Origin of the sequence: Halomonas sp. C22 (genome assembly GCF_007655045.1) — a bacterium.
Taxonomy (GTDB): domain Bacteria; phylum Pseudomonadota; class Gammaproteobacteria; order Pseudomonadales; family Halomonadaceae; genus Vreelandella; species Vreelandella hamiltonii.
Genome location: NZ_VBVC01000001.1, coordinates 111,755 through 168,977, shown reverse-complemented (window position 1 = coordinate 168,977; position 57,223 = coordinate 111,755). Strand labels below are relative to the sequence as shown.

Here is a 57,223-nt window from a genome sequence, read left to right as displayed (position 1 = left end):
TGCCGCGCCTGCTCGGCGTGGCCGCTGACTACCGAGTCATGCAGGCGTGCGTGCTGTTGATTGATCATTTCTCTGGGCCCGGGCCGGTGGTAGAGGTGCTTGACCGATGCAAAGACCGAGCTGAGCAACAGATCGGTCAGCCCCTGCAGCGTATGCACCAGCACGGGGTTGTGGGAGGCCTGGGAGATGGCCAGATGAAACGCGTGGTCCAGCCGCGCCAACTGCTCGACTTCCAGGGTATCCGTCTGGGCAGCGTATTCGGCCATCTCACGATAGCGGCGTGTGATCAGCACGCGGTCCATGGACGTGCCACGCCGAGCCGCCAGATAGGCAGACTCGCCCTCCAGCAGCGCGCGCACTTCCAGCAGGTCGAACAGCGTCCGCGGATGGTCGCGGAACAGATGCATCAGCGGGCTCTGGTGTTGGCTCGGCAACAGCGACGCCACGGTGGAACCATGGCCCTGGCGAGTGTTGATGATGCCCTTGCTGCGCAAGATCCTCAGCCCCTCACGCAGGGAGGCACGAGAAACGCCCAGACGCTCACATAGCCGCCGCTCGGAAGGCAGCAGTTGGCCCGGTCGAAAGACTCCCTCGAGAATCAGCTCTTCCAGCTTGGCCGCCACGTGCTCGGGCGTGCGTTTGCCCATGGCGATGTCATCGTTGTTGAGTACCACTTGCCCTCCTCTCTGCTTGAGCCACGACGCCTCCTGGCGGTAAGACCAAGTAGCTGCCTGGGGTGAGTATGCCACGAACCTTGCGACTATCGACCAATTACTGGTCAGACCACTGCACCACAGGCTGGACAGGCGCCTGAAAAAAGCTCAGATTGGCGTCAAGCGGCGGCGACCTGCTGCTCTGTTCAACGATAAAAATGAAGGATGTCGCGATGAATATCCTGTTCGACGAGCGCCTCGATGGCGAGCTCGTCCACCGTGATAAAGCCGAGGTGCTCAGCGACCTGCAAAGCGCTGTGCCTACCTTGACCCTGCTGCACCGCGAAGAAGACCTGCGCCCATTCGAATGCGATGGCCTGGCGGCTTATCGGGTGCTGCCCATGCTGGTCGCCCTGCCGGAAACGCTGGCCCAGGTGGAAGGCCTGCTCAAGCGCTGTCACGCCCTGGGCGTACCGGTGGTGACCCGCGGCGCAGGCACCGGGCTTTCCGGCGGCGCCCTGCCCCTGGAACAAGGCGTGCTGCTGGTCATGTCGCGCTTCAATCAGATCATCAGCGTCGACCCCGATGCCCGTCTGGCCAGGGTACAACCCGGCGTTCGCAACCTGGCGATTTCCGAGGCGGCGGCGCCCTATGGCCTGTATTACGCGCCCGACCCGTCTTCCCAGATTGCCTGCTCCATTGGCGGCAACGTCGCCGAAAACGCCGGTGGCGTGCACTGCCTCAAGTATGGCCTGACCGTGCACAACGTGCTGCGCGTGGACGTACTGACCATCGAAGGCGAGCACATGACGCTGGGCTCCGAAGCGCTGGATGCGCCAGGCTTTGATCTGCTCGCGCTGATGAATGGCTCCGAAGGCATGCTGGGGGTGGTCACGGAGATTACCGTCAAGCTGTTGCCCAAGCCGGAAACCGCCAAGGTCCTCATGGCCAGCTTCGACGATATCGAAAAGGCAGGCCGCGCAGTGGGTGACATCATTGCCGCAGGGATCATTCCCGGTGGCCTGGAAATGATGGACAAGCTCGCCATTCAGGCCGCAGAAGACTTCATCAAGGCGGGCTATCCAGTGGATGCCGAAGCCATTCTGCTCTGCGAGCTGGACGGCGTCGAAGCAGACGTGGACGACGACTGCGAGACCGTTCGCCGCGTACTGGAAACGGCCGGGGCCACCCATATTCAACAGGCCCGGGACGAAGCCGAGCGCGCCAAATTCTGGGCCGGGCGCAAGAACGCCTTCCCGGCGGTAGGCCGCATGTCACCGGACTACTACTGCATGGATGGCACCATTCCCCGCCGCGAGCTGCCCCGGGTACTCAAGGGCATTGCCGCGCTTTCCGAGGAGAGTGGCCTGGCTGTGGCCAACGTGTTTCACGCGGGCGATGGCAATATGCACCCGCTGATTCTGTTCGATGCCAACAAAGAGGGTGAGCTGGCCCTGGCGGAAGACGTCGGTGGCAAGATTCTGGAGCTGTGCGTTGCCGCAGGAGGCTCGATTACCGGCGAGCACGGCGTAGGGCGCGAGAAGATCAATCAGATGTGCAGCCAGTTTCAGCCCGACGAACTGACGGTCTTTCACGCTCTGAAAGCGGCCTTCGACCCGCAACGGCTGCTCAACCCGGGGAAGAACATTCCGACCCTGGCGCGCTGCGCCGAATTTGGCGCCATGCATGTACATAACAACGAGTTACCGCATCCGGAGCTGCCACGCTTCTGATGCCACAAGGACCGACCATGACCGAACTAGCGATACACGCTGACCAGGATATCGCCGCTGAACTGTGCGAACAGGTGCGCAGCGCCTACGCCGAGCGCACCCCGCTACGCATCGTGGCGGGAAACACTCGGGCTTTCTATGGCCGCCCGGTAGAAGGCGCGGAGCTCAATGTCGCGGCCCATCGTGGCATTGTCTCCTACGACCCCGTGGAGCTGGTGGTGACCGTGCGGGCCGGCACACGGCTTGACGCGCTGAACGCAGCACTTGCCGAGAAGCATCAGATGCTGCCTTTCGAGCCACCGATCTTTGGCGAAGCCAGCACCATTGGCGGTGCGGTCGCCACCGGCATGTCCGGCCCCCGTCGCCCCTGGGCCGGGGCTGCCAGGGATTTCGTGCTGGGCACCCGGGTGATCACCCAGGAAGGCAAACTGCTGCGCTTTGGCGGCGAAGTCATGAAGAACGTGGCGGGCTACGATCTCTCCCGCATGATGACCGGCGCCCAGGGCACGCTGGGCGTACTGGCCGATATCTCTTTCAAGGTGCTGCCGATTCCCCCCGCCAGCCATAGCCTGCGCCTCTCCATGGGGCTGGAAGACGCCCTGGCGAAGCTCTCCGAGCTGGGCCGCCAGCCGCTGCCGATCACCGCCGCGGCCTGGCACGCGGGCGAGCTGTTCATTCGCCTGGAAGGCGGCGAAAGCTCGGTCAAGGCGACCAAAGAGCGGCTGGGCGGCGACGCCCTCTCGGCAGACTTCTGGCAGCAGCTACGCGACCTGCAGCACGCCTTTTTCAACCTGGCCGAGGGCCAAGCTCTGTGGCGCCTGTCGCTACCACCCCATACACCGCCGTTGGCACTGGCCGTCGATGAAAGCGATATCTTCTACGACTGGGGCGGCAGCCAGCGCTGGGTGAAAACCCCATTGCCCGCGCAAACCCTGCGCGATGCCTGCCAGCAGGCAGGCGGCCACGCCACCTGCTACACCCCGCATCATCAGGGCGGTGCGGAGTCACCGTTCACGCCACTGAATTCAGTCGTGGAAAAGTATCATCGCAACCTGAAGGCCGAACTGGATGCCCACGGCATTTTCAATCCTGGTCGTCTTTATGCGGCATTTTAATCAGGAGAGCTGACATGCAGACGCACTTTACCGATGCCGACCGCCAGAAACCGCATATTCAGGAAGCCGAGCGCATTCTGCGCACCTGCGTACACTGCGGCTTTTGTAACGCCACCTGCCCCACTTACCAGCTGCTGGGCGATGAGCGAGACGGGCCACGCGGGCGTATCTACCTGATGAAAGAGCTGCTGGAGAGCCGCGATGACGATGACCAGGTCACCGAAGAGACTCGCCTGCACCTCGACCGCTGCCTGACCTGCCGCAACTGTGAAACCACCTGCCCCTCGGGCGTCGAGTATCACAAGCTGCTGGATATAGGACGCGCCGAGATCGAGCGCCGCGTGCCCCGCTCGGCCGCCGAACGCGCCCAACGCTACGCCCTGCGTAAAATGCTGGTGGACCCCAAGCGCTTCAAGGCGCTGCTGAGTCTGGGGCAAACCTTCAAACCGCTGGTGCCTGGCAAGCTGCGCAGCAAAATGCCGCCCGCTCCGGTGGATGCAGGTCAACGCCCCGACAGCCAGCGCCATACGCGCAAGGTATTGATCCTGGAAGGCTGTGTGCAGCCTGGTCTCTCGCCCAACACCAATGCGGCGACGGCTCGATTGCTCGACCGCCTGGGCATCAGCGTCACACCGATCAGTGAAGCGGGGTGCTGCGGTGCCATCGACTTCCACCTCAATGCACAGGAAGCCGGTCGCCAGCGCATGCGCGCCAATATCGACGCCTGGTGGCCGCAAATCGAGCAAGGGGCCGAAGCCATCGTGCAAACCGCCAGCGGCTGCGGCGCCTTCGTCAAAGAGTATGCCGACATGCTCAAGGACGACCCTGTCTACGCGGCAAAGGCCCAGCGCGTCAGCGCACTGGCCAAGGATATCGTCGAGATTCTGCGCGACGAGCCTTTGGAGGCCCTGCAGCTCAAGGAGCATCAGCGTCTGGCATTCCACTGCCCCTGTACGTTGCAGCATGCCCAGAAGCTCAACGGCGCGGTGGAAAGCGTGCTGGGCAAACTCGGCTTTACGCTGGCTCCGGTCAAGGATGCCCACCTGTGCTGCGGTTCGGCAGGCACCTACTCGGTGACCCAGCCGGAGCTCGCCACCCAGCTGCGCGACAACAAACTCAATGCTCTGGAAGCAGGCAACCCCGAAGTGATCGTGACCGCCAATATCGGCTGTCAGACGCATCTGGCCAGTGCCAATCGCACGCCAGTCCGCCACTGGGTAGAAGTCGTCGACGCTGCCCTGGTATAACCTCGATACTCGCGGCCCCTGGCATCACGCCTTGCCCGTCAGGCGCCGCGCCTCACCCCCCATGATAAGAAGGATACTTTGATGCAAACCAAAGCCGTTCTGGGCCAAGCCGACGTCATTCAAGTACTGGACGCCGCACAGCAAGAAGCCGACAACAACAGCTGGCCCGTGACCATTGCCGTCACCGACGATGGCGGCCACCTGCTGGCCCTGCGTCGGCTAGATGGCGCTGCCCCGTTCAGCGCCGAAGTAGCGACCCAAAAAGCGCGCAGCGCAGCGCTCGGCCGCAAAGAGACGCAAATCTTCGAGGAGATGATCAACGGTGGCCGTACGGCGTTTGTCTCGGCACCGTTGCAGGGGCTGCTGTCCGGCGGCGTACCGATCATCGTGGATGGCCAGGTCGTGGGTGCCGTGGGGATTTCTGGCGTCAAGCCGGACCAGGATGTCCAGATCGCCAAAGCCGGTGTCAGCGCTATCGCCTGACCACTGAGCACCGCTGACGCCGTGACAAACGGCGTCATGCGCGCCTGAACATAGGCATCTGGAAATAGAAACATATGGAAATAGAAACGACAAAAAAGCCCGGATCGAAGATCCGGGCTTTTGGAATGTGTTCGGTTTTATCGACGTGCTTGCATGCACATGCATAACCGATAAGTGCTTAATGGCGGACCGGACGAGACTCGAACTCGCGACCTCCGGCGTGACAGGCCGGCATTCTAACCGACTGAACTACCGGTCCACGTTAAGACACTTCAAGACCATTGCAAGGGCGTCATCAAAGCGGTTCAGTCGCTATGCGCGCTACTTGAATGGTGGGTGGTACTGGGTTCGAACCAGTGACCCCCAGCTTGTAAGGCTGGTGCTCTCCCAACTGAGCTAACCACCCGATCATTGACAGCCATTGGCTGATCAATCGACTGCTTCAGGTTATCGTGGCGGACCGGACGAGACTCGAACTCGCGACCTCCGGCGTGACAGGCCGGCATTCTAACCGACTGAACTACCGGTCCGAATTACGATAACTGATGTGCAACATTGAGCGATGATGGCGGACCGGACGAGACTCGAACTCGCGACCTCCGGCGTGACAGGCCGGCATTCTAACCGACTGAACTACCGGTCCACAAATGCATCACTTGCTGCTTACGTTTCCAGGGCACCATGTCAATGGTGGGTGGTACTGGGTTCGAACCAGTGACCCCCAGCTTGTAAGGCTGGTGCTCTCCCAACTGAGCTAACCACCCGCTGGTCACGTGGCGCTGCATTCTACAGAAGCCTGTTCAAATGTCAACACGAAGCGTTTAAATTCTGCATTTAAACCAGTGTGCTGCACGTATCACCGACTTCCGCTCCTTGAGCGCGGACGAAGGATGCCGCAATCCGGGCAGCCTCGTCAATCAAAACCTTTTGATTCAGGCCGGATAATTTCCGTGGCTTGAAATCATGGTCCCCATCGGCAAGCCATTCCACCTGCACGCGCCTCGGTAGTCGGTAGCTCTCTACCTCAGCACGGGTGCCAAAAGGATCTCGCTCGCCCTGGATGATCAACGTCGGGCAGGACAACGACGCAAAGTGCTCCGTTCGCAGCACGTCCGGCTTTTTAGGAGGATGGAACGGATACCCCACGGCGATCACGCCTGGGCACGTCCGCTCACTGGCAAATAACGACGCCAGGCGCCCGCCCATGGACTTGCCCCCCACCCATAAAGGAAGTGGGCCCAACGGCTCGATCAGGGAGTACCAGTCAGCGACACAGGCCACACTTTTCAGCACGGGTGGTGGCGGGCGACGCTTGCCCTGCTCGTGCATCTGCTGCATGTAGGGCAAATCGATAGCCCATACCTGTATGTCATGCGCCGCCAGCGTCGCGGCAAATTGCCGCATAAAATCGCTCAGGTGCCCTGCTCCCGCACCGTGCAGCAGCAGCAAGCGCCCCTGCCGGGGCATGCCGGAAACACTCACCGGCCCATATCCTTCCACGTAAAAGCGCTGAACAGCGGGGCTGGCAATACCCTTGAACAGTGCCTGTGGCGCAAGCGGCTCGAACCCCAGGCCAGCGTAATAGGACAACGTCGACTCCTGCTAATTCAGCGTTACATCCATTGGCGTGTTCAGCTTAAGCCTCGGCTGCGATAGAATCTAGGCCGGATCTTGACCTGCATCATCAAGCGGGTGGCCGCACCCAGGCAAAATGCTAATGCACAATGCTACGGGTTACCCCCTAACCGCGTTCGATGGGAACATGAAATGAGCACAGCACTGGAACACCCGACCTACAATTACAAGGTAGTTCGGCAGTTCGCGATCATGACCGTTGTGTGGGGCATCGTGGGCATGACGATTGGCGTCATCCTCGCCTCCCAGCTGGTTTGGCCGCAACTGAACCTCGGCTTACCTTGGACTAGCTTCGGGCGTCTTCGTCCGTTACACACTAACGCCGTCATCTTTGCCTTCGGTGGCTCAGCGCTGTTCGCGACGTCGTATTACGTCGTTCAGCGTACCTGTCAGACACGTCTGTTCTCTGACAAGCTCGCCGCGTTCACCTTCTGGGGTTGGCAGGCGGTCATCCTTTCTGCCGTGGTCAGCCTGCCATTGGGGTATACCACCACGAAAGAGTACGCAGAGCTGGAATGGCCAATCAACATCCTGATTGCCGTTGTCTGGATCAGCTACGCCATCGTGTTCCTGATGACGATCAAGAAGCGCGCCACGTCCCACATCTATGTGGCCAACTGGTTCTTTGCTGCGTTCATCCTGACCGTGGCCGTGCTGCACATCGTCAACAACGCCGCCATTCCTGTCACCATGATGTACTCCACCTCGATCTATGCCGGTGCCGTGGATGCCATGGTGCAGTGGTGGTACGGCCACAACGCGGTGGGCTTCTTCCTGACGGCAGGCTTTTTGGGCATGATGTACTACTTCGTGCCGAAACAGGCCGAGCGTCCGATCTACTCCTACCGTCTGTCCATCGTCCATTTCTGGGCGCTGATCATGATCTACATGTGGGCAGGCCCGCACCACCTGCATTACACCGCACTGCCCAACTGGGCGCAGTCGCTGGGCATGATCATGTCGATCATCCTGCTGGCACCTTCCTGGGGCGGCATGATCAACGGCATGATGACCCTCTCGGGCGCCTGGCATAAGCTGCGCACCGACCCGACCCTGCGCTTTCTGGTCGTGGCTCTGTCGTTCTACGGCATGTCGACCTTCGAAGGCCCGATGATGGCCATCAAGACCGTCAACGCGCTGTCTCACTACACCGACTGGACCATCGGCCACGTGCACTCTGGTGCCCTGGGCTGGGTAGCGATGATCACCATCGGCTCCATGTACCACCTGATTCCGCGGGTCTTCGGCCGCACCGAAATGTACTCCGTCAGCCTGATCGCCGTGCACTTCTGGCTGGCCACCATCGGTACCGTACTGTACATCGCGGCGATGTGGGTCAATGGCATCATGCAAGGCCTGATGTGGCGCGCCATCAACGCCGACGGCACGCTGATGTACACCTTCGTTGAGTCTGTCGAAGCCAGTGGCCCAGGCTACTTCGTTCGTCTGATAGGCGGCCTGTTCTGGGTAGTCGGCATGCTGATCATGGCGTTCAACGTGTACATGACCGTCAAGCGTCGTGAAGCCATCAGCTACTCGGCACCACAAGCCGCTTAAACCGGGGAAGTTCAGACCAATGAAACATGAGATTGTCGAAAAGAACGTTGGCCTACTCGCCGTCTTGATCCTGGTTGCGATCAGCTTCGGCGGCTTGGCCGAAGTCGTGCCACTGTTCTTTCAAAAGGATACGACGGAGCCCGTGGAGGGGCTGCGCCCGCTGAGTGCACTGGAGCTCGAAGGCCGGGACATCTACCGCCGCGAAGGCTGTGTGGGCTGTCACTCCCAGATGATTCGCCCGTTCCGTGCGGAAACCGAGCGCTACGGCCACTACAACGTGGCTGGTGAGCAGGTATACGAGCACAACTTCCTGTGGGGGTCCAAGCGTACGGGGCCAGACCTGGCGCGCGTAGGCGGCCGCTACAGCGATGACTGGCACCGCGCCCACATGTACAACCCGCGCGATGTCGTGCCCGAGTCCATCATGCCGGCTTACCCCTGGCTGTTCGAGCGCACCCTGGATGGCGAAGCGACACCGCGCAAGATGCGTGTACTGCGTCAGCTGGGCGTTCCCTACACCGATGAAGATATCGCCAACGCCACCGCCGAAGTACGCGGCCAGCAGGAAATCACTGCGCTGGTGGCCTATCTGCAACAGTTAGGAACCGTGCTCGAGGGCACTCGTTAAGTTATGGATACGGGAACTTTCCGCGGACTTATCACGTTCATTCTCATTGTCGCTTTCGTAGGCATCTTCTTCTGGGCCTACTCCAAGCGGCGCAAACCCGACTTCGATGAAGCGGCCAACCTGCCCTTTGCCGACGATGAAAACGATAAGCAACCGACCCGTGACAAGCATGCTTCGCCAGAGGGCGAAGCGGATTCCCGCCACGACAGGGGAGATAAGAATAGATGAATAACTTATGGGGTGACTCCCTATCCAGCTTCTGGAGCGCCTGGATCATCGTCATCACTCTGGGCACGATTGCGCTGAGCGTTTGGATCCTGATCTCCAACCGCCGCACCGACAAGACCCCGGATGCTGATGGCAATGTAGAGACCACTGGCCACGCGGCTGATGGCATCGAAGAGTACGATAACCCCCTGCCCCAGTGGTGGTTCAAGCTCTTCATCCTGACCGTGGTCTTTGCGCTGGGCTATCTGGTGCTGTACCCAGGTCTGGGCAACTACGCGGGCGTGCTGGGCTGGTCTCAGGAAAGTCAGTGGGAAGAAGAAGTGGCGCAGGCCAACGAGCGCTTCACACCGATCTTTGCTCAGTACCAGGAAGTGCCGATTCCCGAACTGGCGCGTGATGCCGAGGCCATGCAGGTGGCCGAGCGCATTTACCTGAACAACTGCGCGGTGTGCCACGGCTCCAACGCCCAGGGCGGCTACGGCTTCCCGAACCTGACCGATGACGACTGGCTGTACGGCGGCGAACCCGAGAACATTCTGACCACCTTGAACAACGGTCGGAATGGTCTGATGCCCTCCTGGCAGCAGCTCGGTGAGAACAACATCGAGAACCTGACCCAGTACGTGCTGTCGCTCTCCAACCTGGAGCACGACGAGGAGCGCGCAGCCAGCGGTGAAAGCACCTTCCTGGCCGCCTGTGCCGCCTGTCACACGCCTAGCGGCACTGGCAACACGGCACTCGGCGCCCCCAACCTGACCAACGATATCTGGCTGTATCAGGCACCAGGGCAGAGCGTTGCCGACTCTGTACGCCAAACGCTGCGCAACGGCCGTAACGGCCACATGCCTGCCCAGGCGGCGTACATCGGTGAAGAGCGCGTCCACCTGGTGGCCGCTTACGTGTACAGCCTGCGCTTCCGCGACTGATCTCGTTGACAGGCGTTTGACGCCAGCGTGCACCAAGGGTGCGGTTTCATACCGCACCCTTTCTACATCCAGCAACCGCTCAGCCGCTCGGCGATCCGTTACACTATTGTTTATCGACACAGGTTTAGCGACACGGCATAACGCTACTACGCCAGCGACCACCCTTCGGCTGCCGCCCACGTCTGCCTCACTGAGCTGCGATCACCGCCATGGAAAAAATACCTAGCCACGATATTACGCCGCCAACCGTTGGGCACCACACGCCTGGCCAGAACGAGACCCAAGAGATGTACGCCAAGCGGCGGCATATCTACGTGCGTGAAATCAAAGGTCTGTTCCAAAAGGTTCGGCGCAGCGCCAACTGGGCGCTGATGATGGCCTTCTTTCTGCTTCCCTGGTTGAACTGGGGGGATCGACCGGCCGTATGGTTCGACCTGCCGGGGCGTGAGTTTCATATCTTTGCGGCGACTTTCTACCCACAAGAGTTCGTGCTGCTCTCGTGGCTATTGATCATCTGTGCCTTTGGGCTATTTTTCATCACGGTGTTTGCTGGTCGTGTCTGGTGCGGCTATACCTGCCCGCAGAGCGTCTGGACCTTCCTGTTCATCTGGCTGGAACACCGTATCGAAGGCAGCCGCCATCAGCGCATCAAGCTGGACAAACAGGCCATGGACGCCAGCAAGGCGTGGCGCAAGACCGCCAAGCACAGCGCCTGGCTGCTGATCGCTCTGGCCACCGGCGTGACCTTCGTGGGCTATTTCACGCCCATTCGTTCACTGGTGGTCGAACTGCCCACACTGGAGGCACACGGCTGGTCCTACTTCTGGGTCGGCTTCTTCCTGGTGTTCACTTACCTGAATGCGGGCTGGTTGCGTGAGCAGGTGTGCATCTACATGTGCCCCTACGCTCGCTTTCAGTCGGTCATGTTCGACCGTGATACGCTGATCGTTTCTTACGACGCCACCCGGGGAGAACCGCGCGGCAGCCGCAAGAAAACCCTCACCCATTCCCAGGCTCAGGCGGCAGGATACGGTGACTGTATCGACTGCGAGCTGTGCGTGCAGGTGTGCCCCACGGGGATCGATATTCGCGACGGCCTTCAGTACGAATGCATCACCTGCGCCGCCTGTATCGATGCCTGCGACAGCGTCATGGATCGCATGGGCTACCCGCGCGGGCTGGTTCGCTATACCACGGAAAATGCACTGGAAGGCAAGAAGAGTCATGTGCTACGCCCCCGCCTGCTGGGCTATCTGGCCGCACTACTGGTCATGATCGCCACGTTCGCCTGGGCGGTGAATGAGCGCATGCCGCTGGACTTCGAGGCAGAGCGAGAACGCACACAACTTTACCAGATCACGCGAGAGGGTCAGGTCAGTAACGTCTATAACCTGACGATTCGCAATCTGGACAATACGGCCCATACCTATCAACTGAGCGCGACCGGGCTCGAGACACTCGCCCTGGACCGCACGTCGATAGAAGTGCCTGCTGGCGAGACACGCACCCAGATCGTGACCGTCCTGGCCGACCCAACTGAGCTGCAACAGCCCAGCCAACCGATCACTTTCATCTTGCAGTCTCAGCAAGACGATACCATTCGCTCGGAGCGTGAAACGCGCTTCCTGGGCGACGTTAGGAGATAAGCCCCCATGTCCGACACCCCGATTCATCCTTGGTACAAACAGTTCTGGCCATGGTTCCTGCTGGCGCTGCTCTCCTCGTCCATCGTGGTCAGCATCACTTTTGCGGTCCTGTCGATCAAGACTGCCGACGGCATGGTGGTCCAGGAGGACTACTACGAACACGGCAAGGCCATCAACATGGTGCTGGCCAAGCAGGAGCGTGCCAATGAGCTGGGGCTTTCCGCAGAGCTGCGCATCGACCCGCTCACCAGCGATATCGTGCTGGACCTGACTGGCGACGACCGCCCGGAGACCCTCTATCTGACGCTGATCTTCCCGACTCAGGATGACCGCGATCAGGAGTTCGTGCTGCAACACGTGCGCGAAGGCCGCTACATCACCCAAGGCCCCGACAACCTGCGCTACCGCTGGTACATTCAGCTGCAGCCCCAGCAAACCGACGCCGACTGGCGGCTGATCGGTGAGGCGCGCTTCCCCAATGAAGAGAGTGTCGCCCTTCTACCCGGAGGCCGCACGCAGAGCGAATGAGTACTGTATCTCTAGCCAGCTGTTACCACTGCGGCAGCGCGGTGCCTGATGGGGCACCATGGAAGATCATCATCGACGAAGCGCCCCAGCCGCTTTGCTGCCCCGGCTGCGAAGCGGTTGCCCACGCCATCGTGGAAGGCGGCCTGGAGAGCTACTATCGCTACCGCACCGAGCTACCGGAGCGCCCCGACGAGCGTCAGGCCAGCAAATCAGACACCTGGTCGGTGTTCGACGACCCGGCGCTGCAGGCCCAGTTCACTCACCCGGAAGGGGATGAAGGACACCTGCGGGCAACCCTGGCCGTAGAAGGGATCACCTGCGCCGCCTGCGCCTGGCTCATCGAACACCGCCTGAACGCCTTGGAAGGCGTCAGCTCCAGCGCGGTCAACCTGTCGCACCACCGCCTGCGCATATGCTGGGACCCGACACGTATCAAGCTCTCCCAACTGTTGGCCGAGCTGGCCAGCATTGGCTACGACGCCCAACCCTACGAGCCCGATCAGGCCCAGGCGCGCCTGCAACACGAAGAGCGCATGAACGTGCGGCGCCTGATCGTAGCCGCCGTGGGCATGATGCAGGTGATGATGTTCTCGATACCGATCTATGTGTCGGACCCAGGGGAGCTGAGCGCCGATTTCTATGCTCTGTTCCACTGGCTCTCGTTTGCGCTGGCAACGCCAGTGGTGCTGTTTTCGGCACAGCCCTTTTTCCGCAATGCCCTGCGCGACCTGAAAAGCGGCGTGCTAGGCATGGACGTGCCGGTCTCGCTAGCCATTGGCGGCGCTTACCTGGCCAGTAGCTATGCGGTGCTGTTCGATGTCGGCGAGGTATATTTCGACTCCGTGGCCATGTTCACCTTCTTTCTGCTGTTTGGCCGCTACGTGGAAGGCCGCGCGCGGCGCCGTAGCGGCCACAGCGGCAATGCGCTGAGCGGCGTACTGCCGGTCTCGGCCATTCGTCTGGAGGCGGATGGCAGTGAGCGTATTCTGCCGGCCAGCGAACTGACGGTAGGCGACCGCGTATTGATCAAGCCGGGCCACGGCGTCCCTGCCGATGGCGTGATCGAAGAGGGCGAATCCAGCCTCGACGAATCCATGCTGACCGGCGAGTACTTGCCGGTGACCCGGCGTATCGGCGATAGCGTGGTGGGCGGCAGCCAGAACATGGAAAATCCGCTAACCATGCGCGTCACCCACCCCGGCAGTACGGCTCGGGTAGCAGGCATCGTCGACCTGACCGATCGCGCCTTTGCCAGCCGCCCCCGCCTGGCGCAAATGGCCGCCCGCATGGCCCACCTGTTCGTCCTTCGGCTACTGCTGGTGACGGCCTGTGTCACCATCACCTGGTGGATCATCGACCCATCGAGAGTGCTCTGGATCATGCTGTCGGTACTGGTGGTCACCTGCCCCTGTGCACTGGCTCTGGCCACGCCCACGGCGCTAACCGCCGGCCACGGCCAGCTGCGCCAGCGGGGCGTGTTGATTACTCGCGCCGATGCCATCGAGTCGCTGTCCAACGTTACCCGCGTCATCTTCGACAAGACCGGCACGCTGACCCGCGGTGAAATGCAGCTCACCCAGACCCAACCGCTGGGACATCACGATAGCGAGCATCTACGCGCCATTGCCGCCGCGCTGGAAGCCCACTCCGAGCATCCTATCGCCCGCGCCTTCCGCCCCTTCCGGGATGCCACGCTTCAGGCCCGACATGTGAAGAGCCATACCGGTAGCGGCCTCGAGGGTACTCTTGATGGAGCCGTCTGGCGGTTGGGCAAACCCGACTTCGCCAGCCAGCAAAGCATCCCGGTGCCGGGCAGCGGACAGTGGCTGCTGCTGAGCGAAGATCACCAGCCACGCGCCTGGTTCAAGCTGCATGACGGCATTCGGGAAGACGCCGCGCAAACCGTGGAGGCCCTGCAAGCACGCGGTCTGGCGGTGGAGCTGCTCTCCGGGGATACCCGGGAAGCCGTGGAAAGCCTGGCCGATCAGCTCAATATCGAGACCTGGCACGCGGGCCAGTCCCCCGAGGACAAGCTGAACCGGCTGCGCGAGCTGCAGACCCAGGGCGAACGGGTGGTGATGATTGGTGATGGCATCAACGATGTGCCCGTGCTGGCCGGGGCCGATGTCGCGATTGCCATGAACGGTGCCACCGACCTGGCGCGTACCCGCGCCGATGCGGTGCTGATGAGCCCACGCCTGATGCGCATCCACGATGCCGTGGATATTGCCCAGGCCACCCGCCGCATCATGCGTCAAAACATGATCTGGTCGGTGTGCTACAACTTCTCGGCCTTGCCGCTGGCCGCCATGGGGCTCATTCCGCCCTGGCTGGCCGCCATCGGCATGTCGCTGAGTTCGCTGGTGGTGGTGGGCAACGCCCTGCGTCTATCGCGTTGGCGCAGCGCTCCAACCCCCAGCATCGCCGCCGCTACACCGGTGACTGCATGAGCATTCTGTACCTGTTGATTCCGCTATCGCTGATCCTGCTCGGCCTCGCGGTCTGGGCCTTCTTCTGGGCGGTGAAGCACGACCAGTTCGAAGACCTGGAAGGCCCTGCCCACCGCATCCTGTTCGATGACGACGACAACGACCTGCCCCCCGAACAGCGCGCCGAGCGAAAAAACAGGGCCAAACCGCCTCGCGACCAAGAGCCCCCGCCATGAACCCGACCGGGCTGGACCTGCCGCCGCTGCTGGCGGCCTGGGTATTTGGCCTCATGGGCGGGGCACACTGCATCGGCATGTGCGGTGGCATCATGAGCGCCCTCACCTTCGCCGTGCCGCCCAGCATGCGTCACCCTGCTCGCCTGGGCGGGCTGCTGATGAGCTACAACCTGGGGCGTATTCTCAGCTACATGGTGGCCGGTGCGCTGGTGGCCGCGCTGGGCACGCTGGTCTCGCTCTCCCCGGCCGCCCGAGTGGGCTTGCAGGTGGTGGCGGCGGTCATGCTGATTCTGATGGCGCTGTACATCGCCAACTGGTGGAAAGGCCTGCTCCGAGTCGAGGCCGCCGGGCGCTACCTGTGGCGCTATCTCGAACCTCTGGGCCGACGGTTGATGCCCGTCGTGCACCTGCCCCAGGCGTTTGCCCTGGGCGCCATCTGGGGCTGGCTACCCTGTGGGCTGGTGTACTCCATGCTAGCCTGGAGCCTGGCCACGGCCGACCCGCTGCAAGGCGCTTTGCTGATGGGCGCCTTCGGACTGGGCACGCTGCCCGCGCTGCTGGCCACCGGCCTGGCGGCTCGCCAGATGGGCCACCTCATTCGCCACCCCGCCACGCGCACCGTGGCTGCCTTGACCATCATCGGCTTTGCCCTGTGGCAACTTTGGTCGCTGCTGCCGACGGCGCATCACTCATAGCTTGATATAGCTCAACGCTTTGCCCGCTTCGATGCCTTAGCATGCAGGCATATGCCGGCCGGTGGCCCACCACCTGGCTACTTTGCCCTGTTACCACGGAGCGTCTCTTCATGCCCCTTGCCTCTGCTGCCACCGCAACTCCTCACCTCGCAGCGGCCGAGACCCCTGCCTGGGACGAGGCCCTGCTGCGCCGTTACGATACCAGCGGCCCACGCTATACGTCCTACCCCACAGCACTCTCCTTTGACGCAGGCATCGGTGCCGACGACGTCACTGAAGCCCTGGCGCGCAGCAATGCCAGCCAACGGCCGCTCTCCCTGTACGTGCACGTGCCCTTTTGCCGCAAGATCTGCTTTTACTGCGCCTGCAACAAGATCGCCACCAAGAACACCCAGCTGGCCGAACCCTACCTATCGCGCCTCGATCGTGAAATGGTGCTGACCTCGCGCCATCTGGATACTCGGCGGCCCGTGCAGCAGCTGCACTGGGGCGGTGGCACACCGACATTCCTGACCCTGGCGCAAATGAGCGACCTGGTAGACAGGTTGGACGCGAGGTTTGGGCTCTCCAACGCTCCTGACCGCGATTACGCCATCGAGATCGACCCCCGTGAAGCAGATGTCTTTACCCTGCGCCACCTGCAGTCGCTGGGTTTCAATCGCCTCAGTCTAGGCGTCCAGGACCTGAACCCTAGGGTACAGGCGGCCATCAACCGCGTGCAGCCCAAGGTCATGACCGAAACCCTGATGGACGAAGCACATCGGCTGGGCTTTCGCTCCCTCAATCTGGATCTGATTTACGGGCTACCGTTTCAGACCGAGCAGAGCTTTGCCGACACGCTTGGCCAGGTCATCGACCTCAACCCGGCCCGCTTGTCGGTGTTCAATTACGCCCACATGCCCAGCCGCTTTGCCCCCCAGCGGCGCATCAGCGAGACAGACCTGCCCAGCGCCGACGAGAAGTTGGCGATCCTGCGCACCACCATCGAGATGCTCACTCAGGCAGGCTACGTGCATATCGGCATGGACCACTTTGCCCGCCCGGACGACAGCCTCGCCCAGGCACAGCGCCAGGGCACTCTGCAGCGTAACTTCCAGGGCTACTCCAGCCACGCCCAGTGCGACCTGATTGGCCTGGGCGTTTCGGCCATTTCCCGTATCGATGATCTGTATGCCCAGAACCCCACCCAGCTGGCCGCGTATGAAGCGGCATTGGATGAAGGTCGGCTGGCAACCGTCAAAGGAGTACGTTTAAATAAGGACGACCTAATACGGAGAGACGTCATCGAGCGCCTGATGTGCGATATGGAAATTGACCTGGCCAGCGTTGGCCAACGTTGGCACATCGATCCTCCCGTCTACTTCGCCAGCGCGCTGGAGCGCCTGCAGCCCGCCGAGCGGGATGGCCTGCTGCAGCGCGAAGGGAACCGCCTGCGGGCAACACCGACCGGGCGGCTGCTGATTCGCCACCTGGCCATGGCGTTCGATGCGCGCCTGCAAAGCCAGTCATCGCAACGCTACTCGAAGATCGTATAAACGGCACCTTGAGACATCCATCCCCTGACCCTATGATGGCTAATGAAAAGGGAGAACAACATGCCATATCCTGCCAGCCAACGGCGTTCACTGCTGCAAGGGGCGCGCTGCCAGACCTGCAGCCTCAGCTCGCTGTGCCTACCGCTCGCCCTGGAGCTGGAGGATATGAGCCAGTTCGACGCCATCATCCGCCGCCGCGCACCGCTCAAGAAGGGCGAACCGCTGTTTCGCCAGGGCGATGCGTTCACCAGCGTCTATGCGGTACGTTCCGGCAGCCTGAAACAGGTGACCAGCGAAGGCAACGGCAACGATCAGTTGACCAACTTCTATCTGCCCAGCGAGCTGGTGGGGTTGGATGGTATCGATGAAGAGCAGTATCCCGGCAGCGTGATCGCCCTGGAAACCACCGCAGTGTGCGAGATTCCTTTCGACCGCCTGGACACCCTATCGGAAGAGCTGCCGGAGCTGCGCGGCCAGCTTTACCGCAGCATGAGCAAGGAGCTGCGTGATGATCGGCGCATGATGCGCCTGCTATCGCGCAAAACCGCCGACCAGCGGCTGGCCAGCTTCCTGATTACCCTCTCTGATCGCTTCCGGCGACGCGGCTACTCGCCCTACAGCTTCCGGCTCTCCATGTCTCGCGCCGACATGGGGAACTACCTGGGGCTGGCCGTCGAAACCGTCAGCCGTATCCTGAGCCGCTTTCAGCAGCAGAACGTGGTGGCCGTCTCGGGCCGAGAGGTCAATATTCTCGACCTGCAGCGGCTCATCACCCTGGCCGAAGAGGAGGAGCAGGCAATCAGCTCACGTTGAACGCCTGAATCCGCCCTTCCATCAGCGCCGCCTGTTTGGCTTCCAGCCCGACGAAGTCGAACAGCGCCCGGTCGGCCAATTGGGAAGGCGCCACATTGGTGACGGCCTTGAACATGCTCTCCAGCCGCCCCGGGTGCTTCTTGTCCCATTCGGCCAGCATGTCCTTGACGATCTGACGCTGCATGTTGGGCTGCGACCCGCACAGGTTGCAGGGAATGATCGGAAACTCCATCAGCCGTGAGAATTCGGCAATGTCCGCTTCCTTGCAGTAGGCCAGGGGGCGGATCACGATGTTCTTGCCGTCGTCGGACAGCAGCTTGGGCGGCATGGCCTTCAAGGTCCCGCCAAAGAACATGTTGAGAAACAGCGTCTCGAGGATATCTTCCCGGTGGTGGCCCAGGGCAATCTTGTTGGCGCCGATCTCCTCGGCAAACCCGTAAAGTGACCCGCGACGCAGCCGCGAGCAGAGCGCGCAGGTGGTCTTGCCTTCCGGGGTTTTCTCCTTCACCACCGAATAGGTATCCCGCTCCAGAATGTGGTACTCCACACCCAGCTTATCAAGGTAACGGGGCAACACGTGCTCGGGAAAGCCCGGCTGTTTCTGGTCGAGATTGACTGCCACCAGGGAAAAATTGACCGGCGCATTGCGCTGCAGATTGCGCAGGATTTCCAGCATGGTGTAGCTGTCCTTGCCACCCGACAGGCATACCATGACCCGATCACCCTCATCGATCATGTTGTAATCGATGATGGCGTTGCCCACTTCACGACGAAGACGCTTCTGCAACTTGTTGAATTCGCGCTTCTGTTTGGCATCCTGAAGTTCAGGCTGCTGTTCAGACGCCGCATTGGTGGCACGCGTCGCCGAGGAGGGGTCGAAAAAGTCAGGTGATAACATGGTCGTTGTACTGCCGATGGGTGAAGGAGCAGCGGCTATTCTACAAGACTCGCAGGCGCGACCCAATACAAACCCATCGTCGGCCTCTGGCCACACCGAGCGGCAGCGCGTCGGCTCACACCGTGAAAAGGCGCTCACTCTGCAGGCGCTGATAGAGCAGCGCCGCCGCCGTGGCCTCGCTTTGCACCGAGGGCCAGGCCAGCGGCAAAGACCAGCATGACAGCGCTTCGTTGATGCTCGGGCCGACCTCTGCCTGGGGATGCAAGCGGCGTAGCTGACGAGCGTGCAGCCTAGCCAGATCGACTTGGGCATTGGGTAGCCCAAACCCCAGCGTGGCTTTGAACATCCGACCAAGCGGCGCCAGCAAGGTATCCAGCTGCCACCCCACCACTGGCCGATTGCCGATGAACTCCGCCAACGCTTCGACCCGGTCTCCCGAGTCAACTGACGAAGCAGGTGCGTCGTCTCGCTCCTGACGATAAGGCATGTATTCGCCTTTCATGGTCAGCGTGTCGCTCCAGGCATGGCTGGTCAACACCCGGCGCGGCGTCAATACGACAGCGGCCATGCGCAGCTCGCCCGGGCGAGCCTGGCTTTCACGGCACGCCAGCGCCACCGCTTCTTCGCCCATATAGGGCTGAAACAGCCAGCCATGCGGCGTATCCGCGAACCGCCGTCGATCGCTTTCACGCTGCACCAACGTTCTCAGTGAGCCGCTCAAGAGACCCACGTGCCTATCCAATAGCCGCATTCCACTCACGAATACTCCAGATGATAACGATGGGACAGCCGCTGCTTGAAGTCCTTGACGATGTGCAGCGCCTCGCGCAGCAGGTCGCGCTCCAGCGACGATAGTTCCTGAACCACGACTCGGTTGGTGCGCTTGCCGGTATCGGCATCGCGGGCGCCCGCGCTTTTCAGCTCCTGCAACTGCTGCTTAAGACGCAATTCGGTAAACAGCGCCAGCGCCTCACCCAGGTCGTCGGCAAAGCGGCGGTCCAGGCGGCCGTCGGCGGCCAGCGCATCGAGCCGATCCAGCGTAGAGGTCGCCTTGATGCGCCGCTCCAGCGCCATGGTGCGCACCCCATGAACAATCGGAAAAATGCCGCCTTTCTTGATATCGATGCCGTGCTGGGGCTTTTTCAGCGAGCCAAACAGCGTCAACGGCGTCGAGAAACGCAGCGCTGCGCGGGCGAAATAGGAGAGCAGCAGCTCATCATGGGAACAGCGCGCAAACAGCGCCTCACGCACACGGTCCAGCAGCGCGGGGTTGCCCGCGACGCCGTGAGCATCCAGCAAAATGGCCAGCTTCATCAGGCTGTCGCCATCCCGGGCCGACACCCACCTGGCGATGTTCGACTCCCACGTCGACACCGTGCCCACCCACTCAGGGTTACACACCATGATGTTGCCAGGGCACGGCGGGTAGCCCAGCTGCACCAGCGTCTCTGACAGGGTGTTCATGCACTCGGCCACGTCCGGCCACTGGCAGTCGTCGGCCAGAATCAACCCGTTGTCCTGGTCGGTCTTGAGAATCTGCTCGCCACGGCCCTCGCTGCCCATGACCATCAGGCAGCTTTGCGGGTGATACTGCTCGGGTACGGTCAAGGCCCACGCCTTGCTCATGATGCGGCCATTCAACGCGGCCAGCAGGTCCATGGCAAAACGCAGCTTGACGCCCTGGGCCATGAGCGCCTTGACCAGCTCGGGCGTGCGCTGACTGGCCGATGCCAGGGTAGGCAAGCTATCGGCTTGCTCCACTTGCAAGCTGACCACATAGCTACGGCTGGAGAAGAACCCCAGTACGTCCGTCAGCTCTACGACCCCTTGCACCCTGCCCTCCTCCATCACCACGACGCGTGATACTTGATGGCGGGTCATGGTGATCAAGGCTTCGAACAGATATTGCCCGGGGGCCACAGTGACGAGTGCAAGGTTGGCCAACGCAGCCACCGGGGTGTCCAATGAAGTGCTATCGAGGACCAGACCGTTGAGCAAATCCGTTTTGGTGACCATGCCTGGGCCGCGTTCGGTGGCCACCAGCAGGCTGTCGGCATGACTTTCATTCAACTGTCGGACGGCCTGTTGAATGGACGCCTGGGCATCCATCATCAGCGGTTGACGCATGCACTCGCTGACGCGGGCCAGCATGAACCCCGCCATGGTGACTCCCCCATCGGCACGCTTCTCGGTCAACAGGCGCGCCTTGTGAGACAGCGACTGCTTGAAAAACTGCTCGAACGCCGGGTAGTGTCGGCACAGCTGGCTGAACAGCGCCTTGGGCATGACATAACACAGACATTCGTCTTCAGCCTGAAAACGGTAGCGGCTCTTGCCATTCAAAATGCTGATCGCGCCGAACAGGTCGCCCGCCGTATAGTGACCGATACGGGCGCTGGCGGCAGGCAGCGTCGGATCCAGCTCGGCCACTTCGCCCTTGTGGATCAAGAACACCGAAACGCCCGGCTGGCCCATTTCCAGAATGATTTCGTCACGCTCGAAAAACGCCAGGTCCATGCCCCGACGCACGTGATCTCGGCCATCCTCGTCCAGCAGGGTAAATGGCAGTTGAGACAGCTCTACTTCTACCATGTAGCAACCTCGATCAAGCGCCTTGTATCGCGCCACGCAATGGCTTTTGTGATTATTGTTGACCTGTCACTCTCTTTGACCTGCTTTGCAACCTGCTACTTTACGCTATAAAGCTAACGTCTTAACGACCTTGGTTTAGCGACTAAAGTCGCGCTTTTCCATTTCTTCTTTAAAGCTCTTTGGTCACTTTTACCAAGGTAGCAAACATTGGTTTAGCCAGAGCTATAGACCATTGTCCCATCGTCATGCCTCACCCTGCGAAAAAGATCGCTTATTCTCTAAAAAACAGCAAGATATAAAAAAAAATCCAGACCAGACAAAGCCGCCCACGGGGCGTGATACCAAAGTCTGGGATTTATTTTTTGCATTTATTGCCCAGTATTATTAGCGAGTCATACAGGGTTAAAGCACACCACCCTAGCCATGTACCCAGAGCCGCTGACAACAACTCGAGAACACCTCAACGCTGACGGCTTAACAACAATAAGGTGACGTGCCTGGTAACGCCATTCAATGAGTCCACCACCGTCGGTATCTCTTGTCTGCGTTGCCCTGATGGATCACACGCTATCTTGAGTTCACTTTCCAACCCTAAAAATCACAACTGGAGAGCAACACAATGGCAGACGACAAGACCAATGCTGCTGAGTACTGGAAGGCCAACGTACGCCTGATCTTCGGGTGCATGTTCGTCTGGGCCTTCGTCTCTTACGGATGCGCCATCCTGTTCCGCCCCCTGCTGGCCAGCATTTCCGTTGGCGGAACGGACCTGGGTTTCTGGTTCGCTCAGCAAGGCTCCATTCTCACCTTTATCGGCCTGATCTTCTTCTATGCCTGGAGAATGAATCAGCTCGACAAGAAATTTGGCCTGGGGGAGTAAGCAAGCATGAGCCAATTTGCCATTAACCTTTTGTTCGTAGGCGCGTCGTTCGCGCTCTATATCGGCATTGCGATATGGGCACGGGCCGGGTCTACCAAAGACTTCTACGTGGCGGGGGGCGGCGTTCACCCCATTACCAACGGTATGGCCACGGCTGCCGACTGGATGTCTGCCGCGTCGTTCATCTCCATGGCGGGCCTGATTGCCTCGGGCGGCTACGCCAACTCCACCTTCCTGATGGGCTGGACAGGCGGCTTCGTTATTCTGGCGATGCTGCTGGCACCTTACCTGCGCAAGTTCGGCAAGTTTACCGTGCCGGACTTCATCGGTGAGCGCTTCTACAGCCGTACCGCCCGCGTGGTGGCGGTGGCGTGTCTGATCATCGCATCGGTGACCTACGTCATCGGCCAGATGACCGGCGCTGGTGTGGCATTCTCTCGCTTCCTCGAAGTGCCCAGCACCTGGGGTATCTGGATCGCCGCTGCCATCGTGTTCATGTACGCCGTATTTGGTGGCATGAAAGGCATTACCTACACCCAGGTGGCCCAGTACATCGTACTGATCGTGGCCTACACCATTCCTGCGGTGTTCATCGCCATGCAGCTGACCGGCAATCCGATCCCGATGTTCGGCATGTTCAGCACCCACACCGAGTCGGGCGTTCCGTTGCTGCAAAAGCTGGATGACGTCGTCAACGCGCTGGGCTTCCGCGACTACACCGCAGATGTGGACAACAAGCTGAACATGGTGCTGTTCACCCTGTCGCTGATGATCGGTACGGCGGGCCTGCCCCACGTCATCATTCGCTTCTTCACGGTACCCAAGGTGGCTGACGCTCGCTGGTCTGCCGGCTGGGCGCTGGTGTTCATCGCTCTGCTTTACCTCACCGCTCCTGCGGTGGCCTCCATGGCGCGCTTGAACCTGATGACCACCGTCTATCCCGAAATGACCGGGCAGGTAGAAGACTACGAGATGGCAGCGTCTGAACCCCTGCTCTACGAAGATCGTCCGGCCTGGTTCAGAACCTGGGAAGATACCGGCCTCATCACCTTCAATGACCTGAACAACGATGGCCGTATCCAGTTCTACAACGACGCCGACACAACATTCGCAGCCACCGCCGAATCGCGCGGCTGGGAAGGCAACGAGCTGAACGTCAACAATGACATTCTGGTACTGGCCAACCCGGAGATTGCCAACCTGCCCGGCTGGGTGGTCGGCCTGATCGCCGCGGGGGGTATCGCTGCCGCCCTGTCCACAGCTGCGGGCTTGCTGCTGGCGATCTCCTCGGCCATCAGTCATGACTTGATCAAGAACACCATCAACCCCAACATTTCCGAGAAAAACGAGATGCTGGCGGCACGGATCTCGATGGGGGGTGCCATTCTGCTGGCTACCTATCTGGGCTTGAACCCACCCGGGTTTGCGGCACAGACAGTCGCCCTGGCCTTCGGTATCGCGGCAGCCTCGCTGTTCCCTGTGCTGATGATGGGTATCTTCTCCACCCGCATGAACAGCGCTGGCGCGATCTGCGGCATGCTGGCGGGCCTGGTGGCCACCCTGCTTTACATCTTCACCTACCTGGGCTGGTTCTTCATCCCCGGTACCAACATGCTGCCGAATACGCCTGACAACTGGTTCCTCGGCATTTCCCCGCTCTCCTTCGGTGCCGTCGGCGCGCTGATCAATTTTGCGGTCGCCTTCGCAGTCTCCAGCGTCACGGCAGCGCCGCCCAAGGAGATTCAGGAGCTTGTCGAGAGCGTGCGTTACCCGAAAGGGGCTGGTGCCGCTGTCGATCACTAAGCCATAATCGTTCCTGGCTAGCCAACGGGCTAGCCCTGGAACCCATCACGCATCGGGCTTCCCATGGGAAGCCCGAGCTGTTTTAGGAAGCATCGTTATGATCTGGCACTTGATTGCCGCTGTCTTCGCCGCCCTGGCGGCGGCGGGTATTGCCCTGATACTGCGCCACCTGTCAGGACGCCGTCTGCCCAAATGGATCGTGCCGGTCTTTGCCGGACTCGGCATGCTGAGCTACCAGATTCACGTGGAGTACTCCTGGTTCGATCACAAGCAGCAGCAGTTGCCCGCCTCGGCGGTGGTCGTGGACAGCAGTACCGGCACCGAAGTATGGCGCCCCTGGACCTTCGTGTTTCCCATGACCACGCGCTTCAGCGTGCTCGACCGCGATAGCCTGCAGAGCACCCAGCACGAGGGCGCCCTGCTTGCCGAGTTCATGCTCTACCACTTCGAGCGCCACCATACGGACCTGGTGATTCCCCAGGCCTACCTATTGAACTGCAGCAGCCGTGAGCTGGTGCCGGTGGATATCGACACCCGTTCGCCGGACATCACCGGCATCCGCACGTTGCGCACCTCCTCCACGCTGCTCGAACAAGCCTGCGCCGAGCCTCCTCATTCATCTTGAGCACTGGCGCTGCAGGGCAATTCCCCTAGAATGGAGCCTCACCGAACGCACCGCCGCATGGGGCGCAGATAACAAGACAGGGAGAGAAGCATGTTTCACGGCGGGCTGCTGGTAGCCGTATCACTACTCTATATTGCCGTGCTGTTCGGCATTGCCTGGTACGGCGACCGCCGAGCGCGCACCCATGGCGCCAGCCGCCGCCGCCCCATCATCTACAGCCTGGCGCTGGCGATCTACTGTACGTCCTGGACGTTTTACGGCGCGGTGGGCCAGGCCGCCACGGCAGGCTGGTCGTTTGCCAGCATTTTCGTCGGGCCAATTCTGACGTTTCTGCTGTTCTGGCCGGTACTGGCCAAGATGATTCGCGTTGCCAAGCACCAGAACGTCACCTCCATCGCCGACTTCATTGCATCGCGTTACGGCAAGACGCAGTCGCTGGCTGCCTTTGCCAGCCTGGTGGCGCTGATCGGTACACTGCCCTATATCGCCCTGCAGCTAAAAGCCGTCTCGACCAGCTTCAGCGTGCTGACCGATGCACAGGACATCACTCACACCCCACTGTTTGCCGATACGGCGTTTTATGTGGCCATCGTCATGGCGATCTTTGCCATCCTGTTTGGCACACGCCATACCGATGCCACCGAGCACCATGAGGGGCTGATTCACGCGGTCGCCTTCGAGTCACTGGTCAAACTGCTGGCCTTCCTGGTGCTGGGGGCCTTCGTCACCTGGGGCATGTTCGGCGGGCTGGGAGAGCTGATGGGCCATGCGGAAAGCCAGCTGGAGCTGCAGCGCCAGTTGGCCAACCAGGATTTCGGCCAGAGCTTCTGGGCACAAACGCTACTGGCCATGCTGGCCATCCTCTGCCTGCCACGTCAGTTTCACGTGGCGGTAGTCGAAAACATTCACCCGGACGACGCCAGCAAGTCGCGCTGGCTATTCCCGCTCTACCTGCTGGCCATTGCCTTCTTCGTGGTACCGCTAGCCGCCGCGGGGCTGATGCTGTTCTCGGAAAGCGGCGTCGAGCCCGACACTTACGTGCTGGCGCTCTCCATGGCTTCAGGCCAGCAGTGGCTGACCCTGCTGACCTTCATTGGCGGTTTTTCCGCAGCCACCGGCATGGTCATCGTGGCCGCGGTGGCGGTGTCCATCATGATCTCCAATGAAATCGTCATTCCGGCCCTGTTCCGGCTGCGCTGGTTCGACACCAAGGCCCGAGACTACGGACGGCTGGTGCTGCGCGCCCGCCGCCTGACCATCATCGCCGTGCTGGCCATGGCCTACAGTTTCTATCAGCTGATTGGCGAGTTCACCTCGCTGGCCTCCATCGGCATGCTCTCGTTTGCCGCAGCCGGGCAATTTGCGCCTGCCTTGATCGGCGGGCTGTACTGGAAGCGCGGTAACCGGCTGGGCGTCGTCATCGGCATGAATGCCGGCTTTGCCATCTGGGCCTACAGCCTGCTGATGCCGGCCATGATCAACGCCGGCGTGCTGCCCCAGGCATGGCTGTTCGGCGGGCCACTGGGCATCTCCTGGCTCTCGCCCACGGCCCTGTTCGGCCTCAACCTGGGCGACCCGTTCACCCACGGGGTGATGCTCTCGCTAGGGATCAATCTGTTCTGCTATATCTTCGTCTCGCAGATCACCTCCCAGCGCGTGGTCGAGCGCATTCAGGCGTCGCTGTTCGTCGATAGCGTCGAGACCCGCCAGACCTCGGTGAACCGCCCCTGGACGGGCGCGACCACGGTAGGCGACTTGAAGGTACTGTGTGAGCGCTTCCTCGGTGCAGGCCAGGTGGACCGCGCCTTCGAAGACTACGCCCGTCGCGTGGGCAAACCGCTGGACGATGGCACCCGCGCCTCCATCGACGTCATCCAGTTCACCGAACGCTTCCTGGCGTCGGTGCTGGGCGCCTCGTCGGCCCGTATCGTGGTGAACTCGGCGCTGCAGGGGCGCGGCATCGGCATTTCCGATGTGATCTCCATCGTCGATGAAGCCTCCCAGGTACTGGAGTTCAACCGCGCTTTGCTGCAGGCCACCATCGAAAACATCAATCAGGGCATCAGCGTGGTCGACCAGAATCTGCGGCTGGTGGTCTGGAACCAGCGCTATCTGGAGCTGTTCCGCTTTCCCGACCACCTGATTCGGGTCGGCGCCCCCATGGATCGCATCTTCCGTTACAACGCCCATAATGGCGAGTATGGCCCCGGCGACCCGGAGGAGCATGTCCAGCTGCTGATCGACAATATTCGGGCAGGCCAGCCCCACCGCTACGTGCGTTACCGCCAGGATGGCAGCGTGCTGGAAGTGCAGGGCAATCCCATGCCCGGGGGCGGCTTCGTCTACACCTATCAGGACATTACCCAGCAAAAGCGCATCGAAGAGGCGCTGATTCGCTCTGAAAACAATATCCGTATCTACACCGATAACGTACCGGCGCTGATTGCCTACTTCGATAAGGAGAGCCGCTACCTGTTCACCAACCGCGCCTACGAGCAGGCCTTCAGCATCGATCGTAACGCGGTCATCGGGCGTCGCTATGAAGACGTCCTGCCGGTCAAGCAGGCCGAAGAGCGGCTGCCCTGGGTACAGCGAACGCTGGCCGGTGAGCGTGTCAGCTTCGAAGTCTCCATGCGCGTCAATGACGCCATGCGTTACATGCTGGTGACCTATACGCCCCACTTTGGCGACAGCCAGTCGATTCTGGGCTTTTTTGCGCTGTATCAGGATATTACCGAACGCCGCCAGGCCGAGATTGCGCTCAAGGAGACCAATGAAACCCTGGAGGAGCGCGTCAGGGAGCGCACCCAGGCGCTTTCAGAGGCCAACGCCGCCCTGCGCCAGGAGAACCGGGTGCGCGCAGAAGCGGAGCAAGCGCTGCGCCAGGCCAAGCAGCTGGCCGAGGATGCCAACGCCTCGAAAACGCGCTTTTTGGCCGCCGCCAGCCACGATCTGCTGCAGCCGCTGAACGCTGCGCGCCTGTTTACCTCGGCGCTGATGCAAAACGTCACCGCCAGCGATACCCAGCGCACCATTGGGCATATCGACAACTCGCTGCAGGCCGCCGAAGAGCTGCTGGGTACGCTGCTGGATATCTCCAAGCTGGATGCGGGCGCGCTGACCCCACGCCGCAGCCACTTCGCGCTGGCCGACATCTTCCGCCCGCTGCGGGCCGAGTTCGAAGTCATGGCCGACGACCGCGGTCTGGACCTGGACGTCGTCCCCACCCAGAAGTGGGTCGACTCTGACCCGCAAATGCTGCGCCGTATCGTGCAGAACTTCCTCTCCAACGCCATTCGCTACACTCAGGAAGGGCGCGTGCTGCTGGGCTGCCGCCGCCAGGGCGAACGGCTGCTGATCGAGGTATGGGATAGCGGCCCCGGCATTCCCGAGTCCAAGCTCACCGAGATTTTCCAGGAGTTTCGCCGTCTCGATCAGGTGTCGCGTCACAAGGAGAGCGAAAAAGGGCTGGGGCTGGGCCTGTCCATTGCCGACCGCATGAGTCGCGTGCTGGACCACCCCATCAAGGTACGCTCCTGGGAAGGCATCGGGACGGTCTTTTCGGTGAGCGTGCCCATCGTGGCGGCCAAGGAGATTGCGCCGATAGAGCAAGAGGCTGGCCATCGCCGCAGTGGCAACAAGCTGGCGGGCACCCGCATCGTCTGTATCGACAATGAAACCCTGATTCTGGAGGGCATGACCGCCATGCTGAGCGGCTGGGGCTGTGAGGTCTTCACCGCCACCAGCATCGGCGGGGCCAAGTCGATTCTGCGCAACATGGATGGCGACCCGGATGCCATCCTGGCGGATTACCATCTGGATAACGAAGTCACCGGCCTGATGGCTCTGGAAGCCCTCAGCGAGCGCTTCGAAGGGGCCGTGCCGGGCATCGTGATCACCGCTGACCGCACCGAAACCGTGGCCGAGGAGATCAAGCGGGCGGGGTACCACATGCTCCTGAAACCCGTGAAACCCGCCGCCCTGCGTGCCCTGCTGACACGCACCCTGCAGGCCAGTCGGGCCAAACCCTGACCCTGGCCCTGGCCCTGACCCTGACAAAGCAACAGCTAACAAAACGCCGCGCCTGGAGAACTCCAGGCGCGGCGTTTTGGTTGCCTACCGTCGCGATCAGGACTCGACTTTGGGCGGCTCCACTTCCAGCTTTTGCGCGGCGATGACCGCCTGGGTGCGCGAGTGAACGCCCAGCTTGCGCAGAATTGCCGTGACGTGCGCCTTGATCGTGGCTTCCGAGACATTCAGCTCATAGGCAATCTGCTTGTTGAGCAGACCTTCGGTGAGCATGTTCAATACCCGGAACTGCTGGGGAGTCAGCGACGCAATCGCTTCGGCAAAACGCGACTCCTCTTCGCTGGTCTCTTCCAGTACGTTGGCCAGCGCTTCAGGCAACCAGACTTCCCCCTGCAGAATTTCGCCCACGGCTTCGGCAATCAGCTGCAGTGAGGAGGATTTGGGGATGAACCCGGACGCCCCGTAGTCGATGGCACGCCGCACCACGTAAGGCTCATCGCTGCCGGACACCACGGCAACGGGAATATCGGGCATCTGCCCGCGCAGCTGAATCAACCCCGAAAAGCCGTGGGCTCCCGGCATGTGCAGATCCAGCAGGATCAAATCCGCATCTGGATGTCGGTTGACGACCTCCGTGGTGGCTTCCATGGTGTCGGCTTCGACGATCTCGGCCTGGGGGGCCAACTGGCGCAACGCCTGGGTAAGCGCTGCGCGAAACAGCGGATGGTCGTCAGCGACGATAAACTTATGGGCTACTGCCATGGATTTTCCTCCGGTTCCTCGAGCAGCGGGGTTGCCTGCCGCCGCGACGCTAGGCTCATACGGTTGAGGCATGGTACCCCATGGGCTTCATCATGCCCAAGCATCACATGCACAATTTGTCATTGGAACGTCATTCAAACAGAAACAGCGGTGCCGGCTCATGGCCGGCACCGCGACAGACTAACGCAGTTTGCCCTGATTTAATAAATCCAGGCGTGACGCTGGTCATTGAAAACAGCCCCCACAAGACGATTCATGGGGGTGCTTCCCTTACTGGTTGGCACGATGTTCGATCAGGTCATCGACCACCGACGGGTCTGCCAGCGTACTGGTATCGCCCAGCCCATCACACTCGTTGGCCGCGATCTTGCGCAGGATGCGGCGCATGATCTTGCCCGAACGGGTCTTGGGCAGCCCCGGCGCCCACTGGATGACATCCGGCGACGCAATGGGGCCGATATCCTTACGCACCCACTGGGTCAGCTCTTTCTTCAGTTCGTCGGTGGGGTCCATGCCATCGTTCAAGGTCACGTAGATATAGATGCCCTGCCCCTTGATGTCATGGGGGAAGCCCACCACGGCGGCCTCGGCCACGGCGGAATGAGCGACCAGCGACGACTCGATTTCGGCGGTGCCCATACGGTGGCCAGAGACGTTGAGCACGTCGTCCACACGGCCGGTGATCCAGTAGTAGCCGTCCTCGTCGCGGCGGCAGCCGTCACCGGTGAAGTACATGCCGTCGTAGGTGGAGAAGTAGGTTTGCACGAAGCGCTCGTGATCCCCCCAGATGGAGCGCGCCTGCCCCGGCCAGGAGTCGAGAATCACCAGGTTGCCCTCGCTGGCCCCTTCCAGGGTCTGGCCCTCGTTGTCCACCAGTGCGGGCTTGACCCCGAAGAACGGTGTAGTGGCCGAGCCCGGCTTGAGGTCGGTAGCCCCCGGTAGCGGCGCAATCATGATGCCGCCCGTCTCGGTCTGCCACCAGGTATCCACGATGGGGCACTTCTCGTTGCCGATGACCCGGTAGAACCACTCCCAGGCTTCCGGGTTGATCGGCTCACCCACCGAGCCCAGCAGGCGCAGCGAGTCGCGCTTGCTGGAATCCATCACGCGGTCACCATGGGCCATCAGTGCACGGACGGCGGTCGGTGCGGTATAGAGGATGTTGACCTGGTGCTTGTCGACGATGTCGCCCATCCGACCATGGGTCGGATAGCTGGGCACGCCTTCGAACATCAGCGTCGTGGCGCCGTTGGCCAGCGGCCCGTACACGATATAGCTATGCCCGGTGACCCAGCCCACGTCGGCGGTACACCAGTAGATCTCGCCTTCCTGGTAGTCGAAAATATATTGATGGGTCATAGCGGCATAGGTCAGGTAGCCGCCAGTGGTATGCTTCAGCCCTTTCGGCGCGCCGGTAGAGCCTGAGGTATACAGAATGAACAGGGGATCTTCTGCGTTCATGGGTTCGGCCGGGCACTCGGTCGACTGCTGATCGACCAGCTCGTCGAACCACAGGTCACGGCCTGCCTGCCAGTCGATATCGCCCCCGGTGCGTTTGACGACCAGCACGTTCTTGCACACGTCGGTGCCATCACGGGTCAGCGCCGAGTCGACGTTCTCTTTCAGCGGCACATGCTTGCCACCGCGCACCGACTCATCGGCGGTGATCACCAGCTTGGAGTCCGCACCAATGACGCGCTGAGCCACGGCGTCCGGGGAGAAGCCACCAAAGACCACCGAGTGCACTGCGCCGATCCGCGCACAGGCCAGCATGGCCATGGCGGCTTCGGGAATCATCGGCATATACAGCGTGACCGTATCGCCTTTCTGAATGCCCAGCGATTTCAGGCCATTGGCCAGCTGGTTGGTACGCTCGTACAGCTCACGGTAGGTGATGTGTTTGGATTCGCTGGGATCATCGCCTTCCCAGATGATCGCCGTCTGGTCGCCACGCGTGGCCAGATGGCGGTCCAGGCAATTGGCGCTGACGTTCAGCTCGCCGTCTTCGAACCAGCGAATATCGACGTTGTCGCGGGCGAACGAGGTATTCTTGATCTTGCTGGGGGTCTTGATCCAGTCGAGACGCTTGGCTTGCTCGGCCCAGAAGCCTTCAGGGTCCTCCATGGACTGCTGATACATTGCCGCATACTTGTCTTTGTCGGCCCATGCCTTGGCTGCGATGCTATCGCGCACTGGATAGACGTTCTGATGCTCGCTCATGAAATTGCCTCTGTCCGTGAAAATGCACTCTCGTGGAAGTTGTGTCGGTCTTGTTATTGGTGGCACCGACCCGGCTAATCTTTACCTAGCATAAACCTCCCGATGACGGCTTCCCCTTAGACATTGGTATTAACATTTTTATTTTAAAAAACATATACTTAAAACATATTTCCGGGATTCATCAAGTACTGTAGACCAAGGTCTGATGACAATGTCGGCAGCGATATCGCTGCCCTTTTACCACTAAGGCATGACGTCTGGCCGTAAAAGCGTGGGTCTGGCAGGCGCACTGGTAGCGGTAGGGCCGCGACTGCGCTTGCCCGATATCGAAACGGTGGGTAACCCGGGGTTCCAGCCCAAACAGGTCACGCATGACGGTCTGCCACTCCCGGCCATGGGGTTTCAAACGGGTGCCGTTGGCCAAGTGAAAGACCAGCCAGTGGGCCATTTCATGGGGGATCACCTCGTCGAAGAAGGCCATGCGGTTGGCCGCCATCAGCACGGGATTGAAGCGCAGCCCTTGCCGGCCCCAGTGGGCCTGCCCAGCGCCTGCGCCCTTCAGGTCGAACCAGACGCCGGGAGTAGGTAGCGTCGGATACACTTCCCGACAGCGGGCCAGCGCTTCCGCGACCCGTTCACGGGCGGCGGAAGCCAGCGCGGGTGGTGACAACGCTTCCAGCTCATCAGCAGGCCAGGAAGGCAGTGGTGTGCTGTTCATTAGTGATAAACTAACCGTCAAGATGTTGTTCGATTCAAGATACCCGATGAGGCTTTTCATGGCAGAGCGCAACAACGAGCCCCCCGCAACCGCTTCCGACAGCGTGCCACCCCAGCCGCTGCTGGAAGATGAGCAGCTGGACAGGCTGGACGACTTTCTCGATTCGGACCGCGTGGGCGAAGATGCCCTGGACCTGATCTCGGCCCATGGCTTCCTGGTGGCCCTGGCCGTGGCGCCCAGCGAACAGCCCCGCGACGCGTGGCTTGCCGAGCTCTTTCAGGGCGAGCCCAACTACCAGGACGACGCCGAACGCGACGAGGTCACGCACCTCCTCTGCCTGCTGCGTGATAACGCCATGGCGGTGCTGGAACAAGGCGGCCTGCCGGAGCTGCCCTTCGAGCTGACCCTGGATGGCCTGCCCGCCGAAGAGACGCCCATCGGCGACTGGTGCGCAGGCTTCATGGAAGGCGTGTTCAGCGACGAAAGCGCCTGGTTCCAGGAAGACGAAGAGGCCGCGGCCACCCTGCTGCTGCCCTTCATGCTGCTCTCGGGTCTGTTTGACGACGAACCCGACATGGCCGAGATGGCCAGCGACCAGGCCAATCAGGAAGCGCTGGTGGCCCAGCTGCCCGAACTGGTGCTCGACCTGTACCTTCACTACCGCGTGCCCCCCGAGACGCCCAAACCCAAGCCCCGCAAGAAAACCCCTGCCAAGGGCAAAAAACGCAAGTAGCCGCTACTTGAGCCGTGTCACCAGGCCATCCAGCGCGCCATATACCCACTCCCGGGCGCGCTGCCGCCAGGGCCGCGCGGCCCAGGCCTGGGCATCCACCTCGTCACTGGCAGCAAAGTTGCGCTCGAACAGCTCGCGCACGTCGTTGGCGAAGGCAGCATCTTCCACCTCCTGGTTGGCTTCCAGGTTCCAGTGCAGGTTCCAGTGGTCAAAGTTGCAGGAGCCCAGGCTCACCCAGTCGTCGGCCAGCACGAACTTGGCATGAATGAAGGTTGGCTTGAATTCGAAGATGCGCACGCCTGCTTTCAGCAAGCTGTGGTAAAAGCGTTGGCCTGCGTAACGCACGCCGGGGTGGTCATGCTTGGCACCGGGTAGCAGCAGGCGAACGTCCACCCCGCGCCGGGCCGCGCGCACCAGCCGCCGACGCAGCGAAAAGGTCGGCACGAAATAGGGCGTACATAGCCACAGCCGTTGGCGAGACTGGTGGACCCGCGCGTAGAGTGAGTGCCGAATGGCCTGGTAGCGATAGCCACGACCCGAGATGACCCTGCCCCTGACACCCTCTTCTTGCGGCTCGGCTACCCGCGCCTCCGGCAGTGCCAGACGCGGCCCTGGCGGGGACGCATAGCGGGTCAGCCGCGAACGCCACAAGCGACGAAACAGCGCCTCCCAGTCGGCCACTACGGGCCCTTCGACCCGGGCGGCGATTTCGTACCAGGCCTCCAGGAATTCATCCACCGCGCCAAACCCGCCCGTGAAGGCTACCTCGCCATCCACCACCACGATCTTGCGATGGTCACGGCTCAGGTTGCGTGCCAGCGAGTGGAAGCCAATCGGGTTGAACAGCTGCAAGGCCACACCTGCCGCCTGCAGCCGCTCACGATCTTCGCGGTCCAGCCCCATGGCGCCATAGCCATCCAGCAGTACATACACCTGCACGCCACGCTCGGCCGCAGCCACCAGCACGTCGATCATCTGGTCGGCCAACTCCCCCGACTCCATCAGGTAAAGCTCTACGAAAACATAGTGCTGGGCCTGATGGACGGCGTCGAACATGGCTGGCAGAAAGCGCGATGCTTCCGGCAGAAGCGCCACACGGTTACCTTCTCGCCACGCGTACTGCATAGAGACTCCTTCTCTTGCGCCATGCCTGCAGGCCGCCTCAGCGGCTCAAGGAGCGGTGAACGTACAGGTCATAGCGGCTGGTTTTGCCTTCGATTGTATGCTGCGGCGCAGGGCCAGCAATAGGCGGCGCTTTACGGGGGCGCTTGACCACCACCCGGTGAGTGGCCACCGTCAGCGCCGCTTCCAGCAGGCGCGGGGCGTCATCGTCCTCCCCGGCCAGTTCACGAAACAGGCGCATTTCCTTCTTCACCAGCGCCGATTTCTCGCGATGGGGAAACATGGGGTCCAGGTGCACGACCTGCGGGGTGAACGCGGCGCTGGCCACCAGCGCCGCCAGCGCCTCACAGGCATCCCCATGACGCAGCTGCATGCGCGCGGTGATGGGCGCCGTCTCGGCGTCCCTGGCCGCCCGGGCCAGGCCATCCTCCAGCAGCGCGGCAATGGCCTGTACGCGCTCGACCATCAGCACCTCGGCACCCAGGCTGGCCAACACGAACGCGTCACGCCCGAGCCCTGCCGTGGCGTCCACGATGCTCGGCGTCACGCCTTTGGAAAGCCCGCACGCCTTGGCCACCAGCTGGCCGCGCCCACCGCCGAACTGACGCCGATGGGCCGCCTTGCCGGACACGAAATCGACGCTCAAGGGCTTTCCGTACTGGCGCTCGTCGCCGACCAGCGCCAACCGGCCATCGCGCTCTTCCAGCGTCAGCCCGGCGGGCAGCGCTATCGGTGGGCGCGCCGGGCTCATGCCGGCTTTTTCCAGGCCACGTCGTTACGCAGGTAGACGGGCTGCGCTTCATGGGCGGCGACACCCAACCCCGCGTCCAGGTCCCGCGCGGCCAGCCAGGCCATCTCTTCGGCGCGCGGCTCCAGATCGTCGCTGAGGTGCTGGGTCATGCCCACATGCACTCCCACATCGAAAGCGTCCCAAAGCGCAAAGCCCGAGCCGACTCCGACCCAGTCGGTTTCATCGGATGGCAGTCTAAAAGCGCCTAGGGCCAGTACTCGCTCATCGCTTTGCGGGCTGACCACGTCATTCAGGCAGTGCCAGCTGGCCACGTAAATTTCACCCATTCGGGCATCCAGCGCGGTCACCACATGGCGAAAGTGATAACGGCGATGCACCTGCAGGGCCAGGGCCTCCAGCGTCGAGATGCCCAGCAGCGGGCGCTCCAGGCCGAAGGCCAACCCCTGGGCCGCTCCGGCGGCAATGCGCAGGCCGGTAAAGGAGCCCGGCCCACGGCCAAACGCGACGGCATCCAGCTGCCCGGGCGCAATGGCGGCAGCAGCCAGCAGCTCGTCGACCATCGGCATCAAGCGTTTGGTATGGGCGCGCGGCGTCATTTCGTAACGCGCCAGACACTCGGACTGATCATTCTCCTGACGCAGCAGCGCGGCAGAGCAGGCACTGGAGGAGGCATCCAATGCCAGAAGATATCGCGACGACATAACCGTGTTGCACTCCGAAATAAATAGGCCGCCAGTATACCGCCTGGCGGCCTTGACGACGATGGCCCGCAGGGAACCTGCGGGCCATCGTCATTCGAGCAGTCTGTTACCAGGCTCAGTTCAGCGCTTCTTTCACCTGGCGGGTGATATCGGCCACGCTGCCCACTCCTTCCACGCGGTGGTATTGGGGTGCCGCAGACGGGTCCTCTTTGGCCCACTGCTGGTAGTAGTCCACTAGCGGAGCCGTTTGGTCGTGGTACACCGACAGGCGGTTGCGCACGGTAGACTCCTGATCGTCTTCCCGCTGGATCAGGGCTTCTCCGGTGACATCGTCCTTGCCAGGCTCTTTGGGCGGATTGTGCTCGATGTGATAGACACGGCCCGAGGCGGGGTGAACGCGACGTCCGGCCAGGCGGCTGACGATCTCTTCGTCCGGCACGGCGATTTCCAGCACGTGATCGAGCTTCACGCCGCCCTCTTTCATGGCATCGGCCTGAGGAATGGTGCGGGGGAATCCGTCAAACAGGAAACCGTTGGCGCAGTCCGGCTGGCTGATGCGCTCCTTGACCAGGTCGATGATGATCTCGTCGGACACCAGCCCACCACTGTTCATGATCTCCTTGACCTTGAGACCCAGCTCAGTGCCGTCCTTGATGGCGGTGCGCAGCATATCCCCGGTGGAAATTTGGGGAATCTTGAACTGCTCACAAATAAACTGAGCTTGAGTCCCCTTCCCCGCGCCGGGGGCACCCAACAGGATTAAACGCATGGCACTGCTCCTTGAATGTTCGTACTTGATTGGTGGTGATCGAATAAATCAATGAATCGACAATAACCGTGCCGTTCAGGCGACACAACTCCCCAAAAGCCTGAAAGGCCGATTATTTTGCGTTTTTTCAAGCGAAAACAGCAAAGTGGCGATGGCTAGTACTTTGGTCACGCTGGTTTTCTGCTGACGCCACAGAAACACAAGCGGCGCCCATAGGGGCGCCGCTTGTGGCTTGCTCGTGGTCTGATTACAGCAACAGACGACGGATATCGGTGAGCACGTCTGCCAGGAAGGCAGTAAAGCGTGCCGCATCGGCACCGTTGATCGCCCGGTGGTCATAGGAGAGCGACAGCGGCATCATCAAGCGCGGCTGGAAGGCATTGCCATCCCACACCGGCTTCATTTGCGCTTTCGACACGCCCAGGATCGCCACTTCAGGCGCATTGACGATAGGCGTGAAGGCCGTGCCACCGATCGAGCCCAGGCTCGAAATAGTGAAGCAGCCACCGGTCATCTCGTCGCGCTTGAGCTTCTTGGTCTGTGCTTTCTTGCCCAGCTCTGCCATTTCCTTGGCGATCTCGATCAAGGACTTCTTGTCGGCATCGCGCAGTACGGGCACCATCAGGCCATCCGGCGTATCCACCGCGATACCGATATGCACGTACTTCTTCCAGACCAGCGTATCGCCGTCGCCTTTCAGGCTGACGTTGAACTGCGGGTACTTGCGCAGTGCAAAGGCACACGCCTTGACCAAAAACGGCAGCGGCGTGAGCTTCGCACCCTGGGCTTCGGCCTCGGCCTTCATCGCCTTGCGGAAGTCTTCCAGCTCGGTGATATCGGCTTCGTCGAACTGGGTGACGTGAGGCACGTTGAGCCAGCTGCGATGCAGATTGGTCGCACCCATCTTGAGCAGGCGACCCATCGGCTTCTCTTCCACTTCACCGAACTGGCTGAAGTCGACTTCCGGCACGGCAGGAATACCCGCGCCACCTGACGCTGCCGGTGCGGCGGCCTGGGCGCTGCCCTGGTTAGCCATCACCTGCTTGACGTAGGCCTGCACGTCTTCCTTGAGCACGCGCTCTTTCGGGCCGCTGGGCTTCACCAGACCCAGGTCGACACCCAGTTCGCGGGCCAGCATGCGTACCGCCGGGCCAGCATGTACCAGCTTGCCGTCACGGGGCTTGTGCGCTGCCATTTGCGCTTCTGGGCTCGGCGTGCCGCCACTGGCCGCAGGCTTGGCGCTGGCCGGGCTGGCACTGCTTTGCGATGCCTTTTCAGGCGCCGCTTTCTTCGGCGCGGCCTTCTTGGCGCCCGCCACTTCCATGTAGCCAATCACGTCGCCTTCGGAGACGGTATCGCCCTCCTTGACGGTCAGCTCGACGAGTTTGCCCTTGTAAGGGCTGGGCACGTCCATGGAAGCCTTGTCGGACTCCAGGGTGATCAGCGGGTCTTCGACGTCGACTTCGTCGCCTACCGACACGCCAATCTCGATGATGGGCACGTCTGCAGAGCCGGAAAGATCCGGCACGCGGATCTCCTTGCGCTCTGGCTCACCGCTGCCACTCTCTTCTTCAGCCGCTTCTTCTTCGGCGGGTTCGCTGGCAGGGGCAGGCTGTTCGGCCTTGGCAGGCTCTTCGTCGGCAGCGTCATCGCCACCGGCGATTTCCATCTTGCCGATGACATCGCCTTCCGACACGGTATCGCCTTCCTTGACGGTCAAGGAGACGATTTTTCCGCTATGCGGGCTGGGCACGTCCATGGAAGCCTTGTCGGACTCCAGCGTGATCAGCGTGTCTTCGGCGTTGACGTCGTCGCCTTCGCCAACGGCCACTTCGATGATCTCGACGTTGTCGGAACCACCCAGGTCAGGCACCTTGATATCAACGGTCTGCTTGCCACCGCTGGCTTTTTTCGCTGCCGGTGCAGGGGCCTCTTCCTGCTTGGGCGCAGGCGCTTCCTCGGCGGCACTGTCAGCCTTGGCTTCCGGTTCGGCATCGCTGCCGCCTTCCACTTCCAGCTCGACGATGTCGTCTCCCTCGGAGACCTTGTCGCCCTCTTTCACCAACACTTTGACCACCTTGCCGCCTTTCGGGGCCGGTACATCCATGCTGGCTTTGTCGGATTCCAGAGTGATCAGGGTGTCTTCCGCTTCAATGACGTCGCCTTCTGACACCGCAATCTCGATGATTTCGACATCGGTATCGCCACCGATATCGGGAACTTTGATGATTTCGCTACTCAAGGTCGCGCTCCTTCCAAATCGGATCGAGCCGGCGGGCAGTGGCCCGCCGGGCAGCGGTTTAGCTGGTCAGCGGGTTGGGCTTGTTGGCATCGATGCCGTACTTCTTCAGCGCTTCGCCAACGTGCTTGCGATCAATTTCACCGCGATCGGCCAGGGCGCGCAGCGCCGCAACGGTCACGAAGTAGCGATCCACTTCGAAGAAGTAGCGCAGCTTCTCACGGGTATCGGAACGGCCAAAGCCATCGGTGCCCAATACGGTGTAGTCGTTGGGTACCCAGGCGCGTACCTGGTCCGCATACAGCTTCATGTAGTCGGTAGAGGCAATCACCGGGCCATCACGACCTTCCAGGCACTGGGTCACGTGAGGCTTGCTGGCCTCGGCGTCCGGGTTCAGGAAGGCTTCGCGCTCCAGCAGCAGCGCTTCGCGGCGCAGCTCGTTGAAGCTGGTGACGCTCCAGATATCGGCCCCGATGCCCCAGTCGTTGGTCAGCAGCTCGGCAGCGGCTTCGACTTCACGCAGGATGGTGCCCGACCCCAGTAGCTGAACGCGGCCTTTGTCACCCTGAGTTTCCTTGAGCAGATACATACCCTTGACGATATCGTCGGCGGGGACGTTCTCCAGCTCGGGGTGCTCGTAGTTCTCGTTCATGACGGTGAGGTAGTAGAAGCAGTTCTCTTTGTCCGTGAACATGCGCTTCAGACCATCCTGCACGATGACCGAGACTTCGTGAGCATAAGTCGGGTCGTAGCTGCGGCAGTTGGGGATGGTAGACGCCTGGATCAGGCTGTGACCATCCTGGTGCTGCAGACCTTCGCCGTTCAGCGTGGTGCGCCCGGCGGTACCGCCGACCATGAAGCCGCGTGCCTGCAGGTCGCCTGCGGCCCAGGCCAGGTCACCGATACGCTGGAAGCCGAACATCGAGTAGTAGATGTAGAACGGCAGCAGCGTGACGTTGTTGTTGCTGTAGGAAGTGGCGGCCGCAATCCACGCGGACATGGCGCCAGCTTCGGAGATACCCTCTTCGAGAACCTGACCTTTCTGGTCCTCGCGGTAGTACATGATCTGGCCTTTATCGACCGGCTCGTACTTCTGACCTTCCGAGGTGTAGATACCCAGCTGACGGAACATGCCTTCCATACCGAAGGTACGCGCTTCGTCGGGGATGATCGGCACGACCTGCTTGCCCAGCTGCTTGTCCTTCACCAGGCCGTTGAGGATACGCACGAAGGCCATGGTGGTAGAGATTTCGCGGCCTTTGGAACCGCCCATCTGGGAAGCAAACGTCTTGTCTTCCAGGCTGGGGATTTCCAGCGCTTCGAAATCGCTGCGGCGGCTCGGCAGGTAGCCGTTGAGACGCTCGCGCTGCAGGTGCATGTACTTGAGCTCGGGAGAGTCTTCTTCCGGCTTGTAGTACGGGACTTCCTTGAGCTGTTCGTCGGTCAACGGAATGCCGAAGCGGTCGCGGAATTTCTTCAGCGCTTCGTATTCCATGCTCTTGACCTGGTGCGCTTCGTTGGCCGCTTCGCCATCGCCGCTACCCATACCGTAACCTTTGACGGTATGCGCCAGGATCACCGTGGGCTTGCCGTTGGTGGTGTTGACCGCCTCGTGATAGGCCGCATAGACCTTGAACGGGTCGTGACCGCCACGGTTGAGCTTCCAGATGTCTTCGTCGGTGAGGTCCTTGACCATCGCTTCGGTTTCCGGGTACTTGCCGAAGAAATGCTCGCGGGTGTAAGCGCCACCGTTGGCCTTGTAGTTCTGGTACTCGCCGTCGACCGCTTCGTCCATGCGCTTCTGAAGGATACCTTTCTTGTCCTTCTCGAACAGCGGATCCCAGTGACGACCCCACACCACCTTGATGACGTTCCAGCCGGCACCGCGGAAGACGCCTTCGAACTCGTCCATGACGCGGGAGTTGCCGCGTACCGGGCCGTCCAGACGCTGCAGGTTGCAGTTGATGACGAAGATCAGGTTGTCCAGATTTTCGCGGCCAGCCAGCGAGATGGCACCCAGCGATTCCGGCTCGTCGCACTCGCCGTCGCCCATGAAGCACCAGATCTTGCGGTCTTTCATGTCTTTCAGTTCACGGTGATGCAGGTACTTCATCACGTGAGCCTGATAGATGGCCTGAATCGGGCCAAGACCCATGGATACCGTGGGGAACTGCCAGTAGTCAGGCATCAGCCAGGGGTGGGGGTAAGACGACAGGCCGTCACCATCCACTTCACGGCGGAACTTGTCCATCTGCTCTTCGGTCAGACGGCCTTCCAGGTAGGAACGCGCGTAGATACCCGGTGCCACGTGGCCCTGGATATAGATCAGGTCGCCTTCGAAATCACCCTTGGGGGCGCGGAAGAAGTGGTTGAAGCCCACATCGTACAGCGTGGCCGACGACATGAAACTTGCAATGTGACCACCCAGCCCAGGATTGGCACGGTTGTTACGAATGACCTGAGCAATGGCGTTGTAACGGATCAGGGAGCGAATGCGACGCTCCATGAACAGATCGCCAGGCATCGGGGCTTCGCGATGAACCGGTATCGTGTTGCGGTGGGGGGTTGTCACCGAGAAGGGCACCTTCATCCCGTCCCGGCGCAGGCGATCCGCCAAGCGGGTCATCAGGTAGCGGGCGCGATCTTCGCCCTCACGATCCAGTACCGATTCCAGGGATTCCAGCCACTCCGTGGTTTCGACCGGATCGAGATCTTCTCTTGTCTCCAGACTCATAGAGGTCTCTCCGAATGACGATAAATGTCAATGAGCCCCGCCAACCCTTCGGGCCTGGGGCGGCTGCGGTGTTTGGCCACCACAGGCCTGTGAATAGCCGACGCGATGCATCGAGCAGGGGATTTTCACCCTACATTCAATGAGCTACGCTTTCATGAATGTAGTTAAGCTACAGGTATTTGGTAAAAATTAGCCTTTTGTATATGCGAAGATACCGCAAAGTCGCCACGCTGCCAATTCCGGCACGCCGCAAAAAGCCATCGAAAACAAACTATTGCACTGCAACATAAGCGCTTTATAGGACCTTGGTCGCTACGACTTAGGATACCTTCGTGTAACCAAACTACCGTTTCATTTGTTGCTAAAAGAACCACTTATTCACCACGTTTAACCGTGTCATGGGTGGCCGCCATCAAGCGCTGGCGGAAATAGGCCCAGTCGAAGGCGGGCCCGGGGTCGGTCTTGCGCAAAGGTGCTACATGGGCATGGCTGGTGATCCGCTCAGCGGTCAACGCCGGGTAACGCGCCATCAGCCAGTGCGTGGCCTCGACCAGTGACGCATACTGCGCCTCGCTGAACGGTGTCTGGTCATCGCCCTCCAGCTCAATTCCCACGGAGAAATCGTTCAAGCGTGTCCGCCATGCCTGCGCAGCCGGGTCCCACCAGCGCGATTGCCCGGCGTGCCAGGCACGCTGGTCGACGTCGACGAACTGAACGCACTCGCCATCGCGGCGAATCAACAGGTGCGCCGACACCCGCAGGTGCGCAATCGTGGCGAAGAAAGGGTGTGCGTCGGGCACCAGCCGATTGGTGAACAGCGCCTCGATGGCGTGACCCGAGAATTGCCCGGGGGGCAGGCTGATCGCGTGAAGCAACAGCAGCGACACTTCGTGCTCGGGCCGCGCATCCTGGTTGGGTGACACGACCTGACGAGCCTTGGCCCACTGGCCGCGGGATGCGAGTTGGTTCATTCGGCTTACTTGCTCCTCTACGTTCGCGTTGTGTTTCACTATAATGCCTTTCACCCAAGATCACGCTTCGAGAACCCACTGCTATGCATTATCAAACCGCGCTTGATGAAGAGATTCGCACCTGCGTTCCCCGCTGGCTGGCGGAAGACCTGGGCACCGGGGACATCACCGCACAGCTGATCCCTGAGAACCAGTGGGCCACCGCCAAGGTGATCACCCGCGAACCGGCGGTACTCTGTGGCGTTGCCTGGGTCGAGGAAATTTTCCGCTGTCTGGACGAGCGCGTCACGCTGCGCTGGCAGGCCAGCGATGGCGACATGCTGGAGGCCCAGCAGTGTTTTCTGGAGCTCGAAGGCCCCGCCCGCAGCCTGCTGACCGGCGAGCGCGCCGCGCTGAACATTCTGCAGACGCTGTCTGCCACGGCCACCGCCACTCGCCGCTATGTAGACCTGATCGAAGGCACCGACGTACGCCTGCTGGACACCCGCAAAACGCTGCCGGGGCTACGCTTGGCACAAAAGTATGCGGTCACCTGCGGCGGTGGCCATAATCACCGCCTGGGCCTGTGGGATGCCTTCTTGATCAAGGAGAATCACATTGCGGCCTGTGGTGGCATTCAGGCCGCCGTGGCGCAGGCCCGCAAACTGGCCAGCGACGTACCGGTAGAAGTGGAAGTCGAAACCTTCGAAGAGCTGGACCAGGCGCTGGCAGCGGGCGCCGATATCGTCATGCTGGACAATTTCGACATCGAAGACCTGCACGTAGCGGTAGAGATCAATGGGGGACGCGCCACCCTGGAAGCCTCCGGCAACGTCGATGACACGACGCTGAAAGCCATTGCCGACACCGGGGTGGACTGCATTTCCAGCGGCGCGCTCACCAAGGATGTGGCCTCCGTCGACCTGTCGATGCGCATCCTCCAGACCTTCAACGTTTGATCGTCAGGTTTCCACCGCGCTGAGCTGCTTCACCAGCCGGTAGCGTTGAAGCATTTCACCGCTGCGCTCGACCCACTGCTCGCCGAGGTTATCGTAGCCACGGCGCTGCAGTCGTTCGAGCAGCATCCGGCTGGCTTCGATATCTACCTGCGAAACGCCATGCTCCAGCAGAATGCGCTCGGCATGGATCAACAGCGTGGTGCCGATGCCACGCCCCGCCAGTGATGGCCAGACATAGAGCGTTTCAATGCGCCCGCCGCTCACGTCCAGCTCGAGAAAGCCAACGCAGCGGCCATCGCAGGCGGCCACCAGCGTCGTGTAGAGCGCCTGACGCGCCGCCCAGGCAGTGGCTTCACGGGGCAGTGCTTGCGCCCAGGCACGCCGCTCGGCCAGCCCATAATGATTGGCCGCGCCTTGCATGACGGCGTGATAGAACACCTCGGCCTGGTCGGCGGCGTCCTTGGCCAGCGCCGCGCGATACGTGACGCGAGCCGTTGGCGTGGCCGCCGGTGAAGAAGGGTCGATGTTTGACATGCGTTGCCTCAATGGGATGACGCTGGCCGTCAAGCGCAGCGCTGTGTCGGTTCCGTTGGCTAGTCTATACTCATCGCCCTGGCGGGCAACCCATGCCAGCCGAGCTTGAATTCATCGAACGTGCGGCGCCATGTCACCACGCAACAGTGCGCTCACACGCAAAAGGGAGTGCCATGCACGATCCTCGGGGCCTCGGGCCGTTTTCGATCACGCCTATTGGCCATATCATCAGCGACTACCCGGACAAGTTCGGCGTGCCTCGCCAGCCTGGCCTGGCCCCGGCCGCCAATGCTCGCCTGGTACTGGCCCACCCTTTCGACGACCCACTGACCGTGCGCGGACTGGAAGACTTCAGCCACCTGTGGGTATCGTTCATCTTTCACCAAAGCCCCGAGCGCTGGTCGCCCCTGGTACGCCCGCCCAGGCTGGGGGGCAATCGCAAAGTGGGCGTCTTCGCCAGCCGCAGCACCCATCGCCCTAACCGGCTGGGGCTGTCGCTGGTCGCGCTCTCCGGTATCGAGACCGGGCCCGGCGTGACGCTTCACTTGGCGGGCTGCGACCTGGTCAGCGGCACCCCCGTGGTGGACATCAAGCCCTATCTGCCCTGGGCAGAGGCCGTCCCCAGCGCTCAGGCGGGATTTGCCCCCCAACCGCCGGAAACGGTGGCCGTGGTGTTCTCGCCAGAGGCTCACGGCGCACTGTCCGAGCGGCAAGATGGCGCGTCGCTGCGGGCGCTGATCGAGCAGGTGCTTGGCCAAGACCCACGCCCCGCCTATCAGCGGGGCGGACAGGCCGAACGTCTTTACGGGGTGCGCCTGCGCAATGTCGATGTGCGCTTTCGGGCGCTGACCGCCGCCGAAAACGACACCACCACCCTGGAGGTGGTGGCGATAGAGCCCGAAGACCGCAAGTGACCATGGCGCCAGCGAGCAGCCCCATGGCAAGCCTGACGGATCAGGCGGGGAAGGTGATACCCAGGCGACGGCCGACTTCTTCATAGGCCTCGATGACCCCGCCCAACCCCTGACGGAAGCGGTCCTTATCGAGCTTTTCACGGGTATTGGCATCCCACAGGCGGCAGCCATCCGGGGAGAACTCGTCGCCCAGCACGACTTCGCCCTTGAAGAGACCGAACTCCAGCTTGTAGTCCACCAGCAGCATGTCGCCCTCGGCGAACAGCTGCTTGAGGATGTGGTTCACCTTGAAGGTGAGCGCCTTCATCTTGCTCAGCTGTTCCGGCGTGGCCCAGCCAAAGGTTTCAGCCAGCGACTCGTTGATCATCGGGTCGCCCTTCTCGTCGTTCTTCAGGAACAGTTCGAAGGTAGGCGGATTGAGCGCAATGCCCTCCTCCACGCCCAGACGCTTCACCAGTCCACCCGCAGCGATATTACGCACCACACACTCGACGGGGATCATGTCCATCTTCTTGACCAGACTTTCGGTATCGGAAATCTGCTTTTCGAAGTGGGTGGGAATGCCGCCCTCTTCCAGACGCTGCATGATGTAGGCATTGAAGATGTTGTTCACCATGCCTTTACGGGCGAGCGCCTCTTTCTTCTTGCCATCGAAGGCACTGGTATCGTCACGAAAGTGCAGTACCAGCAAGTCAGGGTCGTCAGTGGTATATACGGATTTTGCCTTACCGGCGTAGAGTTCCTGGCGCTTTTCCATGGGGGCTCCGTCTAAAATCGAGGTCTAAGAGTTAACGTAAGTAGCCGGAGACACGCTCAAGCAACTCGCGCTGGTCATCAGCGCTGAATCCACGCTCGCTGGCATTGATGGCGCGCAGCACGGTCTGGTTGCCCTCCGGCTGGAGCACGAGGCGAATATTCTGAGACATGCGGCGCACGTCCTGGCTGAACACGATCTGCAGCGGGTTACGCCCACGCTCGGTCTCGGTCATGTACTCGACCAGGAACTCGTAGTCATCAGCCGAGGCCTCAAGCAGGTCACGCTGACCTTCCTGAGTGAAATCCAGTGCCAGATAGTGGTTCATTTCGGCCCACACGCGCTCGATGGGCTGAGGAATCAGAACTTCCCACTCATCGCCCTGCTGACGCATTTGCAACGTTTGCTCACTGGCAAGACGTTGAGCGGTCCAGGAGGATGCGCTGGCCGTTGCGCTACGCGCACCGAGATACTGCTCCAACGCGGCCACACAGCTCTCGACACTCTGGCCACCCTGCTCGCAGCGCACTTCGCTGCTGCCGGCACGCAATGCGCTCTGCAAGCGCAACGTGGCTTGAGGCGTGACGATGACGCCCTGAGTAGCGCTGCTTTCCTGAACGCCCAGCTGGCGACTGCGCACGAATGCCTCGAGCTGCGGCCATACCGCGCCCGTATCCGCCGCGACTACCAACCAGACCTGATCACCCGCCTGGCGACGCTCGACGTACTCAGGCTCCAGCCCACTGCCCAGTGCCAGAGACTGAGGAGGCCCAATACGCGCTGCTTCATCGACACGAGCACCTTGAAGACCCGCCTGAGGAATCGGCATGGCATCACGATAACGCTGAGCATTGCGCGTTTCCGGCAAAACGAGAGGCGGCGCTGGGGCGGCTTCGGTGTAGTCCAGGTTGCGGTCGTGGTAGTAACCGTCACGCGCGCAGCCCGCCAGCGTGACGGTTGCGGCCAGCGCCAGCGGAATCCATTTCAGCGCACGTTTTTCTAGCACAGAGCTCATCAAGCCACCTTAACAGTCAACAGGTCATTTACCCGGCAAGGCACGTTGTCACCGGGTAGCAAATGCGTTCGCAGCGCCTGGGGTTACTCCTTGATCACACCCGCCAGTTGCAGCGCTTCGTTTACCGTACCGTGATACTTTTCGGACAGCCAGGTCAGCGGCAGGCGAATGCCCTGCTCCATGTACCCCATACGGTTCAGGGCCCATTTGACGGGGATCGGGTTGGACTCGATACCCAGATTGGTATGCAGCGGCATCAGGCGCGTATTGATCTGATGGGCCTTGTCGGCATCCCCCGCCACCGCGGCGACACACAGCTCGTGCATCGCCTTGGGCGCCACATTGGCGGTAACCGAAATGTCGCCATGTCCGCCCATCAGCATGAAATCACAGGCCGTGGCATCGTCACCGGAGTAGAGCATGAAGCCGCTGCCTTTCAGGCGAGAGATTAGATCCTCGGCGCGCTCAAGGTTCCCGGTGGCATCCTTCAAGCCGATGATGTTGTCCACCTCGGCCAGGCGAATCACGGTTTCGTTGTAGAGATCCGAGCAGGTGCGCCCCGGCACGTTATAAAGAATGACCGGCAGTTTGCTGCCCTTGGCCACCGCCTTGAAGTGCTGGTACAGGCCTTCCTGAGTAGGCTTGTTGTAGTAAGGGCACACGGAGAGGCAGTAGTCGGCGCCTACTTCGCTGGCATAGCGCGCCAGCTCGACCGCTTCGGAGGTGGCATTCGCGCCGGTACCGGCAATGACCGGGATACGCCCATTGACCTCTTCCACGACGCTGCGGATCACATCGAAGTGCTCGGCAAACGACATGGTGGTGGGCTCACCGGTGGTGCCCGCGGCCACGATAGCGTCGGTGCCGTTCTCGAGATGGAAGTTCACCAGGCGACGAAGCGCCTCCCAGTCGATGTCGCCATTGACCTTCATCGGGGTCGCCAGGGCGACAATGCTGCCTGTGATCATCCGTATTTTCCTCACCTGCAAAAAGTGGAGCTCGACCGGCCAAGCGGGGTGGCATGGTCAATGATCGAGTAAAAGACGCGGCGCGGATACCTCGAAGGACACGATGACCCCGCCTGTAAAAAGCAAATGGTACTCAGGCGATTCGAGCCTGTACAGCGTAAAGCACGTAGAGTTTACCACCGAGACTTGCCAAACCAGAACGATTCGCTTTGACAGCACGGCGGCGCATGCGTGTAATCTTGGTGAACCCCTATCTGTGAGGAGCTTGTATGTCACTCGAAATCGGCCAACCCGTTCCCGACTTTTCGGCCAGCGCCACTGGCGACACCACCATTACTCTGTCCGAACTGCGCGGCCAGCAGGTGGTGATATTTTTCTATCCCAAGGCCAGCACACCGGGCTGCACCACCGAAGGTGGCGACTTTCGTGATCGCAAGGCGGCCTTCGATGCCGCGAACACCGTGGTCATCGGCATTTCCCGAGACGGCCTGCGCGCCCAGGAGAATTTCAAGGCGAAGCAGGACTTCAATTTTGCGCTGATCTCGGACAAGGACGAAGCAGTCTGTCAGCTGTTTGACGTCATCAAGCTGAAGAAGATGTACGGCAAGGAGCACCTGGGCGTCGAGCGCAGCACGTTTCTCATCGACAAGGACGGCAAGCTGGCCAAAGCGTGGCGTGGCGTCAAGGTGCCCGGTCATGCGGAAGAGGTGCTGGCAGCAGCTCAAGCACTGCATGCCGAATAACCGGCCCTGAAGGCTCGTTGAGCCATGGCACCGGGACAGCATCCGGTGCCACTTGGCAAGCCCTCGTCAATCGGCCTTCAGCTCTATCTGCTCACGCAGCTCCTGATGCTCCTCCAGCCCTCTGGGCCAGGCAAAGACCAGCGCCTTGAGCAGAGTCGCCAACGGAATGGCGAAAAAGACCCCCCAAAACCCCCAGATGCCGCCAAAGAACAGCACGGCCACGATGATCGAGACCGGGTGGATGTTATTGGTCTCGGAAAACAGCACCGGCGCCAGCACGTTGCCATCCAGGGCCTGGATGATGCCGTAGGCCAGCAGCACGTAGGCAAACTGCTCGCTCACGCCGAAGTGGAAGACCGCCACCGCCGCCACGGGAATGGTGGCCACCGCAGCACCGATGTAAGGCACCAGCACGGAAAAGCCCACCAGCACAGCCAACAGCGCCGTATAAGGCAGCCCAAACAAGGCAAAGGTCAGGTACGAGACCGTACCGACAATGACGATTTCGATGGCCTTGCCACGGATGTAGTTGGCGATCTGGCGATCCATTTCCTGCCAGATACGCGTCAACAGCGAGCGCTTTTGCGGCAGCAGCGAGAGCGCAAACCCCACCAGCGCCTCGCGATCCTTGAGCATGAAAAACACCAGAATGGGCACCAGCACCAGATAAATGATCAGCGACATCACGTTACCCAGCGACGACAGCGACAGCGTCAAGGCGCGCTGCCCTACCTGGCTGATCTCGCGTCCGGCCACCCCGATCCAGCTCTGCATCTGATCAGGCGTGATCAGGTTGGGGAAGCGCGCCTGCAGCTCATCCAGCCATATCTGCGCCGTGGCAAACATGCGTGGCGTCTCCTGCACCAGCCCCACCAGCTGGTTCCATATCAACGGCATCAGGATGAACGCCATGGTCAGCAACACGCTGACGAAGGCCACGAACACGATGATGACCGCCAACAGGTGAGGCACACCTCGCCGAGTCAGCCCGTTGACCAGCCCCTGCAGCAAAAACGCCAGCACCAATGAGGTGAAGAACGGCGCCAGCATGCGTCCAAACATGATGATGGCCGCCAACCCTGCGATCAGCACCACCAGCAGAACCAGTGCTTCTTCATCGGAAAAATAGCGTTCGATCCAGCTCCTGAGAATGGCGCGCATGGTCATGAGCAAGCCACCCCGGCTTTGCGTAGCCAGAACACGTAGATCTCGCCCTGCTGGGCTCTGGCTTCCAACCGATGGTCACTCAGCTCGGCGAAGGAAGCGACGTCGCGCCAGGAGCCCGCATCGGTGGCACGAATCTCCAGCAGCTGCCCGGCAGACAAGCCAGCCAGCGCCTGCTTGGCTTTCAACAGCGGCAACGGGCAGTGCAGCCCGGTAGCGTCCAGTACCGCATCGGGCTGCACCCCCTCGGCCAGCGCGGATGCTATTTGCTCAGACATACCCTCTCCCTTGTGAAAGCGCTATCACACATGACGAAAACAGTTCATCGCTACATAACCGCCGTATTGTTGCATACACTGTTCGGACGATGACCAACCTGACTCGATTTAACGGCACTTCCTTGCCCGAATCAATGTCACACGCTGTGTTTGCAGCGACGCATTTGCAACAACTGCAGCAACCAACCACCACGAGGGATGCCATGGCGCACCTTAAGACTGCTACGCCACGCCTGGCCTGCGCACTGGCCCTACTGTTGGGCACTGTGGGCCTCAGCGCGCCTGCTCAGAGCAGTGACAGCTATCAGCTGCCCACCCTGGGGGGCGCCTCCACTTCGGTGAGCAACGAGGAGTATCGCCTGGGCCGTGCCTGGCTGCGCCAGTTCAGGGCCCATGCCCCTCAGTGGCAGGACCCCATCGTCAACGACTACCTGGAAAGCCTGGTGGCCAGGCTGGCACCCCATAGCCAGCTGGGCAGTCTGCAGACGACCACGGTAATGGTCGATAACCGCTCGCTCAACGCCTTTGCCGTGCCCGGTGGCGTGGTGGGCATCAACTCGGGGCTATTTGCCTTTGCCGAGGATGAAGGCGCCTTCATTTCCGTCATCGCCCACGAGCTGGGGCACCTCTCCCAACGCCACTTTGCGCGCGGCAGCGCCCGGGCAGAACAGACGCAACTGCCCGCCATGGCCGCCATGCTGGCGGGCATGCTGATTGCCGCCAGCGGCGGTGGCGATGCCGGTATCGCCACCGCCATGGGCTCCCAGGCGGCACTGATTCAGGACCAGCTCAGCTACTCGCGGCGCTTCGAGCAGGAAGCCGACCGTGTGGGCCTGCAAGCCATGGCCGCCGCCGGTTACGACCCCGAAGCCATGGTGCGCATGTTTGGCGCCATGCAGCGCATGGCGCGCCTGCAGGGCGGCACGCCCCCGGAATTTCTGCTGACCCACCCGGTCTCCGACAGCCGCTTGAGCGATGCTCAGGCACGGGCAGCACAGCTCAGCGTCGCCAACCGTTATACCAGCGACACGCTGTACGACATGATGCGCGCCCGGGCACTGCTCAGCATTCATCGTAACAGCCCTCAACAAGCAGCTTCTCGCCTCACGCAAGAGGGCGCCGAGGAGCCCGCCCTGCGCTACGTTTCGGCCTTGATCGATGCGCAAAACGGCCAGACCGATCAGGCGCTCCAGACCCTGGATCGGCTGGCCAGCGAGCTGCCGGATTACGCCATGCTGCCCGCCTCGGCCGCCCAGGTAGCCCTGCAGGCCCAGCGCTACGACGATGCCATCCAGCGCAGTCAGCGGCTGCTGCGACTGATGCCCAACTACCTCCCCGCCCAGCTCACCCTGGCAGAAGCGCAGCTGCAACGCGACCCCCAGGCAGCCTACACGCTGTTGCGAGAGGTCACGGCGCGCCACCCGGACAACCCTCAGGGGTTCAACCTGCTGGCGGAAGCGGCTGGCCGCAGTGGCCACAATGCCTGGGGGCACCTGGCCCGCGCCGAGCATTTGCAGCTCACCGGCAGAATGGATAGCGGTATTCGCCAACTGGGCATCGCCCGAGACGCTGCCCAGCAGGAGAACGACCAGCAGGCGCTGGCGCGCATCGAGCAGCGCCGCGAGGCGTTCATCGAGTACCGAGAGGCGCTGGAAAGGTTTTAGCCGCGCTGCCCAGCCACCGCCCAGCCAAATACGACAAGGCCCGGCGCCAAAGGGCGCCGGGCCTTGTGCATTCATGCCAGGCAGAGCCTATGCGTTGAAGTTCAGCATCCGCTCCAGCGGCTTGAGCGCCTGCTGACGCAAGGCCGCATCGACGAAAATTTCGCCGCTGCCTTCGCGCAGCGCGCCCGCCAGGTTATCCAGCGCGTTCATCGCCATCCACGGGCAGTGGGCACAGCTACGGCAGGTGGCCCCATTGCCTGCGGTCGGCGCTTCGAACAGCGTCTTGCCCGGCACGGCCTGCTGCATCTTGAAGAAGATGCCGCGGTCGGTGGCCACGATCAGCTTGTCGTTGGGCAGCGTTTGCGCCGCCTTGATCAATTGAGAGGTCGAACCGGCCACATCGGCGAGCTTGACGACCGCCTCCGGCGACTCCGGGTGCACCAGCACGGCCGCCTCGGGGTACAGGCGTTTCAGGTCCTCGATACCCTTGGCCTTGAACTCCTCATGGACGATGCAGGCACCATCCCACATCAGCATGTCGGCGCCGGTTTTTTTCTGGATGTAGCCCCCCAGATGCTTGTCGGGAGCCCAGAGAATTTTTTCCCCGTTGGCCTGCAGGTGCTCGATCACCTCGACGGCGATCGAGGAGGTCACGACCCAGTCGGCACGCGCCTTGACGGCCGCCGAAGTGTTGGCGTAGACCACCACCGTGCGATCCGGGTGGGCATCGCAGAACGCGCTGAATTCGTCGATGGGGCAGCCGACATCCAGTGAGCAGGTGGCCTCCAGGGTGGGCATCAGCACCCGCTTTTCCGGGGAGAGGATCTTGGCCGTCTCACCCATGAAGCGTACCCCGGCCACCACCAGAGTAGTGGCGTCGTGGCGAGCGCCAAACCGGGCCATTTCGAGGGAGTCTGCCACACAGCCACCGGTCTCTTCGGCCAGCTGTTGAATGGCATCATCGGTATAGTAGTGCGCCACCAGAACGGCGTTGTGGGCCTTGAGCAGCTGTTTGATCTCGGCCACGCGGGCTTCGTCTTCCGCCGGAATGCGCGTTGGGCAGTACGGGCTGGGAAGCGGTGCCTCCAGCGCCACTTGAGAAGTCAGAATAGTCATCGTGTCTACCACTGTGACGAACAGGGAATCCCCCCGTTAAACACCAGTTGCGACGTATGCTCTCCGCATGCGCCGCCCTCGGGGCAACTGGCCGCTGCGTCTGTCGCACTCGCCGGTTGCCAATCTGGCCTGCTACTGCGGGCCAGCGCTGCCGAGCATGATCGACAGCCAAATCCACACATCGTTACAGGTCCATTGTGGTGGACAAGTATTGCCTGCTGCAAGCAGAACCGCACGCTGCAGTGCGGCACGGTTTGCCGATGCACCCTGCCCATCGCCAGGGCAGAACGCGCATAGCAGAACGCCCCTGGCAGCAAGCTACCAGGGGCGTTGAATTTGGTGGGTCGTGTAGGATTCGAACCTACGACCAATTGATTAAAAGTCAACTGCTCTACCAACTGAGCTAACGACCCAAATCCTGCTGCTTTTCTGAGGGCTTTCGCCGCTCTGTACGGCGTTACCGTAGTGTATCACTTGGTAACATCGCCGCTGTTCGAATGGTGGGTCGTGTAGGATTCGAACCTACGACCAATTGATTAAAAGTCAACTGCTCTACCAACTGAGCTAACGACCCGTCCGAACGGATGCATATAGTACGGATCACACCCGACAATAGCAAGCCTTTTTTGTCTTTCGTCTAAAAAAACCGCGCGGTGCTCGGTGTCCCCACACCGCGCGGCGAGCATCGCTTAACGACGCTTGGGCTTGCGCATGGCCTGAACCGGGCGACGCTTGTGCTTGTCGCGACTCCAGCGGTTTTTCTCGTCCGGCGTCAGCTCGGGCACCTTGCGGGTTTCCAGGTGGGCCAGGGTCGCCAGATCGTCGACTTCATCCTGGGAAAGCTCTACCCACTCGCCCGCCTTGGCACGCTTGTCGAGGAAGATATTACCGTAGCGCACGCGCTTCAGGCGGCTGACGGTGAGCCCCTGGGACTCCCACAAGCGGCGCACTTCGCGGTTGCGGCCTTCCAGAATCACCACGTGGAACCAGGTGTTGATGCCTTCGCCACCAAACTCCTGCACGTCGGTGAAACGGGCGGGGCCGTCTTCCAGCATGACGCCATCCACCATGGCGACGATATGCTCTCGCTTGACGTCGCCCATGACCCGCACCGCGTACTCACGCTCCACCTGGGTGGAGGGGTGCATCAAGCGGTTGGCCAGTTCACCGTCGGTGGTGAACAGCAGCAGGCCGCTGGTATTGATATCCAGCCGCCCGATGGCAATCCAGCGCTCGCCTTTCAGGCGCGGCAGACGCTCGAAGACCGTGCGACGGCCTTCCGGGTCCTTGCGGGTACACAGCTCGCCTTCCGGCTTGTTGTACATGATGACCCGACGCGGCACTTCTTCTTCCGGGCGCAGCGTGACCGGGCGGTCATCGAAGCTGACCTTGTCGCGGGCTTCCACGCGGTCACCCAGCTTGGCCACCTGACTGTTCACCTTCACCCGGCCATCGGCAATCGCGGTTTCCATTTCACGGCGGGAGCCAAGGCCCGCACGGGCCAGCACTTTCTGCAGCTTTTCGCTGGTAGGCGGCGTGGTGTTGTTACTCTGATTCATGGTCGTCTGACCTCACATCGTTGGTCTGCGTGCCCGCGTCCTCATCTCGACGCTGGGCACGTGCCGCAAGCCGTGCCTCCAGATCGGCAAAGCTCAGCGGCTGGGTTAACGCCGTCTCGGCGTGGGGGTCGGCACTCGCTGCCGACGTGTTCTGATCTTGCTGGGGTGGCGCATCCTGCACGGTTTCGACGGCTTCGTCCAGTGCGACATGCGTCGCAGCGGGCGATTCCTCAGCCAATGCTTCTTCGTCGGCGGCCACCAGCGTGTGCATGGGCGGCAAGGCATCCAGCGTCTTGAGCCCGAAGTCGTCCAGAAAGCTGCGCGTCGTGGCATACACGGCGGGACGCCCCGGCACGTCGCGGTGCCCGACGATACGTACCCAGCCCCGCTCCATCAGCGTGCGAATGATCGAGCTGCTGACGCTGACGCCCCGCACTTCCTCGATATCGCCCCGGGTCACCGGCTGGCGATAGGCAATCAGCGCCAGGGTTTCCAGCAGGGCACGGGAGTAGCGCTGGGGGCGCTCATCCCACAAACGCGACACCCAGTGCGACAGCCGCGGGCGAATGCGCAGCTGAAAGCCCGAGGCCGTTTCGACCAGTTCCAGCGCCCCGTCCTCGTGGCGCCGGGCCAACCGCGCGAGGGCGTCGCGCAGCGCCTTGCGAGACGGGCACTCATCCTCCAGAAACAGCGTCTCCAGCCGCTCCACGGGCAGCGGTTCTCCGGCCGCCAGCAGCGCGGCTTCGACAATATCGTCCAACGTGGTGTCTCTCACCGTGACTCCTCGTCAGGTTCGAAGGCAGACTCTTCGTCCGCAGGGTCATCACTTTCCCGCGCAAAGGGGTCCTCGTCCTCATCGGCCAGCGCCGCCTGCCGAGCACGCACATGGATCGGCGACAGCGGCGCGTTCTGGACGATTTCGATCATCGACTCCTTGGCCAGCTCCAGAATGGCCATGAACGTCACGACGACCCCCGCCCGCCCCTCCTCCAGGGAGAACAGCGCTTCGAAGGGGGTATAGCGCCCATGGGTGCCATCTTCGTGCAAGCGCTCCATGATCTTCAGCATGCGCTCCCGGGTCGAGAGCACCTCTCGGCTGATCTGGTGGGCCTGAGCCAGCTCGGCCCGCTTGAGAATGTCCGACAGCGCGCCCAGCAGTTCGTCCAGCTCGACATCGGGATGAATCACGCGGGTTTCCAGCGGTGGCAGGCCCGCCTGCACGCTGAACCAGTCCCGGCCCACCCTGGGCAGGGCATCCAGCGCTTCAGCGGCCTCCTTGAGACGCTCGTACTCCTGCAGGCGGCGTATCAGCTCCGCCCGGGGGTCCTCTTCTTCCTCGCCTTCCGCCTTGGGGGGGCGCGGCAGCAGCGTGCGTGATTTTATCTCGGCCAGCATGGCCGCCATCAACAGGTACTCGCCGGCCAGCTCGATCTCCATGGCCTTCATCATCTCCACGTACTCGATGTACTGATGGGTGATCACCGCCACGTTGATACTCAGAATGTCGAGATTCTGACGACGAATCAGATACAGCAGCAGATCCAGCGGCCCCTCGAACGCTTCCAGGAAGACCCGTAGCGCCTCGGGGGGAATATAGAGATCTTCCGGCAGCTGCGTAATGGGCTCATCGAACAGGCGCCCAAGGGCCTCCACGGTGGGCTCCACCACAGAGGGCATCTCGTCTTGATCCGGCACGGCGCTGGGCGTCTCGCTCACGCGGGTCGAGTCCTTGTCAGTTGAAAACGGCAGTGTAACAGCGCTCCATCAATGCGGCATCTCGGCCGCCTCGGCGGCTTTACGATAGCGGCCCTGATAGTCGAACAGCTTGTCGCGGATTTGAAAGTGGCGGCCTACCTTTCTGCCCACCACAAAGTCGGGATGGCGCAGGCGGGACTGGGCAGCCACCACGTCGTCTGGCGTTGCTGGCTGCCACCGCACGCCCGGCGCGCGCAGGTGGGCGCGCAAGAAGACCGCATAAAAGGCGCGGCGCTGGGCGGCAGTCTCCAGGGCAAACCATTCGCTCAGGCTCGCACCGTCTTCGTCATGATAGGTCACTTTGAGACGCGGCAGGCCGCGCCCGTTGGTGGTCGCCTCCAGCTGCATGCCGCTCACCCGCAGCACTTTGGCGTCCTTGAGGCGCAGCGCCTCCTTGAGCTTGTCATCGGCATCCACCAGCAGCTTCTCGCAGCCATGGCAGCGGCGGGCAGCGATATCGTTCTCTGCCCCGCACGCATCGCAGACCTTGAAGCGAAAGCGAAAGGTGCACTGGCTACGGCGTCCGGCGTCGTCCTCCACCAGCCCCTGGCAGCGGCGGCCAAAATGCTCGATCACCAGCTCGCCGTCGCGCTTGCCCCAGAACAGGTTGGCATGCCCACACTCGGGGCACTCGACCTGCACCGGCTCGCTATCGCTGTCGGGACGCGGCTCGCCTACCTCAGGGGCATAGAGGTCCCAGGGGTTGCCCGCATAATCCAGTATCAGGCACGCCTCCTTCCCCGGCGAGAGGCGCAGTCCGCGCCCCACGATCTGCTGATAGAGGCTCACCGACTCGGTGGGGCGCAGGATCGCGATCAGATCCACATGCGGGGCATCGAACCCGGTGGTCAATACCGCCACGTTGACCAGATACTTGAGCTTGCGCGCCTTGAACGCATCGATCAGCGCGGTGCGCTCGGCGGAGACCGTCGCACCGGTGATCAGCGCGGATTGGTCGGCAGGCAGATACCCCATGATCTCTTCGGCGTGGGCGACCGTCGCGGCAAAAATCATCACGCCCTGGCAGTCGGCCGACTGCTCGACCACTTGGGCAATGATGCCCGGCGTGGCACGGCTTCCGGCCACCACCCGATTAAGCTCTTCTTCCCGAAACAGCCCGCTGGAAGAGGGAGCAAGCGCCGAGAAGTCGTACCCCTCAATGGCCATGTCCAGCCGCCGAGGAGCGG

The 57,223-nt window shown here is 61.6% G+C and carries 50 protein-coding genes and 7 tRNA genes (2 of these 57 cut by a window edge); 24 read left to right on the top strand and 33 right to left on the bottom strand.

Annotation, left to right across the window (positions count from 1 at the left end; genetic code table 11):
* Positions 1-674, bottom strand: partial view of a transcriptional regulator GlcC gene (glcC, locus tag FEU76_RS00835; protein ID WP_144979588.1) — the 5' portion only. 106 nt of this gene lie to the left of the window's left edge; only the first 674 of its 780 coding nucleotides appear in the window; it begins with the start codon at positions 672-674; the stop codon falls past the left edge of the window.
* A gap of 212 nt (positions 675-886) precedes the next feature.
* On the opposite strand from glcC, the gene glcD reads away from it, so the two are divergent.
* From glcD to FEU76_RS00815, 4 genes are all read left to right on the top strand, one after another.
* Positions 887-2,386, top strand: coding sequence for a glycolate oxidase subunit GlcD (gene glcD, locus FEU76_RS00830; protein ID WP_039175374.1), 1,500 nt, complete (start codon positions 887-889; stop codon positions 2,384-2,386).
* Positions 2,387-2,403: 17 nt separating this feature from the next.
* On the top strand, positions 2,404-3,501 hold the full coding sequence (glcE, locus tag FEU76_RS00825; protein WP_144979585.1) for a glycolate oxidase subunit GlcE: 1,098 nt from the start codon (positions 2,404-2,406) through the stop codon (positions 3,499-3,501).
* A gap of 14 nt (positions 3,502-3,515) precedes the next feature.
* Positions 3,516-4,748: a glycolate oxidase subunit GlcF gene (gene glcF, locus FEU76_RS00820; RefSeq protein ID WP_144979582.1), complete on the top strand. Its 1,233-nt coding sequence runs from the start codon at positions 3,516-3,518 to the stop codon at positions 4,746-4,748.
* A gap of 81 nt (positions 4,749-4,829) precedes the next feature.
* Positions 4,830-5,231 (top strand): heme-binding protein, encoded by a 402-nt coding sequence (locus tag FEU76_RS00815; protein ID WP_039175367.1) that lies wholly within the window; start codon positions 4,830-4,832, stop codon positions 5,229-5,231.
* A 182-nt stretch (positions 5,232-5,413) separates the two neighbouring features.
* Here FEU76_RS00815 and FEU76_RS00810 read toward each other — a convergent pair.
* The 6 genes from FEU76_RS00810 to FEU76_RS00785 all read right to left on the bottom strand — a co-directional run bounded on the left by FEU76_RS00810 (position 5,414) and on the right by FEU76_RS00785 (position 6,821).
* Positions 5,414-5,490 (bottom strand) — tRNA-Asp (locus FEU76_RS00810).
* 71 nt (positions 5,491-5,561) lie between these two features.
* Positions 5,562-5,637 (bottom strand) — tRNA-Val (locus FEU76_RS00805).
* A 47-nt stretch (positions 5,638-5,684) separates the two neighbouring features.
* Positions 5,685-5,761: transfer RNA gene (locus tag FEU76_RS00800), tRNA-Asp, on the bottom strand.
* A 36-nt stretch (positions 5,762-5,797) separates the two neighbouring features.
* A tRNA-Asp gene (locus FEU76_RS00795) sits at positions 5,798-5,874 on the bottom strand.
* A gap of 45 nt (positions 5,875-5,919) precedes the next feature.
* Positions 5,920-5,995: transfer RNA gene (locus FEU76_RS00790), tRNA-Val, on the bottom strand.
* A gap of 70 nt (positions 5,996-6,065) precedes the next feature.
* The gene (locus tag FEU76_RS00785) at positions 6,066-6,821 is read right to left on the bottom strand and encodes an alpha/beta fold hydrolase (RefSeq protein WP_144979579.1); all 756 of its coding nucleotides are present in this window, start codon (positions 6,819-6,821) and stop codon (positions 6,066-6,068) included.
* A 177-nt stretch (positions 6,822-6,998) separates the two neighbouring features.
* Between FEU76_RS00785 and ccoN the strand changes: the two genes are divergently transcribed.
* The 11 genes from ccoN (at position 6,999) to fnr (ending at position 18,087) form a co-directional block, all read left to right on the top strand.
* A complete protein-coding gene (gene ccoN, locus FEU76_RS00780) occupies positions 6,999-8,423 on the top strand; it encodes a cytochrome-c oxidase, cbb3-type subunit I (protein ID WP_039181509.1) in 1,425 nt (474 codons plus the stop codon).
* Between the two features lie 19 nt (positions 8,424-8,442).
* Positions 8,443-9,051 (top strand): cytochrome-c oxidase, cbb3-type subunit II, encoded by a 609-nt coding sequence (ccoO, locus tag FEU76_RS00775; protein ID WP_016916188.1) that lies wholly within the window; start codon positions 8,443-8,445, stop codon positions 9,049-9,051.
* Positions 9,052-9,054: 3 nt separating this feature from the next.
* A complete protein-coding gene (locus FEU76_RS00770) occupies positions 9,055-9,279 on the top strand; it encodes a CcoQ/FixQ family Cbb3-type cytochrome c oxidase assembly chaperone (RefSeq protein ID WP_039181513.1) in 225 nt (74 codons plus the stop codon).
* Positions 9,276-10,205: a cytochrome-c oxidase, cbb3-type subunit III gene (gene ccoP / locus FEU76_RS00765; protein WP_039181516.1), complete on the top strand. Its 930-nt coding sequence runs from the start codon at positions 9,276-9,278 to the stop codon at positions 10,203-10,205. The genes FEU76_RS00770 and ccoP overlap by 4 nt, the downstream gene beginning before the upstream one ends.
* Positions 10,206-10,414: 209 nt before the next feature.
* Positions 10,415-11,851 (top strand): cytochrome c oxidase accessory protein CcoG, encoded by a 1,437-nt coding sequence (gene ccoG / locus FEU76_RS00760; RefSeq protein ID WP_144979576.1) that lies wholly within the window; start codon positions 10,415-10,417, stop codon positions 11,849-11,851.
* Positions 11,852-11,857: 6 nt separating this feature from the next.
* Complete coding sequence (locus FEU76_RS00755) at positions 11,858-12,379, top strand: FixH family protein (protein ID WP_144979573.1); 522 nt, start codon at positions 11,858-11,860, stop codon at positions 12,377-12,379.
* Positions 12,376-14,829, top strand: a complete 2,454-nt coding sequence (locus tag FEU76_RS00750; protein WP_144979570.1) for a heavy metal translocating P-type ATPase — start codon at positions 12,376-12,378, stop codon at positions 14,827-14,829. Before FEU76_RS00755 ends, FEU76_RS00750 begins: the two co-directional genes overlap by 4 nt.
* A complete protein-coding gene (ccoS, locus tag FEU76_RS00745; RefSeq protein ID WP_144979567.1) occupies positions 14,826-15,044 on the top strand; it encodes a cbb3-type cytochrome oxidase assembly protein CcoS in 219 nt (72 codons plus the stop codon). The genes FEU76_RS00750 and ccoS overlap by 4 nt, the downstream gene beginning before the upstream one ends.
* Complete coding sequence (locus FEU76_RS00740) at positions 15,041-15,739, top strand: sulfite exporter TauE/SafE family protein (protein ID WP_039181532.1); 699 nt, start codon at positions 15,041-15,043, stop codon at positions 15,737-15,739. Before ccoS ends, FEU76_RS00740 begins: the two co-directional genes overlap by 4 nt.
* Positions 15,740-15,849: 110 nt before the next feature.
* Entirely contained in the window at positions 15,850-17,274 is a 1,425-nt protein-coding gene (gene hemN, locus FEU76_RS00735) for an oxygen-independent coproporphyrinogen III oxidase (RefSeq protein ID WP_144979564.1), read from the top strand.
* A gap of 60 nt (positions 17,275-17,334) precedes the next feature.
* Positions 17,335-18,087, top strand: coding sequence for a fumarate/nitrate reduction transcriptional regulator Fnr (gene fnr, locus FEU76_RS00730; RefSeq protein ID WP_144979561.1), 753 nt, complete (start codon positions 17,335-17,337; stop codon positions 18,085-18,087).
* Here fnr and ttcA read toward each other — a convergent pair.
* The 3 genes from ttcA to FEU76_RS00715 form a co-directional block, all read right to left on the bottom strand.
* Positions 18,074-18,985, bottom strand: coding sequence for a tRNA 2-thiocytidine(32) synthetase TtcA (gene ttcA / locus FEU76_RS00725; RefSeq protein WP_039181541.1), 912 nt, complete (start codon positions 18,983-18,985; stop codon positions 18,074-18,076). The genes fnr and ttcA overlap by 14 nt on opposite strands.
* 115 nt (positions 18,986-19,100) lie before the next feature.
* Positions 19,101-19,715, bottom strand: a complete 615-nt coding sequence (locus tag FEU76_RS00720) for a DNA polymerase III subunit epsilon (protein ID WP_313955423.1) — start codon at positions 19,713-19,715, stop codon at positions 19,101-19,103.
* A 26-nt stretch (positions 19,716-19,741) separates the two neighbouring features.
* Positions 19,742-21,577 carry a DUF294 nucleotidyltransferase-like domain-containing protein gene (locus FEU76_RS00715; protein ID WP_144979558.1) on the bottom strand — a complete coding sequence of 612 codons (1,836 nt, stop codon included), beginning with the start codon at positions 21,575-21,577 and terminating at the stop codon, positions 19,742-19,744.
* Between the two features lie 619 nt (positions 21,578-22,196).
* Here FEU76_RS00715 and FEU76_RS00710 point away from each other — a divergent pair.
* The 4 genes from FEU76_RS00710 (at position 22,197) to FEU76_RS00695 (ending at position 28,917) form a co-directional block, all read left to right on the top strand.
* On the top strand, positions 22,197-22,457 hold the full coding sequence (locus tag FEU76_RS00710; protein ID WP_144979555.1) for a DUF4212 domain-containing protein: 261 nt from the start codon (positions 22,197-22,199) through the stop codon (positions 22,455-22,457).
* A gap of 6 nt (positions 22,458-22,463) precedes the next feature.
* Positions 22,464-24,260, top strand: a complete 1,797-nt coding sequence (locus FEU76_RS00705; RefSeq protein WP_144979552.1) for a sodium:solute symporter family protein — start codon at positions 22,464-22,466, stop codon at positions 24,258-24,260.
* A gap of 97 nt (positions 24,261-24,357) precedes the next feature.
* Complete coding sequence (locus FEU76_RS00700; RefSeq protein WP_144979549.1) at positions 24,358-24,885, top strand: hypothetical protein; 528 nt, start codon at positions 24,358-24,360, stop codon at positions 24,883-24,885.
* Positions 24,886-24,975: 90 nt separating this feature from the next.
* Positions 24,976-28,917 (top strand): NahK/ErcS family hybrid sensor histidine kinase/response regulator, encoded by a 3,942-nt coding sequence (locus FEU76_RS00695; RefSeq protein WP_144979546.1) that lies wholly within the window; start codon positions 24,976-24,978, stop codon positions 28,915-28,917.
* A 96-nt stretch (positions 28,918-29,013) separates the two neighbouring features.
* On the opposite strand, the gene FEU76_RS00690 is transcribed toward FEU76_RS00695, so the two are convergent.
* The 3 genes from FEU76_RS00690 to FEU76_RS00680 all read right to left on the bottom strand — a co-directional run bounded on the left by FEU76_RS00690 (position 29,014) and on the right by FEU76_RS00680 (position 32,614).
* A complete protein-coding gene (locus tag FEU76_RS00690) occupies positions 29,014-29,676 on the bottom strand; it encodes a LuxR C-terminal-related transcriptional regulator (RefSeq protein ID WP_016916171.1) in 663 nt (220 codons plus the stop codon).
* A gap of 270 nt (positions 29,677-29,946) precedes the next feature.
* Positions 29,947-31,896 carry an acetate--CoA ligase gene (gene acs, locus FEU76_RS00685; RefSeq protein WP_096921456.1) on the bottom strand — a complete coding sequence of 650 codons (1,950 nt, stop codon included), beginning with the start codon at positions 31,894-31,896 and terminating at the stop codon, positions 29,947-29,949.
* Between the two features lie 181 nt (positions 31,897-32,077).
* Positions 32,078-32,614 carry a SprT-like domain-containing protein gene (locus FEU76_RS00680; RefSeq protein WP_144979543.1) on the bottom strand — a complete coding sequence of 179 codons (537 nt, stop codon included), beginning with the start codon at positions 32,612-32,614 and terminating at the stop codon, positions 32,078-32,080.
* Positions 32,615-32,672: 58 nt separating this feature from the next.
* Here FEU76_RS00680 and FEU76_RS00675 point away from each other — a divergent pair, with 58 nt between their 5' ends.
* Positions 32,673-33,347, top strand: a complete 675-nt coding sequence (locus tag FEU76_RS00675; RefSeq protein ID WP_144979540.1) for a YecA/YgfB family protein — start codon at positions 32,673-32,675, stop codon at positions 33,345-33,347.
* Between the two features lie 3 nt (positions 33,348-33,350).
* Here the strand turns inward: FEU76_RS00675 and FEU76_RS00670 are convergent, their stop codons facing one another.
* The 7 genes from FEU76_RS00670 to ampD form a co-directional block, all read right to left on the bottom strand.
* Positions 33,351-34,472, bottom strand: a complete 1,122-nt coding sequence (locus FEU76_RS00670; RefSeq protein WP_144979537.1) for a phospholipase D-like domain-containing protein — start codon at positions 34,470-34,472, stop codon at positions 33,351-33,353.
* Between the two features lie 37 nt (positions 34,473-34,509).
* Positions 34,510-35,220 (bottom strand): class I SAM-dependent methyltransferase, encoded by a 711-nt coding sequence (locus FEU76_RS00665; protein ID WP_144979534.1) that lies wholly within the window; start codon positions 35,218-35,220, stop codon positions 34,510-34,512.
* Positions 35,217-35,921, bottom strand: coding sequence for a tRNA (adenosine(37)-N6)-threonylcarbamoyltransferase complex dimerization subunit type 1 TsaB (gene tsaB / locus FEU76_RS00660; RefSeq protein ID WP_144979531.1), 705 nt, complete (start codon positions 35,919-35,921; stop codon positions 35,217-35,219). Before tsaB ends, FEU76_RS00665 begins: the two co-directional genes overlap by 4 nt.
* Positions 35,922-36,036: 115 nt before the next feature.
* Entirely contained in the window at positions 36,037-36,690 is a 654-nt protein-coding gene (adk, locus tag FEU76_RS00655) for an adenylate kinase (RefSeq protein WP_039181580.1), read from the bottom strand.
* Between the two features lie 247 nt (positions 36,691-36,937).
* Complete coding sequence (gene aceF / locus FEU76_RS00650; RefSeq protein WP_144979528.1) at positions 36,938-38,932, bottom strand: pyruvate dehydrogenase complex dihydrolipoyllysine-residue acetyltransferase; 1,995 nt, start codon at positions 38,930-38,932, stop codon at positions 36,938-36,940.
* Positions 38,933-38,990: 58 nt separating this feature from the next.
* Entirely contained in the window at positions 38,991-41,663 is a 2,673-nt protein-coding gene (aceE, locus tag FEU76_RS00645) for a pyruvate dehydrogenase (acetyl-transferring), homodimeric type (RefSeq protein WP_039181586.1), read from the bottom strand.
* Between the two features lie 374 nt (positions 41,664-42,037).
* Positions 42,038-42,634, bottom strand: a complete 597-nt coding sequence (ampD, locus tag FEU76_RS00640) for a 1,6-anhydro-N-acetylmuramyl-L-alanine amidase AmpD (RefSeq protein WP_144979525.1) — start codon at positions 42,632-42,634, stop codon at positions 42,038-42,040.
* Positions 42,635-42,717: 83 nt separating this feature from the next.
* On the opposite strand from ampD, the gene nadC reads away from it, so the two are divergent.
* A complete protein-coding gene (gene nadC, locus FEU76_RS00635; RefSeq protein WP_144979522.1) occupies positions 42,718-43,572 on the top strand; it encodes a carboxylating nicotinate-nucleotide diphosphorylase in 855 nt (284 codons plus the stop codon).
* Positions 43,573-43,575: 3 nt separating this feature from the next.
* Here the strand turns inward: nadC and FEU76_RS00630 are convergent, their stop codons facing one another.
* Positions 43,576-44,106, bottom strand: a complete 531-nt coding sequence (locus FEU76_RS00630) for a GNAT family N-acetyltransferase (protein WP_144979519.1) — start codon at positions 44,104-44,106, stop codon at positions 43,576-43,578.
* 173 nt (positions 44,107-44,279) lie between these two features.
* Here FEU76_RS00630 and tsaA point away from each other — a divergent pair, with 173 nt between their 5' ends.
* Positions 44,280-45,020, top strand: a complete 741-nt coding sequence (gene tsaA / locus FEU76_RS00625; protein WP_144979517.1) for a tRNA (N6-threonylcarbamoyladenosine(37)-N6)-methyltransferase TrmO — start codon at positions 44,280-44,282, stop codon at positions 45,018-45,020.
* Between the two features lie 40 nt (positions 45,021-45,060).
* On the opposite strand, the gene purC is transcribed toward tsaA, so the two are convergent.
* The 3 genes from purC to dapA all read right to left on the bottom strand — a co-directional run bounded on the left by purC (position 45,061) and on the right by dapA (position 47,757).
* Positions 45,061-45,777: a phosphoribosylaminoimidazolesuccinocarboxamide synthase gene (gene purC / locus FEU76_RS00620; RefSeq protein ID WP_039181600.1), complete on the bottom strand. Its 717-nt coding sequence runs from the start codon at positions 45,775-45,777 to the stop codon at positions 45,061-45,063.
* 31 nt (positions 45,778-45,808) lie between these two features.
* Positions 45,809-46,789, bottom strand: a complete 981-nt coding sequence (gene bamC, locus FEU76_RS00615) for an outer membrane protein assembly factor BamC (protein WP_039181603.1) — start codon at positions 46,787-46,789, stop codon at positions 45,809-45,811.
* 83 nt (positions 46,790-46,872) lie between these two features.
* The gene (gene dapA / locus FEU76_RS00610; protein WP_039181608.1) at positions 46,873-47,757 is read right to left on the bottom strand and encodes a 4-hydroxy-tetrahydrodipicolinate synthase; all 885 of its coding nucleotides are present in this window, start codon (positions 47,755-47,757) and stop codon (positions 46,873-46,875) included.
* Between the two features lie 269 nt (positions 47,758-48,026).
* Here dapA and FEU76_RS00605 point away from each other — a divergent pair, with 269 nt between their 5' ends.
* Positions 48,027-48,500, top strand: a complete 474-nt coding sequence (locus FEU76_RS00605; protein ID WP_096921463.1) for a peroxiredoxin — start codon at positions 48,027-48,029, stop codon at positions 48,498-48,500.
* Positions 48,501-48,566: 66 nt separating this feature from the next.
* On the opposite strand, the gene FEU76_RS00600 is transcribed toward FEU76_RS00605, so the two are convergent.
* The gene (locus FEU76_RS00600; RefSeq protein WP_039181613.1) at positions 48,567-49,667 is read right to left on the bottom strand and encodes an AI-2E family transporter; all 1,101 of its coding nucleotides are present in this window, start codon (positions 49,665-49,667) and stop codon (positions 48,567-48,569) included.
* Complete coding sequence (locus FEU76_RS00595; protein WP_039181616.1) at positions 49,664-49,942, bottom strand: sulfurtransferase TusA family protein; 279 nt, start codon at positions 49,940-49,942, stop codon at positions 49,664-49,666. The genes FEU76_RS00600 and FEU76_RS00595 overlap by 4 nt, the downstream gene beginning before the upstream one ends.
* Before the next feature lie 203 nt (positions 49,943-50,145).
* Between FEU76_RS00595 and FEU76_RS00590 the strand changes: the two genes are divergently transcribed.
* Positions 50,146-51,606: a M48 family metalloprotease gene (locus FEU76_RS00590; protein WP_144979514.1), complete on the top strand. Its 1,461-nt coding sequence runs from the start codon at positions 50,146-50,148 to the stop codon at positions 51,604-51,606.
* A gap of 87 nt (positions 51,607-51,693) precedes the next feature.
* Here FEU76_RS00590 and nadA read toward each other — a convergent pair whose 3' ends face one another.
* The 7 genes from nadA to FEU76_RS00555 form a co-directional block, all read right to left on the bottom strand.
* Positions 51,694-52,722, bottom strand: a complete 1,029-nt coding sequence (nadA, locus tag FEU76_RS00585) for a quinolinate synthase NadA (RefSeq protein ID WP_144979511.1) — start codon at positions 52,720-52,722, stop codon at positions 51,694-51,696.
* A 337-nt stretch (positions 52,723-53,059) separates the two neighbouring features.
* Positions 53,060-53,135, bottom strand: a tRNA-Lys gene (locus tag FEU76_RS00580).
* A gap of 85 nt (positions 53,136-53,220) precedes the next feature.
* Positions 53,221-53,296 (bottom strand) — tRNA-Lys (locus FEU76_RS00575).
* A gap of 115 nt (positions 53,297-53,411) precedes the next feature.
* A complete protein-coding gene (rluB, locus tag FEU76_RS00570; protein ID WP_144979508.1) occupies positions 53,412-54,281 on the bottom strand; it encodes a 23S rRNA pseudouridine(2605) synthase RluB in 870 nt (289 codons plus the stop codon).
* Positions 54,268-55,056: an SMC-Scp complex subunit ScpB gene (gene scpB, locus FEU76_RS00565; protein WP_144979505.1), complete on the bottom strand. Its 789-nt coding sequence runs from the start codon at positions 55,054-55,056 to the stop codon at positions 54,268-54,270. Before scpB ends, rluB begins: the two co-directional genes overlap by 14 nt.
* A complete protein-coding gene (locus tag FEU76_RS00560) occupies positions 55,053-55,997 on the bottom strand; it encodes a segregation and condensation protein A (protein ID WP_039181628.1) in 945 nt (314 codons plus the stop codon). The genes scpB and FEU76_RS00560 overlap by 4 nt, the downstream gene beginning before the upstream one ends.
* Before the next feature lie 48 nt (positions 55,998-56,045).
* On the bottom strand, positions 56,046-57,223 hold the 3' portion of the coding sequence (locus FEU76_RS00555; protein ID WP_144979502.1) for a DEAD/DEAH box helicase. Its footprint extends 640 nt past the window's final position; only the last 1,178 of its 1,818 coding nucleotides appear in the window; the start codon falls outside the window, past its right edge — the gene reads right to left on this strand; its stop codon occupies positions 56,046-56,048.

Excerpts from the sequence above, each read along its gene's own strand:
- glcD (WP_039175374.1), top strand. The coding sequence starts at position 887 with ATGAATATCCTGTTCGACGAGCGCCTCGATGGCGAGCTCGTCCACCGT.
- glcE (WP_144979585.1), top strand. The coding sequence starts at position 2,404 with ATGACCGAACTAGCGATACACGCTGACCAGGATATCGCCGCTGAACTG.
- glcF (WP_144979582.1), top strand. The coding sequence starts at position 3,516 with ATGCAGACGCACTTTACCGATGCCGACCGCCAGAAACCGCATATTCAG.
- FEU76_RS00815 (WP_039175367.1), top strand. The coding sequence starts at position 4,830 with ATGCAAACCAAAGCCGTTCTGGGCCAAGCCGACGTCATTCAAGTACTG.
- ccoN (WP_039181509.1), top strand. The coding sequence starts at position 6,999 with ATGAGCACAGCACTGGAACACCCGACCTACAATTACAAGGTAGTTCGG.
- ccoO (WP_016916188.1), top strand. The coding sequence starts at position 8,443 with ATGAAACATGAGATTGTCGAAAAGAACGTTGGCCTACTCGCCGTCTTG.
- FEU76_RS00770 (WP_039181513.1), top strand. The coding sequence starts at position 9,055 with ATGGATACGGGAACTTTCCGCGGACTTATCACGTTCATTCTCATTGTC.
- ccoP (WP_039181516.1), top strand. The coding sequence starts at position 9,276 with ATGAATAACTTATGGGGTGACTCCCTATCCAGCTTCTGGAGCGCCTGG.
- ccoG (WP_144979576.1), top strand. The coding sequence starts at position 10,415 with ATGGAAAAAATACCTAGCCACGATATTACGCCGCCAACCGTTGGGCAC.
- FEU76_RS00755 (WP_144979573.1), top strand. The coding sequence starts at position 11,858 with ATGTCCGACACCCCGATTCATCCTTGGTACAAACAGTTCTGGCCATGG.
- FEU76_RS00750 (WP_144979570.1), top strand. The coding sequence starts at position 12,376 with ATGAGTACTGTATCTCTAGCCAGCTGTTACCACTGCGGCAGCGCGGTG.
- ccoS (WP_144979567.1), top strand. The coding sequence starts at position 14,826 with ATGAGCATTCTGTACCTGTTGATTCCGCTATCGCTGATCCTGCTCGGC.
- FEU76_RS00740 (WP_039181532.1), top strand. The coding sequence starts at position 15,041 with ATGAACCCGACCGGGCTGGACCTGCCGCCGCTGCTGGCGGCCTGGGTA.
- hemN (WP_144979564.1), top strand. The coding sequence starts at position 15,850 with ATGCCCCTTGCCTCTGCTGCCACCGCAACTCCTCACCTCGCAGCGGCC.
- fnr (WP_144979561.1), top strand. The coding sequence starts at position 17,335 with ATGCCATATCCTGCCAGCCAACGGCGTTCACTGCTGCAAGGGGCGCGC.
- ttcA (WP_039181541.1), bottom strand. The coding sequence starts at position 18,985 with ATGTTATCACCTGACTTTTTCGACCCCTCCTCGGCGACGCGTGCCACC.
- FEU76_RS00715 (WP_144979558.1), bottom strand. The coding sequence starts at position 21,577 with ATGGTAGAAGTAGAGCTGTCTCAACTGCCATTTACCCTGCTGGACGAG.
- FEU76_RS00710 (WP_144979555.1), top strand. The coding sequence starts at position 22,197 with ATGGCAGACGACAAGACCAATGCTGCTGAGTACTGGAAGGCCAACGTA.
- FEU76_RS00705 (WP_144979552.1), top strand. The coding sequence starts at position 22,464 with ATGAGCCAATTTGCCATTAACCTTTTGTTCGTAGGCGCGTCGTTCGCG.
- FEU76_RS00700 (WP_144979549.1), top strand. The coding sequence starts at position 24,358 with ATGATCTGGCACTTGATTGCCGCTGTCTTCGCCGCCCTGGCGGCGGCG.
- FEU76_RS00695 (WP_144979546.1), top strand. The coding sequence starts at position 24,976 with ATGTTTCACGGCGGGCTGCTGGTAGCCGTATCACTACTCTATATTGCC.
- FEU76_RS00690 (WP_016916171.1), bottom strand. The coding sequence starts at position 29,676 with ATGGCAGTAGCCCATAAGTTTATCGTCGCTGACGACCATCCGCTGTTT.
- acs (WP_096921456.1), bottom strand. The coding sequence starts at position 31,896 with ATGAGCGAGCATCAGAACGTCTATCCAGTGCGCGATAGCATCGCAGCC.
- FEU76_RS00680 (WP_144979543.1), bottom strand. The coding sequence starts at position 32,614 with ATGAACAGCACACCACTGCCTTCCTGGCCTGCTGATGAGCTGGAAGCG.
- FEU76_RS00675 (WP_144979540.1), top strand. The coding sequence starts at position 32,673 with ATGGCAGAGCGCAACAACGAGCCCCCCGCAACCGCTTCCGACAGCGTG.
- FEU76_RS00670 (WP_144979537.1), bottom strand. The coding sequence starts at position 34,472 with ATGCAGTACGCGTGGCGAGAAGGTAACCGTGTGGCGCTTCTGCCGGAA.
- FEU76_RS00665 (WP_144979534.1), bottom strand. The coding sequence starts at position 35,220 with ATGAGCCCGGCGCGCCCACCGATAGCGCTGCCCGCCGGGCTGACGCTG.
- tsaB (WP_144979531.1), bottom strand. The coding sequence starts at position 35,921 with ATGTCGTCGCGATATCTTCTGGCATTGGATGCCTCCTCCAGTGCCTGC.
- adk (WP_039181580.1), bottom strand. The coding sequence starts at position 36,690 with ATGCGTTTAATCCTGTTGGGTGCCCCCGGCGCGGGGAAGGGGACTCAA.
- aceE (WP_039181586.1), bottom strand. The coding sequence starts at position 41,663 with ATGAGTCTGGAGACAAGAGAAGATCTCGATCCGGTCGAAACCACGGAG.
- ampD (WP_144979525.1), bottom strand. The coding sequence starts at position 42,634 with ATGAACCAACTCGCATCCCGCGGCCAGTGGGCCAAGGCTCGTCAGGTC.
- nadC (WP_144979522.1), top strand. The coding sequence starts at position 42,718 with ATGCATTATCAAACCGCGCTTGATGAAGAGATTCGCACCTGCGTTCCC.
- FEU76_RS00630 (WP_144979519.1), bottom strand. The coding sequence starts at position 44,106 with ATGTCAAACATCGACCCTTCTTCACCGGCGGCCACGCCAACGGCTCGC.
- tsaA (WP_144979517.1), top strand. The coding sequence starts at position 44,280 with ATGCACGATCCTCGGGGCCTCGGGCCGTTTTCGATCACGCCTATTGGC.
- purC (WP_039181600.1), bottom strand. The coding sequence starts at position 45,777 with ATGGAAAAGCGCCAGGAACTCTACGCCGGTAAGGCAAAATCCGTATAT.
- bamC (WP_039181603.1), bottom strand. The coding sequence starts at position 46,789 with ATGAGCTCTGTGCTAGAAAAACGTGCGCTGAAATGGATTCCGCTGGCG.
- dapA (WP_039181608.1), bottom strand. The coding sequence starts at position 47,757 with ATGATCACAGGCAGCATTGTCGCCCTGGCGACCCCGATGAAGGTCAAT.
- FEU76_RS00605 (WP_096921463.1), top strand. The coding sequence starts at position 48,027 with ATGTCACTCGAAATCGGCCAACCCGTTCCCGACTTTTCGGCCAGCGCC.
- FEU76_RS00600 (WP_039181613.1), bottom strand. The coding sequence starts at position 49,667 with ATGACCATGCGCGCCATTCTCAGGAGCTGGATCGAACGCTATTTTTCC.
- FEU76_RS00595 (WP_039181616.1), bottom strand. The coding sequence starts at position 49,942 with ATGTCTGAGCAAATAGCATCCGCGCTGGCCGAGGGGGTGCAGCCCGAT.
- FEU76_RS00590 (WP_144979514.1), top strand. The coding sequence starts at position 50,146 with ATGGCGCACCTTAAGACTGCTACGCCACGCCTGGCCTGCGCACTGGCC.
- nadA (WP_144979511.1), bottom strand. The coding sequence starts at position 52,722 with ATGACTATTCTGACTTCTCAAGTGGCGCTGGAGGCACCGCTTCCCAGC.
- rluB (WP_144979508.1), bottom strand. The coding sequence starts at position 54,281 with ATGAATCAGAGTAACAACACCACGCCGCCTACCAGCGAAAAGCTGCAG.